Source organism: Streptomyces sp. NRRL F-5135, assembly GCF_000719775.1.
GTDB classification, from domain to species: domain Bacteria; phylum Actinomycetota; class Actinomycetes; order Streptomycetales; family Streptomycetaceae; genus Streptomyces; species Streptomyces hebeiensis.
In genome coordinates this window covers 1-57553 of sequence record NZ_JOHR01000020.1, presented here as the reverse complement: position 1 = coordinate 57553, position 57553 = coordinate 1, and the positions used below count along the sequence as shown (strand labels likewise).

General features: G+C 72.0%; 50 protein-coding genes (1 of these 50 cut by a window edge). 15 read left to right on the top strand and 35 right to left on the bottom strand.

Translation table 11 applies throughout. From position 1 onward, the window contains the following. Nucleotides 1-139, top strand: the end of a protein-coding gene (locus tag IG02_RS0129650; protein WP_158712393.1) for a hypothetical protein. The gene continues 203 nt to the left of window position 1, outside the view; 139 of the gene's 342 nt are visible here — the last part of the coding sequence; the start codon falls outside the window, past its left edge; it ends in the stop codon at nt 137-139. 161 nt (nt 140-300) lie between these two features. On the opposite strand, the gene IG02_RS0129645 is transcribed toward IG02_RS0129650, so the two are convergent. Further along, a complete protein-coding gene (locus IG02_RS0129645; RefSeq protein ID WP_030754706.1) occupies nt 301-492 on the bottom strand; it encodes a DUF1918 domain-containing protein in 192 nt (63 codons plus the stop codon). A gap of 166 nt (nt 493-658) precedes the next feature. Here IG02_RS0129645 and IG02_RS0129640 point away from each other — a divergent pair, with 166 nt between their 5' ends. Further along, entirely contained in the window at nt 659-2125 is a 1467-nt protein-coding gene (locus tag IG02_RS0129640; protein ID WP_030754704.1) for an MFS transporter, read from the top strand. 164 nt (nt 2126-2289) lie between these two features. Here the strand turns inward: IG02_RS0129640 and IG02_RS0129635 are convergent, their stop codons facing one another. Beyond that, a complete protein-coding gene (locus IG02_RS0129635; RefSeq protein ID WP_037804654.1) occupies nt 2290-2553 on the bottom strand; it encodes a DUF6243 family protein in 264 nt (87 codons plus the stop codon). 256 nt (nt 2554-2809) lie between these two features. Here IG02_RS0129635 and IG02_RS0129630 point away from each other — a divergent pair, with 256 nt between their 5' ends. Then, a complete protein-coding gene (locus IG02_RS0129630; RefSeq protein ID WP_030754695.1) occupies nt 2810-3829 on the top strand; it encodes an aldo/keto reductase in 1020 nt (339 codons plus the stop codon). Nucleotides 3830-3922: 93 nt separating this feature from the next. Then, nucleotides 3923-4507, top strand: coding sequence for a TetR/AcrR family transcriptional regulator (locus IG02_RS0129625; protein ID WP_030754693.1), 585 nt, complete (start codon nt 3923-3925; stop codon nt 4505-4507). Between the two features lie 115 nt (nt 4508-4622). On the opposite strand, the gene IG02_RS0129620 is transcribed toward IG02_RS0129625, so the two are convergent. Continuing rightward, nucleotides 4623-6260 carry a CocE/NonD family hydrolase gene (locus tag IG02_RS0129620; RefSeq protein WP_107055731.1) on the bottom strand — a complete coding sequence of 546 codons (1638 nt, stop codon included), beginning with the start codon at nt 6258-6260 and terminating at the stop codon, nt 4623-4625. A gap of 193 nt (nt 6261-6453) precedes the next feature. Between IG02_RS0129620 and IG02_RS0129615 the strand changes: the two genes are divergently transcribed. Further along, nucleotides 6454-7182: a TetR/AcrR family transcriptional regulator C-terminal domain-containing protein gene (locus tag IG02_RS0129615; protein ID WP_051765875.1), complete on the top strand. Its 729-nt coding sequence runs from the start codon at nt 6454-6456 to the stop codon at nt 7180-7182. A 113-nt stretch (nt 7183-7295) separates the two neighbouring features. Here IG02_RS0129615 and IG02_RS0129610 read toward each other — a convergent pair whose 3' ends face one another. Continuing rightward, complete coding sequence (locus IG02_RS0129610) at nt 7296-8678, bottom strand: glycine--tRNA ligase (RefSeq protein WP_030754687.1); 1383 nt, start codon at nt 8676-8678, stop codon at nt 7296-7298. A 144-nt stretch (nt 8679-8822) separates the two neighbouring features. Between IG02_RS0129610 and IG02_RS0129605 the strand changes: the two genes are divergently transcribed. From IG02_RS0129605 to IG02_RS0129590, 4 genes are all read left to right on the top strand, one after another. Then, complete coding sequence (locus IG02_RS0129605) at nt 8823-9845, top strand: metal ABC transporter substrate-binding protein (RefSeq protein WP_030754686.1); 1023 nt, start codon at nt 8823-8825, stop codon at nt 9843-9845. A gap of 32 nt (nt 9846-9877) precedes the next feature. After that, nucleotides 9878-10810, top strand: a complete 933-nt coding sequence (locus IG02_RS0129600; RefSeq protein WP_078854936.1) for a metal ABC transporter ATP-binding protein — start codon at nt 9878-9880, stop codon at nt 10808-10810. A gap of 3 nt (nt 10811-10813) precedes the next feature. Next, nucleotides 10814-11743: a metal ABC transporter permease gene (locus IG02_RS0129595; RefSeq protein WP_051765873.1), complete on the top strand. Its 930-nt coding sequence runs from the start codon at nt 10814-10816 to the stop codon at nt 11741-11743. Between the two features lie 168 nt (nt 11744-11911). Then, on the top strand, nt 11912-12361 hold the full coding sequence (locus IG02_RS0129590; RefSeq protein ID WP_030754681.1) for a Fur family transcriptional regulator: 450 nt from the start codon (nt 11912-11914) through the stop codon (nt 12359-12361). Between the two features lie 190 nt (nt 12362-12551). Here the strand turns inward: IG02_RS0129590 and IG02_RS0129585 are convergent, their stop codons facing one another. The 4 genes from IG02_RS0129585 to leuA all read right to left on the bottom strand — a co-directional run bounded on the left by IG02_RS0129585 (nt 12552) and on the right by leuA (nt 17039). Further along, a complete protein-coding gene (locus IG02_RS0129585) occupies nt 12552-13388 on the bottom strand; it encodes an isoprenyl transferase (protein ID WP_030754679.1) in 837 nt (278 codons plus the stop codon). Next, on the bottom strand, nt 13318-14178 hold the full coding sequence (gene recO / locus IG02_RS0129580; RefSeq protein WP_234314955.1) for a DNA repair protein RecO: 861 nt from the start codon (nt 14176-14178) through the stop codon (nt 13318-13320). The genes IG02_RS0129585 and recO overlap by 71 nt, the downstream gene beginning before the upstream one ends. Before the next feature lie 189 nt (nt 14179-14367). Beyond that, nucleotides 14368-15072 (bottom strand): TerB family tellurite resistance protein, encoded by a 705-nt coding sequence (locus IG02_RS0129575; RefSeq protein WP_051765886.1) that lies wholly within the window; start codon nt 15070-15072, stop codon nt 14368-14370. A 191-nt stretch (nt 15073-15263) separates the two neighbouring features. Further along, on the bottom strand, nt 15264-17039 hold the full coding sequence (gene leuA / locus IG02_RS0129570) for a 2-isopropylmalate synthase (protein ID WP_030754671.1): 1776 nt from the start codon (nt 17037-17039) through the stop codon (nt 15264-15266). 363 nt (nt 17040-17402) lie between these two features. On the opposite strand from leuA, the gene IG02_RS0129565 reads away from it, so the two are divergent. Continuing rightward, nucleotides 17403-18473 carry a M4 family metallopeptidase gene (locus IG02_RS0129565; RefSeq protein ID WP_030754670.1) on the top strand — a complete coding sequence of 357 codons (1071 nt, stop codon included), beginning with the start codon at nt 17403-17405 and terminating at the stop codon, nt 18471-18473. 86 nt (nt 18474-18559) lie between these two features. Further along, nucleotides 18560-18838, top strand: coding sequence for a protealysin inhibitor emfourin (locus tag IG02_RS0129560; RefSeq protein WP_030754668.1), 279 nt, complete (start codon nt 18560-18562; stop codon nt 18836-18838). Between the two features lie 76 nt (nt 18839-18914). On the opposite strand, the gene IG02_RS0129555 is transcribed toward IG02_RS0129560, so the two are convergent. The 14 genes from IG02_RS0129555 to hrcA form a co-directional block, all read right to left on the bottom strand. Further along, nucleotides 18915-19622 carry a TetR/AcrR family transcriptional regulator gene (locus IG02_RS0129555; RefSeq protein WP_234314954.1) on the bottom strand — a complete coding sequence of 236 codons (708 nt, stop codon included), beginning with the start codon at nt 19620-19622 and terminating at the stop codon, nt 18915-18917. A 128-nt stretch (nt 19623-19750) separates the two neighbouring features. Continuing rightward, the gene (gene era, locus IG02_RS0129550) at nt 19751-20701 is read right to left on the bottom strand and encodes a GTPase Era (RefSeq protein WP_030754663.1); all 951 of its coding nucleotides are present in this window, start codon (nt 20699-20701) and stop codon (nt 19751-19753) included. Between the two features lie 221 nt (nt 20702-20922). After that, nucleotides 20923-21288 (bottom strand): cytidine deaminase, encoded by a 366-nt coding sequence (locus IG02_RS0129540; RefSeq protein ID WP_030754661.1) that lies wholly within the window; start codon nt 21286-21288, stop codon nt 20923-20925. A 182-nt stretch (nt 21289-21470) separates the two neighbouring features. Further along, nucleotides 21471-21830 carry an MmcQ/YjbR family DNA-binding protein gene (locus IG02_RS0129535; RefSeq protein WP_030754658.1) on the bottom strand — a complete coding sequence of 120 codons (360 nt, stop codon included), beginning with the start codon at nt 21828-21830 and terminating at the stop codon, nt 21471-21473. Continuing rightward, entirely contained in the window at nt 21827-23116 is a 1290-nt protein-coding gene (locus IG02_RS0129530; RefSeq protein ID WP_030754656.1) for a hemolysin family protein, read from the bottom strand. The genes IG02_RS0129535 and IG02_RS0129530 overlap by 4 nt, the downstream gene beginning before the upstream one ends. Next, nucleotides 23113-23610: an rRNA maturation RNase YbeY gene (ybeY, locus tag IG02_RS0129525; protein ID WP_030754655.1), complete on the bottom strand. Its 498-nt coding sequence runs from the start codon at nt 23608-23610 to the stop codon at nt 23113-23115. Before ybeY ends, IG02_RS0129530 begins: the two co-directional genes overlap by 4 nt. Before the next feature lie 67 nt (nt 23611-23677). Further along, nucleotides 23678-24697, bottom strand: coding sequence for a PhoH family protein (locus IG02_RS0129520; protein WP_078854934.1), 1020 nt, complete (start codon nt 24695-24697; stop codon nt 23678-23680). Between the two features lie 199 nt (nt 24698-24896). After that, nucleotides 24897-26087 carry a PfkB family carbohydrate kinase gene (locus IG02_RS0129515; protein WP_078854933.1) on the bottom strand — a complete coding sequence of 397 codons (1191 nt, stop codon included), beginning with the start codon at nt 26085-26087 and terminating at the stop codon, nt 24897-24899. A 213-nt stretch (nt 26088-26300) separates the two neighbouring features. Further along, nucleotides 26301-27209: a ribonuclease Z gene (locus tag IG02_RS0129510; RefSeq protein ID WP_030754649.1), complete on the bottom strand. Its 909-nt coding sequence runs from the start codon at nt 27207-27209 to the stop codon at nt 26301-26303. A 5-nt stretch (nt 27210-27214) separates the two neighbouring features. Continuing rightward, the gene (locus tag IG02_RS0129505) at nt 27215-27574 is read right to left on the bottom strand and encodes a histidine triad nucleotide-binding protein (protein ID WP_030754647.1); all 360 of its coding nucleotides are present in this window, start codon (nt 27572-27574) and stop codon (nt 27215-27217) included. A gap of 318 nt (nt 27575-27892) precedes the next feature. Next, nucleotides 27893-28657: a 16S rRNA (uracil(1498)-N(3))-methyltransferase gene (locus IG02_RS0129500; protein ID WP_030754645.1), complete on the bottom strand. Its 765-nt coding sequence runs from the start codon at nt 28655-28657 to the stop codon at nt 27893-27895. Beyond that, nucleotides 28654-29733 carry a nitronate monooxygenase gene (locus IG02_RS0129495; RefSeq protein WP_030754643.1) on the bottom strand — a complete coding sequence of 360 codons (1080 nt, stop codon included), beginning with the start codon at nt 29731-29733 and terminating at the stop codon, nt 28654-28656. Before IG02_RS0129495 ends, IG02_RS0129500 begins: the two co-directional genes overlap by 4 nt. A 299-nt stretch (nt 29734-30032) precedes the next feature. Beyond that, nucleotides 30033-31172, bottom strand: coding sequence for a molecular chaperone DnaJ (dnaJ, locus tag IG02_RS0129490; RefSeq protein ID WP_030754641.1), 1140 nt, complete (start codon nt 31170-31172; stop codon nt 30033-30035). Then, complete coding sequence (gene hrcA, locus IG02_RS0129485; protein ID WP_030754639.1) at nt 31173-32189, bottom strand: heat-inducible transcriptional repressor HrcA; 1017 nt, start codon at nt 32187-32189, stop codon at nt 31173-31175. 316 nt (nt 32190-32505) lie between these two features. Between hrcA and IG02_RS0129480 the strand changes: the two genes are divergently transcribed. Together IG02_RS0129480 and IG02_RS0129475 are read left to right on the top strand one after the other, a co-directional pair. After that, a complete protein-coding gene (locus IG02_RS0129480) occupies nt 32506-33249 on the top strand; it encodes an MBL fold metallo-hydrolase (RefSeq protein WP_030754637.1) in 744 nt (247 codons plus the stop codon). A 27-nt stretch (nt 33250-33276) separates the two neighbouring features. Beyond that, nucleotides 33277-34104 carry a DUF3097 domain-containing protein gene (locus IG02_RS0129475; protein ID WP_030754634.1) on the top strand — a complete coding sequence of 276 codons (828 nt, stop codon included), beginning with the start codon at nt 33277-33279 and terminating at the stop codon, nt 34102-34104. Here the strand turns inward: IG02_RS0129475 and IG02_RS0129470 are convergent. The 5 genes from IG02_RS0129470 to lepA form a co-directional block, all read right to left on the bottom strand. Next, the gene (locus tag IG02_RS0129470) at nt 34082-34669 is read right to left on the bottom strand and encodes a Uma2 family endonuclease (protein ID WP_030754632.1); all 588 of its coding nucleotides are present in this window, start codon (nt 34667-34669) and stop codon (nt 34082-34084) included. The two genes, IG02_RS0129475 and IG02_RS0129470, sit on opposite strands and share 23 nt — an antisense overlap. Nucleotides 34670-34772: 103 nt before the next feature. Beyond that, the gene (hemW, locus tag IG02_RS0129465; protein WP_030754630.1) at nt 34773-36005 is read right to left on the bottom strand and encodes a radical SAM family heme chaperone HemW; all 1233 of its coding nucleotides are present in this window, start codon (nt 36003-36005) and stop codon (nt 34773-34775) included. Nucleotides 36006-36214: 209 nt separating this feature from the next. Then, nucleotides 36215-38320: an ATP-binding SpoIIE family protein phosphatase gene (locus IG02_RS0129460; protein WP_107055729.1), complete on the bottom strand. Its 2106-nt coding sequence runs from the start codon at nt 38318-38320 to the stop codon at nt 36215-36217. A gap of 580 nt (nt 38321-38900) precedes the next feature. Continuing rightward, on the bottom strand, nt 38901-40790 hold the full coding sequence (locus tag IG02_RS0129455) for an AMP-dependent synthetase/ligase (RefSeq protein ID WP_030754626.1): 1890 nt from the start codon (nt 40788-40790) through the stop codon (nt 38901-38903). Between the two features lie 218 nt (nt 40791-41008). Next, on the bottom strand, nt 41009-42880 hold the full coding sequence (gene lepA / locus IG02_RS0129450) for a translation elongation factor 4 (protein WP_030754625.1): 1872 nt from the start codon (nt 42878-42880) through the stop codon (nt 41009-41011). Nucleotides 42881-43227: 347 nt separating this feature from the next. On the opposite strand from lepA, the gene rpsT reads away from it, so the two are divergent. Next, nucleotides 43228-43494, top strand: a complete 267-nt coding sequence (gene rpsT, locus IG02_RS0129445; RefSeq protein ID WP_030754624.1) for a 30S ribosomal protein S20 — start codon at nt 43228-43230, stop codon at nt 43492-43494. A gap of 200 nt (nt 43495-43694) precedes the next feature. Here the strand turns inward: rpsT and holA are convergent, their stop codons facing one another. The 8 genes from holA to leuS all read right to left on the bottom strand — a co-directional run bounded on the left by holA (nt 43695) and on the right by leuS (nt 55381). Next, a complete protein-coding gene (gene holA, locus IG02_RS0129440) occupies nt 43695-44687 on the bottom strand; it encodes a DNA polymerase III subunit delta (RefSeq protein ID WP_030754623.1) in 993 nt (330 codons plus the stop codon). Between the two features lie 161 nt (nt 44688-44848). Beyond that, nucleotides 44849-45094: a hypothetical protein gene (locus tag IG02_RS0129435; protein WP_078854944.1), complete on the bottom strand. Its 246-nt coding sequence runs from the start codon at nt 45092-45094 to the stop codon at nt 44849-44851. Nucleotides 45095-45144: 50 nt separating this feature from the next. After that, nucleotides 45145-46038: a YceI family protein gene (locus IG02_RS0129430; RefSeq protein WP_030754621.1), complete on the bottom strand. Its 894-nt coding sequence runs from the start codon at nt 46036-46038 to the stop codon at nt 45145-45147. Nucleotides 46039-46231: 193 nt separating this feature from the next. Next, entirely contained in the window at nt 46232-48793 is a 2562-nt protein-coding gene (locus IG02_RS0129425; protein WP_078854931.1) for a ComEC/Rec2 family competence protein, read from the bottom strand. Beyond that, nucleotides 48790-49758, bottom strand: coding sequence for a ComEA family DNA-binding protein (locus tag IG02_RS0129420; RefSeq protein ID WP_234314953.1), 969 nt, complete (start codon nt 49756-49758; stop codon nt 48790-48792). The genes IG02_RS0129425 and IG02_RS0129420 overlap by 4 nt, the downstream gene beginning before the upstream one ends. A 562-nt stretch (nt 49759-50320) precedes the next feature. Next, entirely contained in the window at nt 50321-51166 is an 846-nt protein-coding gene (locus IG02_RS0129415) for a DegV family protein (protein WP_030754614.1), read from the bottom strand. A 124-nt stretch (nt 51167-51290) separates the two neighbouring features. After that, a complete protein-coding gene (locus IG02_RS0129410) occupies nt 51291-52130 on the bottom strand; it encodes a hypothetical protein (protein WP_063756869.1) in 840 nt (279 codons plus the stop codon). Between the two features lie 368 nt (nt 52131-52498). Continuing rightward, the gene (gene leuS / locus IG02_RS0129405; protein ID WP_030754610.1) at nt 52499-55381 is read right to left on the bottom strand and encodes a leucine--tRNA ligase; all 2883 of its coding nucleotides are present in this window, start codon (nt 55379-55381) and stop codon (nt 52499-52501) included. Nucleotides 55382-55930: 549 nt separating this feature from the next. On the opposite strand from leuS, the gene IG02_RS0129400 reads away from it, so the two are divergent. Beyond that, the coding region (locus tag IG02_RS0129400) for a ferric reductase-like transmembrane domain-containing protein (RefSeq protein ID WP_158712392.1) at nt 55931-57553 on the top strand (1623 nt) is incomplete at its 3' end.

Genomic DNA, 57553 nt, shown 5'->3' with positions numbered 1-57553 from the left:
GCTCAGGTGGCCCAAGTGCCGTTGCGGCAACGCCGTGTGCCCCGACGCCGAGCCGCCACCCGCGGCCCGGACCCCCGCCGAAGAGCTGAGCGCCCTGGTCGCGGAACGGAACAGACGCAGCAGGCGCGGCGGCCTTTGAACCACCGCGCCCCGCCGGTCACTCACGGACACAGACGGCCGGGCCCGCCGTTCTCGCCCCGACAGAGCGCGAACGCGGCCGGACCCGGCCCCCGCCGTACAGCCCGGACGCCGGACGGCCGCACCCGGCCTTCCGGCGCTGCCCCTGCTTCACTTCTTCGACTACTTCTTCGACCGGTGATCCACGGCCGTGTCGGGGCCCGGCGACATGATCGACTCATGGCCGTCCTCGGAGCGCACCCGGAAGGGAGGGGTACCGTCGGGTCCCAGCACCTCCACCACCTCGACAACGCGGTCGTGGACCCCCACGACCCTGCCGTGCACCACCAGGTGATCACCCTTCTTCGCCTTCATCGCGCACTCCCTCCAGTCCGTCACCAATAGTGATCGAGAGTGTACGGAACGACACATACAAGGCTGCCGAAACGGACAGGTGTCGCTCACCCCATTGCCAGGTACCGCAAATACCAGGATAAAGAGACTCTGGTACCAGGGTGCGTGGTGCGCCATCGTCGATGAGGTGAGTAGAACATCCGCGCCTCTTGCACAGACATCCGCCGAACCGACCACCGTCGGCGCGACGCCTGTCGTCCATGACCACAAGGGGGTCGCGCTCGGCACACTCGGGCTGTTCACCGTGTTGCTCGGGGCGGCACTCCCGCTGGTCGACTTCTTCATCGTCAATGTCGCCCTGCCGACGATCGACCGCGACCTGGCCGCCGGCCCGGCGCTGCTGGAACTGGTCGTCGCCGGGTACGGGCTCTCGTACGCCGTACTCCTGGTGCTCGGCGGGCGACTCGGGGACACGTTCGGTCGTCGGCGACTGTTCATGACCGGAATGGCCGCCTTCGGGGTCACCTCGCTCGCCTGCGGGCTCGCGCCGGACGCCTGGTCCCTGGTGGCCGCGCGGGTCGCGCAGGGCGCCTCGGCCGCGCTGATGCTGCCGCAGGTACTGGCCACGATCCAGGCCGGGACCAGCGGCCCGCGCCGCGCCAGGGCGCTGAGCCTGTACGGCGCGACGGCCGGGCTCTCGATGGTGGCGGGCCAGATCCTGGGCGGTGTCCTGGTCGCGGCCGACATCGCGGGCAGCGGCTGGCGAGCGATCTTCCTGGTGAACGTGCCGGTAGCGCTGCTGGGGCTGGTCCTGTCCGTACGCTCGGTGCCCGAGACCCGGTCCTCGGACCCCGCTCCCGTCGACATCCCCGGCACGCTGCTGCTGGGAGTCGCGCTGGTGACCCTGCTGGCCCCGCTCACCGAGGGCCGGGCCGCCGGGTGGCCGGTGTGGACCTGGATCGCGCTGGCCGCCTTCCCCGTCGCCGCGTACGCGTTCCTCCAGGTGGAACGGCGGGCCGACCGGGCGGGGAAGACCCCGCTCATACCCCCGAGCCTGTTCGCCCTGCCGTCACTGCGCCGCGGGCTCGCGATCGTCCTGCCGTTCTCGATCGGTTTCGGCGGCTTCATGTTCGTGATCGCGGTCGCGCTCCAGCAGGGGCTGGGCATGGGCGCCGTGGCGGCGGGAGTCGCCCTCGTACCGATGGCCCTGGCGTTCTTCGCCGCCTCGCTGGCCGGACCCCGGCTCGTGCGCCGCTACGGCAGCCTCGTCGTGACCACCGGCTCCGTCCTCCAGGCGGTCGGCATCGCCCTGCTGGCCTTCACCGCGTGGCACGACTGGCCCTCGGTCGGGACGCTCGACCTGCTGCCGGCGGTCGCGCTGGCGGGCCTCGGGCAGGGGCTCCAACTGCCCGTGCTCGTCCGGATCGTCCTCTCCGACGTCCCGCCGGAGCGGGCCGGTGTGGGCAGTGGGGTGATGGTGACGACCCAGCAGTCCGCGCTCGCGCTGGGAGTCGCGACCCTCGGGTCCCTCTTCCTGACACTGGAGCCTTCGATGGGCATGCGGGACGCGCTGGCCGTCACGCTCCTGGCCCAACTGAGCACGGTGGTCCTGACGGGGCTGCTCAGTCTGCGACTGCACCGTTCGATCGCCTGAGACGAAACGACGTGGGGCGGGGTACGAGGGGCCGCGGAATCGAGCGCACACGGCGGGGCCCGGATCACTCGGTGATCCGGGCCCCGCCCTCTGTCTCCGCGTCCGCGACCGCACGTCGGCTGCCGTCGGTTGCCGCGCCCATGGTCGCGTCAGTCGTCAGTCACTCAGTTCTGCGAGCTTGGACCTTCCTGTGCGTCCTGACCGGCGGCCTGCGCGTCCGGACCGTCCTGGACGCCCTGGCCGTCCTGGCCCGTCCCGTCGTTACGCCCGGCAGCGCGCTCGCGCATCTTGCGCAGGAGCTCCTGCTTCTGGTCGGCTGCGGCCTTGCGATCGGCGTTGCGGGCGCGTCCCGCACCCTGCTGGTCGGCGCGGGACAGCTTCTTGCGCTGTCCGCCCACGCCAAGGAGGTTGTTGCGGCTCTTTGCCACGGGGTTCTCCCGATGCGATGAGAAGTGATCTGCGGATTCTTCGACGAGGGGCGGACAGTGGCCGCCGCGCTCTCACTCGTAGATCTGAACCTGGAAGAACATGCCGCGACGCTACCACCGCGCGGGGCGGGGCCGACACAGGTTTTTCGGCCCGGCCAACAAATATGCGATGACAGATATTGAAATCTGTCATCGCATCGTGCCATGCTTGTCGCAGGAGCTCCCGACCCATTCGTTCGTTCGGAGGTACAGACTCATGGCCACCACCCCCGCCCTTCCCACACGCGCGCTCGGCAGCGGTCCGCGGGTCTCCGCGCTGGGCCTCGGCTGCATGGGCATGTCCGCTCTGTACGGGGACGCCGACCGCGCCGAATCCATCGCCACCATCCACGCCGCCCTCGACGCGGGTATCACCCTGCTCGACACAGGCGACTTCTACGGCATGGGGCACAACGAGCTGTTGATCAACGAGGCGTTGAGCACCGCCCCCGCCGGAGCGCGCGACCGGGCCTTCCTCAGCGTGAAGTTCGGCGCGCTGCGCGACCCGGACAACGGCTGGGGCGGCTATGACGGCCGCCCGGCGGCGGTGAAGAACTTCGCCGCGTATTCCCTGGGCCGCCTCGGCGCGGACCACATCGACATCTACCGGATCGCCCGCGTCGACCCGGACGTGCCGATCGAGGAGACGGTGGGCGCGATAGCCGAGCTGATCCAGGCCGGGTACGTCCGTCATGTCGGCCTCTCCGAGGTGGGGGCCGCGACCATCCGCCGGGCGGCCTCCGTCGCCCCGGTCTCCGACCTCCAGATCGAGTACGGACTCATATCGCGCGGCATCGAGGCGGAGATCCTTCCGACGGTCCGCGAGCTGGGCATCGGCGTCACCGCGTACGGTGTGCTCTCGCGCGGGCTGATCAGCGGGCACTTCACCGCCGACCGGGAGCTGGCACCCGGCGACTTCCGGGCGATGAGCCCCCGCTTCCAGGGTGACAACCTCCGGCACAACCTGGCGCTGGTGGAATCGCTGCGCAAGATCGCCGAGCAGAAGGACGCCTCCGTCGCGCAGATAGCCATCGCCTGGGTGCTGTCCCGCGGAGAGGACATCGTGCCCCTGGTCGGCGCCCGTCGGCGGGACCGGCTGGCCGAGGCCCTCGGCGCGCTCGAGGTCACGCTCGATGCGGACGACCTCGCCGCCATCGAGCGTGCCGTGCCGGCGGGTTCGGCGGCCGGTGAGCGCTACCCGGCCACGCAGATGAAGCACCTGGACAGTGAGCGCTGAGCGGGCCCGCCCGCCGCCCGCCCGGTCCGGGCTGACAGGTAGTGTCATCTGTTCCGCCCGTCGCCACGAGCCACGAAAGGTCGGACCAGGCAGATGAGCACCGAGAATCTGACCAGCGAGCGCATCCTCGAAGCCACCGAGGAGGTGCTGCGCCGCTACGGCCCGGCGAAGGCCACGGTCGTCGACGTGGCGCGGCTGCTCGGCGTCAGCCATGGCAGCGTGTACCGGCACTTCCGTACGAAGGCGGCGCTGCGGGAGGCGGTCACCGCCCGGTGGCTGCGGCGCACGGAGGTGGCGCTGGCGGAGCTCACCGACGGCTCGCCCGCGCCGGGACCGGAGAAGCTGCGCTCGTGGCTGCTGGCCCTGTTCGACTCCAAGCGGCACAAGGCGGGCGACGACCCCGAGTTGTTCGCCACGTTCTCCGTGCTCATCGACGAGAGCAGCGGGGTGGTCGAGGACCATCTCGCCGAGCTGACGGGACAGCTCACCCGGATCATCGACGCGGGGGTGCGGGCGGGCGAGTTCTCGGCGGAGGACCCGGCGGAGGCGGCCGCGGCGGTCTTCGCCGCGACCGACCGGTTCCATGACCCCGCCCATGCCCCGGAGTGGCGAAGGCCCACGGTCGAGGCCGAGTTCACCGCCGTGGCCGACCTGCTGCTCCGGGGGCTTCGCCCCTGATCCGGGGTGTGCGCCGCGCTCATGGGGGCGTCGGCGGGCGCCGCTGCCGACCGCCGGCGGCCGACCGGCCGCGCGTCCTACCCGTCGGCGGCTGACCGTCCGCGCGTCCAGCGCCCTACGCGTCGCGGCCTCCGGGGCTCCCGGGAGCCCCGGAGGCCGCGACGCTTCGGGGTAGCAGCAACGCCGAGTCCGCGTGGAGGGTGATGTGCACCGGCGTGAACTCGGTGGCGTCGGCCCGCGGTTCCGCCGTGCCGGGATGACGGGCGTAGCGCGGGTGGGCCCCCGCGCTGATCTGCCAGCGCACCCGGTGACCGGCGGAGAAACGGTATGCGGTGGAACTCATCGCCACGGTGACCTCGGACGGTTTCCGCTCGCCCGTCCGCAGGTGGGCCAGCCCGTCGCAGACGTTGGTGGAACGGCCTCGTCGGTCCACGTCGCACAGGCGGGTGAAGACGTCGGCGTACCCGGTGTCCGTGGCGACGCGCAGCCGGGCGGAGACCGGTCCGACGACGTCCAAGGGCTCGGTCAGTGGTGGGCCGGTGAATGTCAGGACGTCGTCGCGCAGTTCCAGTGAGCCGTTGTCGCGGGGCCCGGCGCCACGTGAGAGCAGCGGGCCGCCGACGGAGGGAGTGGGCGCGGCCGGATCGTAACGGAAGGTGGCCAGGGGCGCGGAGTCCGTGGGCGCCTGCCGGGTGAGATGCCCGTCGGGGGTGGGAAACCAGGGCTCGGTGGCCGGGGACGGCGGCCAGTCGCCGAGGTTCCGCCAAGCGCCCTCACCGCCGACGTGCACGCGCGTCCGGGTGGCGCGCAGGCCCGAGGGGTCGGCGCACAGGTGCCCGCGCAGCCAGCCGAGACTCTCGGCGAACACCTCGGGCCATCCCCGTTGGAGGGCGGAGGTGTGCGTCCAGGGGCCGACGAGCAGGGCGGTCTCGCACCCCGCCCGCCGCAGTCGGGCGTACTGCTCGAAGGTCTGGTCGATCAGCGCGTCGTGCCAACCGGTGATCAGGCTGGTGGGCACACTCAGCCGATCGGCGGCCGCTCCCAGGGACGCGCCGTCCCAGTACGGGTCGTCGGCGTCCGGGTGCGTCATCACGTCGTCCAGCCAGGGCACTTCGTCGCGGAGGGCGGACAGGTGCGTGCCACGCAGCGGCCGGGCGGTGGTGATGGCGCGCAGCCGGCGCTGGAGGCGCAGCGTCGCCCTGGCCATGGACGCCATCCCCCGGTGCTGATGTGCCATGCCGATGCCGACGAGGAGGGTGTTCTCCAGGTGGAGCGCACCGTCCGTGTGGAACAGGGCGTAGGGGTCGTGCAGGCCGACCTGCACCACCATGGCCTTCAGCTCCGGCGGCGGGTCCAGGGCGAGCGCCCACTGCACGTAACCCAGGTAACTGGGGCCGACCGTGCCCAGTGTCCCGTTGAACCAGGGCCGCTCGCGCAGCCAGGCCACCGTGGCGCGGCCGTCATCGGCCTCGTTGCGCCACAGGTGGAACCGTCCACCGGAGCCGCCGGTGCCACGGCAGCTCTGCAGGACCACGTGGAAGCCCTGTTCGGCGAAGAGCATGCCGTACATGGGAGACCACGGCAGCCCCCTGCCGTAGGGGGAGCGCACGAGAAGAGTGGGGAAGTCGCCCTCCGCGCGCGGGAAGTAGTGATCGGTGATCAACGGACTGCCGTCGGCCGCCGGAACCACCAGCCCGGGTTCCCACCCGATGTCGTACCGGGCGGCCGGGAGGCCGCGCCAGGTCGCCCTCATCATGCGTGAGGACAGAGGCGGCTTTCCGGCGGGCGGCGTCCACGTGGTCCTCGGTGCGGGGCCGTGCGGGAGCGATGACATGTGACGTTCCCCCTATTCTCGTACTGTGTACGAGAATGATAGACGCCACGTCGGCAGATGCTTGGATGGGTGCCGTCAGGAGACACAGCGGCCGAGCGGGAGGGCGGAGATCGTGACCGGTGGCGGTGACGGCGGCGTTGGGTCCGGCATCACGGGCGTCGACCCCCAGGAACTCTGGCTACGGCCTGCCGGGCCCCGCAGAGGGCGCAAACCCGCATTCAGCCGCGAGGCCATCACAGCGGCGGCGGTCGCCCTGGCGGACGCGGAGGGACTTGACGCGGTCACCATGCGGCGGGTCGCCTCACAGGTCGGCGCCGGTGCCATGTCGCTCTACAGCTACGCCCCCGACAAGGAGACGCTGCTGGAGCTGATGGTCGACCACGTCAGCGGTGAACCCCCGCTGACGACCCCCCTCACTGGCGACTGGCGCACCGATCTCAAGGCGATCGCCTGCCTTCAGCGCGCCCTCATGCTCCGGCATCCCTGGCTGCCGGCCGCACTGGCCACCCGGCGGACGTCGGGCCCCAACACCCTGGCCTTCCTGGAACGCGCGCTGGCCGCGTTGCGGCCCACCGGTCTGGACGGTGCGGCCAAGCTCGAAGTCTTCGCCCAGCTCACCGGATTCGTGGCCGGTCACGTCGCCCACGAGATCGCACAGGCCGCGGCCGCGCGATCACCCGACCGGGTCGCGGCCGAGGCACGCTACCTGGCCGCCGTCGCCGCGGACGGCCACCATCCGGAACTCGCGGAAGCCCTCTCCGCTCCCGGCCGCCCTCTCGACCCGAAGGCCACCTTCACCCGGTTCCTCAACCGCTTGATCGACGGCCTCGACACCGGCTGATCGACGGCCCCGGCACCGCAAGGCCCCGGCGCAAGGCCCCGGCAACGGCTCGGAGGCCCCCGGTCACTGATGACCGGGGGCCTCCGGGATCCGCGCCCTGTTCCAGCGGCGGATCAGCAGCCGAGCAGACGCCCGCCCAGGTAGCTCTGGATCTGGTCCAGCGAGACGCGTTCCTGCTTCATCGTGTCGCGCTCGCGCACCGTCACCGCGTTGTCGTCGAGCGTGTCGAAGTCGACGGTGACGCAGAACGGCGTGCCGATCTCGTCCTGGCGGCGGTAGCGGCGGCCGATGGCGCCCGCGTCGTCGAACTCGATGTTCCAGTTGCGCCGCAGGTCGGCCGCGAGGCCCTTGGCCTTGGGCGAGAGCTGCGGGTTACGGGACAGCGGCAGCACCGCGACCTTGACCGGCGCCAGGCGCGGGTCGAGCCGGAGCACGGTGCGCTTCTCCATGACGCCCTTGGCGTTGGGGGCCTCGTCCTCGTTGTACGCGTCGAGCAGGAAGGCGAGCATCGCCCGGCCGACACCGGCCGCCGGCTCGATGACGTACGGCGTCCAGCGCTCGCCCGCCTCCTGGTCGAAGTACGACAGGTCGTGGCCGGACGCCTTGGCGTGCGCGGAGAGGTCGTAGTCGGTGCGGTTGGCGACACCCTCCAGCTCGCCCCACTCGCTGCCGCCGAACCGGAAGCGGTACTCGATGTCGGCGGTCCGCTTCGAGTAGTGGGAGAGCTTCTCCTGCGGGTGCTCGTACCAGCGCATGTTCTCCTCACGGAGACCCAGGTCGCGGTACCAGTTCCAGCGCTGCTCCATCCAGTATTCCTGCCACTGCTCGTCCTCGCCCGGCTTGACGAAGAACTCCATCTCCATCTGCTCGAACTCGCGGGTGCGGAAGATGAAGTTGCCGGGCGTGATCTCGTTCCGGAACGACTTGCCCATCTGGGCGATACCGAACGGCGGCTTCTTCCGCGAGGTCTGCTGCACCTGCGCGAAGTTGGTGAAGATGCCCTGCGCGGTCTCGGGCCGCAGGTAGGCGACGGAGCCGGAGTCCTGCGTCGGGCCGAGGTGCGTGGCGAGCAGGCCGGAGAACTGCTTGGGCTCGGTGAACGTTCCCTTGTTGCCGCAGTTGGGGCAGTTGAGGTCGCTCAGGCCGTTCGCGGGCGCCTTGCCGTGCTTCTCCTCGTACGCCTCCTCCAGGTGGTCCGCGCGGAACCGCTTGTGACAGGAGGTGCACTCGGTGAGCGGGTCGGTGAAGGTCGCGACATGGCCGGACGCCTCCCAGACCTCGGTGGCCAGGATCACCGACGAGTCGAGACCGACGACATCCTCGCGCGAGGTGACCATGTAACGCCACCACTGGCGCTTGAGGTTCTCCTTCAGCTCGACTCCGAGCGGCCCGTAGTCCCAGGCGGCGCGCTGACCACCGTAGATCTCACTGCACGGGTAGACGAAGCCACGGCGCTTGCTCAGGTTGACGATGCTGTCGATCTTGTCGGCGGCCACGGTGCTCTCTTCATTACGACGACGAGGAAAGGCGAATGATTCAGGTTACCGGCGGCCGCACCCCTTGGATCAAATCGGTGCGGGGGAAGAGCGATCACCGACCTTTGTTGACAACCGTTTCCAACTTTGTTGAAAATGACTGTCATGAACGCACACCGCCTTATACCCACCGCCGCCCTCGCCGGAGCCGTCTCGCTCGGACTGGTCGCGCTCTCCGCCTGCGCCGCCACCGACGACTCCGGCAGGGGCGGCGGGAAGGTCGCGGTGACCGCGTCTTTCTACCCCATGCAGTTCCTGGCGGAGTCGATCGGCGGCGAACACGTCTCCGTCACCACCCTGACCAAGCCGGGCGTCGAGCCGCACGACCTGGAGCTCAAGCCGCGCCAGACCGCTCAGCTCGGCGAGGCGGACGTCATCTTCTATCTACGGGGCGTCCAGCCCGCCGTGGACAAGGCCATCGCCCAGTCGGGCGTGGAGAACGTCGTCGACGCGGCCTCCCTCACCTCACTGGAGAAGCACGGCACCGAGACCGGCGGCCACACGCACGGTGACGAGGAGGGTGCCGGACACGGCGACGAGCACGCCGATGCGCACGGCGACGAGCACGGCCACGACGAGCACGGCGGGGAAGCGGACGCACTCGACGGCGCCGACCCGCACGTCTGGCTCGACCCGGTGAAGTACGCCGAGGTCGCCAAGGGCGTCGGCGCCGCCCTGGAGAAGGCCGACCCCGACCACGCCGCCGCGTACAAGAAGAACACCGAGACCCTGGTCGAGAAGCTCGGCGGGCTGGACACCGCGTTCAAGCAGGGCCTCGCCGACACCGGCACCAAGACCTTCATCACCACCCACGCGGCCTTCGGCTACCTCGCCGAGCGCTACGGGCTGAAGCAGGAGGCCATCGCCGGGATAGACCCCGAATCGGAGCCCAGCCCGGCCCGGGTCAAGGAACTGGAGACCATCGCGCGGCGCGACAAGGTCAGCACCGTATTCTTCGAGACGCTCGCCAGCGACAAGACCGCCAAGACTCTTGCCGGGGACTCCGGACTCACCACCGACGTCCTGGATCCGCTGGAGGGAATCACCGACAAGACCAAGGGCCGTGACTACTTCGAGGTCATGCACTCCAACCTCGACGCGCTGGAGAAGGCACTCGGTGCGAAATGAACCGGCCGGCAGCAGTATCGGAGGTGCCTGAGATGGCGATTTCTGCGGAGAGCGCGCAACGAGCGGGCGCGCGACAGGACGCGACCACCAGGCCCGGGGCCGGGGCCGGGGCCGGGACCAGGTCCGAGACCCGGGGCGGGGCCGACGCGGCGTCCGGCGACGGCGCCGCCGAGCGGACCCGTGCGCACGACGCCGGGGAGTCCGGCGCCGCCCCCGTCATCTCCGTACGGGGCGCCACCGCCACCCTCGGCTCCCGCTCCGTGCTGCGCGGCATCGACTTCCACGTCCGGTCCGGCGAGGTCGTCGCCCTGCTCGGTGCCAACGGTTCCGGGAAGTCCACCGCCGTACGGTCCGTGATCGGGCAGATACCTCTCACGGCCGGAGAGATATCGCTGTTCTCGACCCCACTGCGCCGCTTCCGCGACTGGTCGCGCGTCGGTTACGTGCCGCAGCGCACCACCGCCGAGAGCGGCGTCCCCGCGACCGTCCGCGAGGTCGTCTCCGCCGGGCGGCTGTCCCGCACGCGGCTCGGGTGGCCCACCAAGGCCGACCGCGCCGCCGTCGGGCGGGCCATCGAGCTGGTCGGGCTCGCCGACCGCGCCAAGGACTCCGTGAGCGCGCTCTCCGGCGGCCAGCACCAGCGGGTGCTGATCGCCCGGGCGCTGGCCGCCGAACCCGAACTGCTGATCATGGACGAGCCGATGGCGGGTGTGGACCTGGCCAGCCAGGAGATCCTCGCGGCGACCCTGCGCGAACAGGTCGCGGCCGGCACGACCGTACTGCTCGTCCTGCACGAACTCGGCCCCCTGGAGCCGCTGATCGACCGCGCGGTGGTACTGCGCGACGGCTGTGTCACCCACGACGGCCCACCGCCCCGGGCCGTCGGACAGCACGCCCTCCCCGGCCATGACCACGTCCACCCGCACGCGGCCGGCGAGCCGCTCCGCACAGGACTGCTGACCTGACCCATGGAAATCCTCCAGACCGCCTTCATGCAGCGCGCGCTCCTCGCGGCCGTGCTGGTCGGCATCACCGCGCCCGCCGTCGGCATCTACCTCGTACAGCGCCGTCAGGCCCTGATGGGCGACGGCATCGGCCATGTCGCGATGACCGGTGTCGGCCTGGGCTTCCTGCTCTCCGCCAGCCCCGTGTGGATGGCCACGCTGGTCTCGGTCGCCGGCGCGATCACGATGGAGCTGATCAGGGCGCACGGGCGCACCCGCGGCGACATCGCGCTGGCCATGCTCTTCTACGGCGGGATGGCGGGCGGTGTGCTGCTGATCAACCTCGCGCCGAACGGCTCCAACGCCAATCTCAGCTCTTACCTCTTCGGCTCGCTGTCGACGGTCTCGCCCGCGGACGTCACGGCGATCTCCCTGCTCGCCGCGTTCGTGGTGCTCGTGACGGTCGGGCTGCGGCGACAGTTGTTCGCGGTCAGCCAGGACGAGGAGTTCGCCCGGGTCACCGGGCTGCCGGTGCGGGCGCTGAACCTGCTGATCGCCGTCACGGCCGCGGTGACGGTCACGGTCGCGATGCGCGTGGTCGGGCTGTTGCTGGTGAGCGCGCTGATGGTGGTGCCGGTGGCGGCGGCGCAGCAGGTCAGCCGCTCGTTCGTGGTGACCTTCGTGCTCGCCGTGGTGATCGGTACGGCGGTGACCCTGGCCGGGACGGTCACCTCGTACTACCAGGACGTACCGCCCGGCGCGACGATCGTGCTGCTGGCGATCGCCGTGTTCGTGGTGCTGACCGTGCTCGCCGCGCCGCTGGCCCGTCGCCGGGCCCGTACGGCGCGGGACACGGAGGCCGAACTCGACACGGAGGCCGAACTCCCCGGGGAACGGGAACCGGCCACCACGACCGCCACGACCGCCACGACCGGCACCGGCGCCACAACCTGAGACGCGGGGACTACGGTGGCCGATGGGGCGCGCGGGGCGGGCGCCCCCGGAGGCGTACCCCCGCGCGCCGGTCCGGCGACGATGTCACCGTGTGAGGTCGAGCTGGCAGAATGGCCCGTTGAAAGCGGGCAACGCCCGACGGACTCGGGCAGAGGCAAGGAGGCACCTGTGACGACTGCGCCCAGCGGTGGATCAAGCGCGGCCCCCGTGCGCGGCCGATCAACACGCCAGCGCGCCGCCGTGGCGGCGGCACTCGACGAGGTCGAGGAGTTCCGCAGCGCGCAGGAGCTTCATGACATGCTCAAGCACCGCGGCGACTCGGTGGGCCTGACCACGGTCTACCGCACGCTCCAGTCGCTGGCCGACGCCGGCGAGGTCGACGTGCTGCGGACGAACGACGGCGAGTCGGTGTACCGGCGCTGCTCGACCGGCGATCACCACCACCACCTGGTGTGCCGGGTCTGCGGCAAGGCCGTGGAGGTCGAGGGGCCCGCGGTCGAGCAGTGGGCCGAGACCATCGCCGCACAGCACGGGTACGTCAGCGTGGCGCACACGGTCGAGATCTTCGGCACGTGCGCGGAGTGCGCGGAGGCGACGGCGGCGTCCGGCAGGAACTGACGCCGAGCGCGCCCGGCCGGTCCACGCGTCGGCCCGCGCACCGGCCCGCCGGCCCGGTCCATGAGCCCGGTGTGTGGCTCATACACGACGTGGCTCGTGCACGACGCTCGGGAGAACCGGTGGGGCCCGTGATCAGACGCGATCACGGGCCCCACCGGTTTCCTCGGTCGTCGCTCCGCCGTAAGGGGCTCTACGCGCCAGCGCCGCCCGCGGCCGCCCCGGTCTGCTGGTTGGGCAGGGCCCCGCCGAAGCGCCGGTCCCGGGAGGCGTACTCCAGGCACGCCCGCCACAGGTCCCGCCGGTCGAAGTCCGGCCACAGGACGTCCTGGAAGACCATCTCCGCGTAACTGCTCTGCCAGATGAGGTAGTTGGAGGTGCGCTGCTCACCGCTCGGGCGCAGGAACAGGTCCACGTCCGGCATGTCCGGGTAGTACAGGTACTTCGCGAACGTCTTCTCGTTGACCTTCGCCGGGTCCAGCCGGCCCGCCGCCACATCGGCGGCGAGGGCCTGCGCCGCGTCCGCGATCTCGGCGCGCCCGCCGTAGTTGACGCAGAAGTAGAGCGTCATGGCGTCGTTGTTCTTGGTCTGCTCCTGCGCGACCTGGAGCTCCTGGACCACCGACTTCCACATCTTGGGCATCCGGCCGACCCAGCGGATCCGGATCCCCAGCTCGTCCATCTCGTCGCGGCGGCGCCGGATGACATCGCGGTTGAAGTTCATCAGGAAGCGCACCTCGTCCGGGGTGCGCTTCCAGTTCTCGGTGGAGAAGGCGTACAGCGAGAGGTTCTTGACGCCCATCTCCAGGCAGCCCTTGAGCACGTCGAGGACCACGCCCTCGCCCACCTTGTGCCCCTCGGTGCGGGGCAGGCCGCGCTCCTTGGCCCAACGGCCGTTCCCGTCCATGACGCAGGCCACGTGCTTGGGGATCAGCTCGCCGGGGATCTTCGGCGGCGTCTCACCGGAGGGGTGCGGCTCCGGCGTCCGGTACTCGCGGTTGGAGCGTCCCAGGATTCCGCGTCGTGCCATGCGCTCTTGTCTCCTCGTTCTTCTCTGCGTGTCCGGGCGAGTCGTTCTTCTCTACGTATCTGAGCGAGCGCAGGCCGCGCTCCAGATGCCAGTGCAGATAGGCGGACACCAGCCCGCTGCCCTCCCGGACGTGCCGCGCCTCGCACGCGTCCGCGGTCTCCCAGTCGCCGGTCAGCAGCGCGCTCAGCAGCCCGACGGCCTCCGCGGAGGGTACGACGCTGCCGGGCACCCGGCAGTCGACGCAGATGACCCCGCCCGCAGAGACGGAGAAGAACCGGTTCGGGCCGGGCAGCCCGCACCTGGCACAGTCCTCGAAGCTCGGCGCGTAACCGTTGACGGCGAGGGAGCGCAGCAGGAACGCGTCCAGGATCAGATGGGGGGCGTGCTCCCCGCGGGCGAGCGTGCGCAGGCCGCCGACGAGGAGCAGGTACTGCTGGACGGCCGGCTCGCCCTCGTGGTCGGTGAAGCGCTCGGCGGTCTCCAGCATGGCGGTGCCCGCGGTGTAGCGGGCGTAGTCGGTGACGATTCCGCCACCGTACGGAGTGATGGTCTCGCTCTGGGTGCACAGCGGCAGCCCGCGGCCGACGAGTTCGCTGCCGCGCGCGAAGAACTGCACGTCGACATGCGAGAACGGCTCCAGCCGCGCGCCGAACTTGGACTTCGTACGCCGTACCCCCCGGGCGACGGCGCGGACCCTGCCATGGCCACGGGTCAGAAGCGTGATGATGCGGTCGGCCTCACCGAGCTTCTGGGTGCGCAGCACTATGCCGTCGTCCCGGAACAGACTCATAGGGGCCATTGTCCCGCACGGGCGGGGCTGGTCCTTCCCACCGTCCTCCCACGGTGCCGCGCCGCTCCCGCCCTGCCCCTGGCGGCCCTCCCCGACCCTCCCGCGCCGCCGCAGGACGTTTCGCCGCCGCAGGACGTTTCCCCGTGTCCCCGCACGGCGCGCCTCCCCGCGCCGGGACGGCCGCTGCCCTCAGGGCAGCGTCGCCGAAGCCGCCAGCAGCAGTCTCGCCGTGTCGTCCGAGCAGAGCTGGAGTTCGCCGCCGACGATGCTCAGCACCTCGCGCTCCGCCGGGCTGTACGACCCGTCGGCCAGCGCGATCCGCGCGCCCTGCAACAGGATCGACTCCCGGCCGGCGAGCGCCAGGTGCGGGGCCAGCGGCTCCAGCGCCTCGTGCAGCTCGATGGCGAGCGCCGCGCCGCACGGGCCCGGGTCCATGACGAACCGGCCGGTGTCCGCGGCGAGCGCCGCGACCAGGTCGATGAGCCGCTCCTCCGTGCAGTCCTCGGCCCCGGCCGAGCGCACGATGCCGACGGCGGTCTCCCGGGCCGTACGGGAGGTGGTGCCGCCGGCGGCGAGGACGGCGAGCGCGACCGTGTGCACGGCGTCGCGCAGCATCGCGGAGAACCGGACCGTGGTGGGGTGGTCGAGCACGTCCGTGCCGAAGCGGCCGTGGCAGGCGGCGCATTCGACGACCGGCCCGGTGGCCCCCCGGGAGAGCAGCGGGATGCCGAGCACGGTGAAGCGGCGAAGGCCCGTCCGGCGGCGGTAGTTGCGGTCGCCCCCGCAGCCGGGGCAGAAGAACTCGCCGTCGCCGACCGTGCTCCAGGACGTACGAATGCCGCAGAAGCGCACATGTCGGACGATTGGACGCTTGGGCCCCTGAGCTGGCAGCACGTGGCGCACCTCCGTAACGCTCCGGCAACATTGCCGCATTGACGTGATGTTAGCCACATCGTCGAGGCGGCGTCAGCACCGCGTCGTGAGATCGCCACGACATGGCCGAACCCCGCCCTCCGCTCAACGGCGGGCGGGGTTCGTGAAGAGGCGGGGTTCGTGCGGAGGCGGGGCCGGTGAAGACCCGGGTGTCAGCGTGACGCGCGGTTGACCGCGGAGATGACCGCCTTCAGCGACGCGCGCGTGGTGTTCGCGTCGATCCCGATGCCCCAGAGCACCTGTCCGTCGATGGCGCACTCGATGTACGAGGCGGCCTGCGCACTCGCGCCCTCGCTCATCGTGTGCTCCTGGTAGTCCAGCAGCCGGGCGTCCACGCCGATCGTCGCCAGGGCCTCGAAGAACGCGGAGATCGGACCGTTTCCGGTGCCGCTCAGCACGGTCTCCTCGCCGTCCACCACGGCCCGGACGGTGAGCGTGTCCTTGCCGTCCGTGTCGGTCGTGGTCTGGCCGGAGCGCAGCTGGACGCGGCCCCAGGCGTTGTCCGGGTTGGGCAGGTACTCGTCCTGGAAGACCGACCAGATCTGGCCGGGGGTGACCTCGCCGCCCTCGGCGTCGGTCTTGGCCTGGATGATCCGCGAGAACTCGATCTGCATCCGGCGGGGCAGGTCGAGCTTGTGGTCGTTCTTCAGGACATAGGCGATGCCGCCCTTGCCGGACTGGGAGTTGACCCGGATGACCGCCTCGTAGGAACGGCCCACGTCCATGGGGTCGATCGGCAGGTACGGCACGTCCCACACGGTCTCGTCGACCGGCTTGCCCCGCTCCGCGGCCTCGGCGATCCGCGCGTCGAAGCCCTTCTTGATGGCGTCCTGGTGGGAGCCGGAGAAGGCGGTGTAGACCAGATCGCCCGCGTAGGGGTGGCGCGGGTGGATCTCCATCTGGTTGCAGTACTCGCTCGTCCGACGGATCTCGTCGATCTGCGAGAAGTCGATCTGCGGGTCGACACCCTGCGAGAACAGGTTCATCCCCAGGGTGACCAGGTCGACGTTGCCGGTGCGCTCGCCCTGCCCGAACAGGCAGCCCTCGATCCGGTCCGCACCGGCCATGATGGCCAGTTCGGCGGCGGCCACGGCCGTGCCCCGGTCGTTGTGCGGGTGCACGGACAGACAGACGTGCTCACGGCGGGACAGGTGGCGGGACATCCACTCGAAGCGGTCCGCGTGCGTGGAGGGCGTGGAACGCTCCACGGTGGCCGGCAGGTTCAGGATGATCTCGCGGCCGGCCTCGGGCTGCCAGACGTCCATGACGCCCTCGCAGACCTCCAGGGCGAAGTCCAGCTCGGTGTCGGTGAAGATCTCCGGGCTGTACTGGTAGCCGAAGGCGGTCTCGGGCCCCAGCAGCTTCTCCGCGTACTTCATCACCAGCCGCGTACCGTCCACGGCGATCTGCTTGACCTGGTCCTTCGTGCCGCGGAAGACGACCCGGCGGAAGGTGGGGGCGGTGGCGTTGTAGAGGTGGACCGTGGCGCGGTGGGCGCCGCGCAGCGACTCGACGGTGCGCTCGATCAGCTCCTCGCGCGCCTGAGTCAGGACGGAGATCGTCACGTCCTCGGGGATCGCCCCCTCTTCGATGATCGACCGCACGAAGGCGAAATCGGTCTCCCCGGAGGACGGGAACCCGACCTCGATCTCCTTGTAGCCCATGCGGACCAGCAGGTCGAACATCTCCCGCTTGCGCGCCGGGGACATGGGGTCGATCAGCGCCTGGTTGCCGTCCCGCAGGTCGGTGGACAGCCAGCGGGGGGCGGCGGTGATGCGCCGGTCGGGCCAGGTGCGGTCGGGGATGTCCACGGCCTCGTACCGGCCGTACTTGTGGATCGGCATCCCGGACGGCTTCTGGGTGTGGGTCGCGTTGGTGACGGGTGTGGGGCGACCGACGGAGGCGGGAGAGGTCGAACGGTCAGACATTGCGCGGGGCTCCTCGTGTGTCCGCTGGGACGGCCGACGGGGCGGGACTACCGCAACACCAGACTCCGCGGGGAGGGGGTCGGCCTCGACTACAGGCCCTCGCCGCGGCAGCTAAGGAGAAGCAGCCCGAAACGCATGATGCGTGGCAGCCTAGCGGAGCGGCGCCGTCCGTGCGGATCCGTATCAGCATGCGGAATCGGCCACCCATCCATCGCGCGCAAGGGACACGGCCGACACGTATGCGCGAAATATCAAACATACGAACAACGGCGTCGAAACATCAAACAGCGACAGACCACCCGAATTCAGCAATCATGGTCGCAATCAGTGACAGAGGGACGACCGACTGCCACATTGGTTCTTATGGACGCCATCACGCCAGTCTTCTGCACCATCGTGCCGCCGCACGTCCTCGACAAGCTCTCCCAGGCCGACAACCCGGACGTGTCCGGCACCGCCCGCCGCACCCTGGAGGCGGACGCCGCCCGCCGCACCCGCCGCCAGCTGCTGATGGCCTCCGGGGCCCGGCCGGCCGCCGCGCGCGCCGAGCGCTCCCCCGAGGCCGCGGGAAAGCCGGACCGCACCATCCACGACTGCGAGCACGGCACCACCCTGCCGGGGAAGAAGGTCCGCTCCGAGGGGCAGGAAGCGGGTCGGGACGCGACGGTCAACCGGGCGTACAGCGGCCTCGGCGCCACGTTCGAGCTGCTGCTGACGGCGTACGGACGGGACTCGCTGGACGGTGCCGGGCTGCCGCTCGTCGCGAGCGTCCACTACGACGAGAAGTACGGGAACGCCTTCTGGGACGGCGAGCAGATGGTGTTCGGAGACGGTGACGGGGAGATCTTCCTGGACTTCACGCTGCCGGTCGACGTGATCGGCCACGAGCTGACCCACGGCCTGACCCAGTACACGGCCAATCTGAGCTACTCGGGCCAGTCCGGCGCGCTGAACGAGTCGATGTCGGACGTCTTCGGCTCCCTGGTCAAGCAGTACACCCTGGACCAGACCGCCGAGCAGGCCGACTGGCTGATCGGCGAGGGCCTGCTCGCGGAGGGTGTCACGGGCGTCGCGCTGCGGTCCATGAAGGCCCCCGGCACGGCGTACGACGACGACGTGCTCGGCAAGGACCCGCAGCCCGGGACCATGGAGGACTACGTCCGCACGAACCAGGACAACGGCGGGGTGCACATCAACTCGGGGATCCCCAACCACGCGTTCTACCTGCTCGCCGAGCGGCTGGGCGGCAAGGCGTGGGAGCGGGCGGGGCAGATCTGGTTCGACGTGCTGACCGGCGGCGAGCTGGCGGTGGACGCGGACTTCGCGGACTTCGCCAAGCTGACCCTGGCGGCGGCGCGGTCCCGCTACGGATCCGGGGAGGAGCTGGAAGCGGTGACCAAGGCGTGGTCCCAGGTGGGTGTTCCCACGACGTGACCCGTCCGCGGGAGCGCGACGGGCGCGGGCGCTCATAGCGCGAGGACCCCTTACGCCCTCGTCCGTCACGTACTAGACAGGGACCCATGCGTATCCACGTACGGCGCACAGGCGGCTTCGCCGGCATCGAGCGGACGGCCGAGGTCGACACCGCGCCCCTGCCCGACACCGAGGCCCGCGAGTGGCGGGCGCTGGCCGAGCGCGCGCTGGCCGACGACGGCCCCGGCGCGGGCTCCGGCGGAGCCGTGCCGGACGGCTTCAGTTACGAGATCGCGGTCGACGGCCGTACGGTCCGCTGCGCCGACCCACGCCTCTCCGAGGCGCAGCGCGCCCTGGTCTCACGCGTCCTCAAGGAGGGCGCCTGAGCCAGGGGCGTCGGTGTCGGTGCCCGCCCGAGAGCCGACACCGGCACCGACACCGGCACCGGCACCGGCACCGGGATCAGGAGTTCCGGCCGGCGGACTCCGCCAGGGAGGCGGTGGCGGCCTCCACCGTGTCCCCCGCGCCGACCGCGAAGTCCCGCAGCACGAGTTCCAGGAAGTCCCCGAGGCCGACTCCGCCGCCCAGATGGTCGGCACGCAGATAACCGGTGCGCTCCAGGTCGCTGAGTCCGTGCAGCAGGCACCACAACTGCCGTACGACCAGCCAGGAGTCCGCCTCCCTGAACCGGCCCAGGGCCATCGCCCGCACGATCGCGTCGCGTGGGACGCGCAGGACGTAGACCCCCATGTCGCGGTCGGAGTCGTCGAGTTCGAAGCCCGCGAGTCCCGAGCCGCCGAACAGCACCGCGTACACGTGCGGCTCCGCGACGGCGAATTCGCGGTAGACGCGGCAGAGCGCGAACAGCTCGGCCACCGGGTCCTCGTCGTCCGTGCGCACCTTTTTCAGACGCTCCATGAAACGCGCGAACCCCTCGCGTATCACCTCGCGCACCAGCGCGGGCATGGAGCCGAAGTGCGTGTAGACGGCCATGGTCGAGGCCCCGACCTCGCGGACCAGTCGTCGTGCGCTCAGCGCCGCGGGCCCTCGCTCGGCGAGCACCCGCGCGGCCTCGTCCAGCAGTCGGCGGCGTATCGAGTTCGCGTCCGTCGAGTCGGCGCCCGAGGAACGGCCGGCCGGACCGGGTCGTGGGGAATCTGTGGTTGACACAGGAGCAGCGTAACGCTGTTATGGTTAATAACGACGTTATTAACCGCGCAGGCAAGGGACGGGGGTCCGGGCCTGCGGCTCGTCGGCCGGGTCCGGACCGGAAACGGCCGGACCCGGCCGGCGAAAGTTCAGAAGCCCAGCTTCCGCAGCTGCTTGGGGTCGCGCTGCCAGTCCTTGGCGACCTTCACATGCAGATCGAGGAAGACCGGCGTGCCGAGCAGCGCCTCGATGTGCTTGCGGGACTTCGTGCCGACCTCTTTGAGCCGCTTGCCCTTCGGGCCGATGATGATGCCCTTCTGGCTGGGGCGCTCGATGTAGACGTTCGCGTGGATGTCCACCAGCGGCTTGTCCGCCGGGCGGTCCTCGCGCGGCAGCATCTCCTCCACGACGACGGCGATCGAGTGCGGCAGCTCGTCCCGTACGCCCTCGAGCGCGGCCTCCCGGATCAGCTCGGCCACCATCACCTGCTCCGGCTCGTCGGTGAGGTCGCCCTCCGGATAGAGGGGCGGGCTCTCCGGGAGCAGCGGGACGAGCAGGTCCGCCAGCAGTCCGACCTGCTGGTCGCCGACGGCCGAGACGGGGACGATCTCCGCCCACTCCAGGCCCAGCTCCCGGCCGAGCTTGTCGATCGCGATCAGCTGTTCGGCGAGCGTCTTGGAGTCGACGAGGTCCGTCTTGGTGACGACGGCGACCTTCGGCGTCTTCTTGATCGCGGCGAGTTCCTTGGCGATGAACCGGTCACCGGGACCGAGCTTCTGGTCGGCGGGCAGACAGAAACCGATCACGTCGACCTCTGCCCAGGTCGTGCGCACGACATCGTTCAGCCGCTCGCCGAGCAGCGTGCGCGGCTTGTGCAGGCCGGGGGTGTCGACCAGGATCAGCTGCGCCTCCGGCCGGTGCACGATGCCGCGCACCGTGTGCCGGGTGGTCTGCGGCCGGTTGGAGGTGATGGCCACCTTCTGGCCGACGAGAGCGTTCGTGAGGGTGGACTTGCCCGCGTTGGGGCGGCCGACGAAGCAGGCGAAGCCGGCCCGGTGGGGGGCTTCGGCCGTCTCGGGAAGGGAGGTACGAGCGCTCATGGCGCCCATTCTCCCCGATCGCGCGCGCGCCACCGACCAGGCGGGGGCCGTCACGGCCGCCCGGGTCGCGGTCGGACCGCGGCCGGCGCCCTGGCCGACCGCGCGGCCGGCGTCCTGATCGGTGGCGCGCTCGGCGTCGTGAACGGTGGCGTGCTCGGCGCCGCCACGGACGCGTCAGCCGCTCCGCCGCCCAGGTCCGGCCCGTCACGCCCGCCTCCCGGTCAGCCCGCGGGGACGGTCACCCGCAGCACCCCGTCGGGGCCCGCCACCAGGACCGGGGTCGCCGCGCCGCCCAGGTCCCGGACGGCCGCGCGGTCCTCGTCCGAGGCGCCGTCGGCGTCGGTGACGACGGCCGCGGCCTCCAGCGAGGTGGCGCCGCTCGCGACAGCCATGGCGACGGCCGTGCGCAGCGCGCTCAGCTTGAGGGAGTCCAGCTCCACGGTGCCGGCGACGTAGGTGCGCCCCGTCTCGTCCCGTACCGCCGCGCCCTCGGGCACACCGTTGCGCGCACGAGCGCTGCGGGCGAGAGTGATGATCTTGCGGTCCTCGGGGTCGAGGCCGGTGGCGGCATCGGTGCTCTGAGTCATGTGCCGAGCATAGGCAGCGCGGGCGGGGGCCCGGCGGACGGGGCGTCCCGTCCGCCGGGACGCGGACGCTCTCCCGGGCCCTGTCAGCTCCCCCGGCCTCGTCCGCCGGAACTCGTCAGAACTCGTCGGAACTCGCCAGAACTCCCCCGGACTCGCCGGGGCCCCCTGGGACGCGGGACCCGTCAGGGCCGGTCGAGCCGGAGCCGGTCCGCCCTCGGCAGGCCCGCCACCACCAGGTCGTACGAGTCCTCGACCAGCTCCCGCACCATCCTCGCCGGGAGCGGGCCGACCGTCACCGTGTTCCAGTGGCGCTTGTTGAGGTGCCAGCCCGGGACGATCTCCGGGTGGGTGGCGCGCAGGCGGATCGCCTCCTCCGGGTCGCATTTGAGCGAGACCTTCAGCGGGCGGTCCTCAAGCGAGCAGATCGCGAAGATCTTCCCGCCCACCCGGAACACCGTGACCCCGGGGCTGCGCGGGAACGGGGAGTCCGTGGACGTCCCGTTCAACGCCAGGCAGCACGCGGTGAGTTCGTCCGGCGTCATGACGCCGGCGCCTCCTCCCGGACCGGCTCCGCGAGGACCGTGACGATCTTGTTCCGGCGGCCGGCCGGGGACTCTGCCGTCAGGCGCAGCATGCGCCCGTCGGGCAGCTCGACCGTCGCCGTGGCACCCGCGATCGGCACCCGCCCCAGCGCCTTGGCCAGCAGCCCGCCGACCGTCTCCACGTCCTCGTCGTCGTATTCGTCGAAGCCGAACAGCGCCCCGAGGTCACCGATGTCCAGCCGGGCCGTCACCCGGTAGGAGCCGTCTCCGAGCTCCGCCACCGGCGGCAGCTCGCGGTCGTACTCGTCGGTGATCTCACCGACGATCTCCTCCAGGATGTCCTCGATCGTGACGATGCCGGCCGTGCCGCCGTACTCGTCGATCACGACCGCCACATGGCTGCGCTCCTGCTGCATCTCGCGCAGCAGGTCCCCCGCGTTCTTCGTGTCGGGCACGAAGGCGGCGGGCCGCATCGCCGTGGAGACCAGGTCGGCCTCCGACTCCCGGTTGATGTGCGTCTTTCTGACCAGGTCCTTCAGATAGACGATGCCGACGATGTCGTCCTCGTTCTCCCCCGTCACCGGGATCCGGGAGAAGCCGGAGCGCAGCGCCAGCGTCAGCGCCTGACGGATCGTCTTGAAGCGCTCGATGGACACCAGGTCCGTGCGCGGGACCATCACCTCGCGTACGAGCGTGTCCCCCAACTCGAAGACCGAGTGCACCATCCGGCGCTCCTCGTCCTCGATGAGGGACTCCTGCTCGGCCAGGTCGACCATCGCCCGCAGCTCCGCCTCGCTCGCGAACGGCCCCTTGCGGAAGCCCTTTCCGGGCGTGAGCGCGTTACCGAGAAGGATCAGCAACTGCGGCACCGGGCCCATGACCCGGGCCAGCGGCAGCAGCGCGTACGCGGCGGCCGTCGCCGTGTTCAGCGGGTGCTGGCGGCCGATCGTGCGCGGTGAGACCCCCACCGCGACATAGCTGACGAGCACCATCACCCCGATCGCCACGACCAGCGCCACCCAGGTACGGGCGAACTGGTTCAGGCAGACGTACGTGACCAGCACGCCCGCCGCCATCTCGCACGCGACCCGGACCAGCAGCGCCACGTTCAGATAGCGCGTCGGGTCGGAGGCGATCTGCGCCAGCTTGGCCGCGCCCCTGCGCCCCGAGCGCAGGGCCTCGGCCGCCCGGAAGCTGGTGATCCGGGCCAGGCCCGCCTCGGCGCACGCGGCCAGCCAGGCCACCACGACCAGCGCGACCGCGCCGACGATCAGCTGCGCGGTCATGAGACGGTCGGCGCGGGAGACGGGCCGGTCAGGCCGCGCTCGGCCCGCCAGCCGTCCACGATGGCCGCCTGGAGCCCGAACATCTCGGCCCGCTCGTCCGGCTCCTCGTGGTCGTAGCCGAGGAGGTGCAGCACACCGTGGACGGTGAGCAGCTGGAGCTCCTCGTCCATGGTGTGCCGCGTCGGGGCCTCCTCGCCCTGCTTCCTGGCGACCTCGGGGCAGAGGACGATGTCACCGAGGAGACCCTGCGGGGGCTCCTCCTCGTCCTTGGCCGGCGGACGCAGCTCGTCCATCGGGAAGGACATGACATCCGTGGGCCCCGGCAGGTCCATCCACTGGATGTGCAGCTGCTCCATGGCGGCCTCGTCCACGACGATCACCGAGAGTTCGGAGAGCGGGTGGATACGCATCCGGGTGAGCGCGTAGCGCGCGACATCGAGGAGCGCCTGCTCGTCGACCTCGGTGCCGGACTCGTTGTTGACGTCGATCGACATGGTGCGCCGCTGTTCTCCAGCCTCTGTTCCAAAGGTGCGCCACGACCCGTTCCCGGGGTGGCCCGGCCTACGACCCGTTCCGGTCGTCGTACCGCTCGTACGCGTCGACAATACGGCCGACGAGCTTGTGCCGTACGACATCCTGCGACGTCAGCCGGGAGAAGTGCACGTCCTCCACGCCCTCCAGGATCTCCTGGACCTGGCGCAGACCGCTCTTCGTGCCGCCGGGCAGGTCGACCTGGGTGACGTCGCCCGTGATGACGATCTTCGAGTCGAAGCCGAGCCGCGTCAGGAACATCTTCATCTGCTCGGGGCTCGTGTTCTGCGCCTCGTCGAGGATGATGAACGCGTCGTTGAGCGTCCTTCCACGCATATAGGCCAGCGGCGCGACCTCGATCGTGCCCGCCGCCATCAGGCGCGGGATCGAGTCGGGGTCGAGCATGTCGTGCAGCGCGTCGTAGAGCGGGCGCAGATAGGGGTCGATCTTCTCGTAGAGCGTGCCGGGCAGGAACCCGAGCCGCTCCCCCGCCTCGACGGCCGGCCGGGTCAGGATGATCCGGTTGACCTGCTTGGCCTGCAGTGCCTGGACGGCCTTGGCCATGGCCAGGTACGTCTTGCCCGTACCGGCCGGGCCGATGCCGAACGTGACCGTGTGCTTGTCGATGGAGTCGACATAGCGCTTCTGGTTGAGGGTCTTGGGGCGGATCGTCCGGCCGCGGCTCGACAGGATGTTCTGCGTGAGCACGTCGGCGGGCGTCTCGGAACCGTCCGCACCGCCGTTCTCGCTCGCCCTGAGCATGGCGATCGAACGTTCCACTGCGTCCTCCGTCATCGGCTGACCGGTGCGGAGCACCAGCATCATCTCGTCGAACAGACGCTGCACGAGCGCGACGTCCGCCGCGCTGCCACTGGCGCTGATCTCATTTCCCCGGACATGGATGTCCGCCGCCGGGAAAGCGTTTTCGATCACTCGCAGCAGGGAGTCACCGGAGCCAAGGACCGTCACCATGGGATGCTTGGCGGGAACGGTGAACCGAGCGTGTGCCTGCCCCGCTGCCGGGGTCCGGTCTATGGGTGTCTGAGTCATGGGCCGGCTCTGTGGCCTGCACATACCTCCTGTTGAACGGTTCTCGCTGCTCGACAACCTCTCGCCTACCAGCGTACGGCGCCCCAGTGACAAGCCCCTAGGGCTTTTCCCGTGCCTCTCACCACTGTTCACCGCCGTCCCCCGCCGTTCACCGCGGCGGGCGTGAGCCGGCACACCCGTCGCGTCCCCCGGGGCCGGGTCAGCCGGAGCGGCCGAAACCGATCGTCGGGACGGCCCTGCGCAGCGGCCAAGGCCGAGCCGGCGAGGGCAGCAGGTCCGCCAGGAAGGCATAGCGCCGCAGCGCCGCCGGATCCTGCTCCGAGCAGGACCGCACGTACTCCCACCAGGCCGCCACCTCGGCCCAGCCGGGCGCGGAGAGCGAGCCCCCGAACTCCTGCACCGAGAGCGCGGCGGTCAGCCCGGCGAAGGCCAGCCGGTCGGCCAGCGGCCAGCCGGCGAGCGTACCGGTGACGAAACCGGCCACGAAGACATCGCCCGCGCCCGTCGGGTCCAGGGCCTCCACCCCGATCGCGGGGACCTCGGCGGTCTCGCCGGTGGCGCCGTCGACCGCGTACGCGCCCTCCGAGCCCAGCGTCACCACGGCCACCGGCACCCGGTCGGTGAGCCGCCACGCGGCGGCGCGGGGGCAGTCGGTGCGGGTGTAGCGCATGGCCTCCTCGGCGTTCGGCAGGAACGCCTCGCAGTGCTCCAGATCGGCCAGCCCCGCCAGGTCCCAGCGGCCGGTGTCGTCCCACCCGACGTCGGCGAAGATCCGGGCTCCGCCACGGGCGGCGCCGGCGATCCACTCGTCGCGCCGGCCGGGCGCGAGCGCGGCCACGGCGGCCCGCGCGCGGGGCGGGCACTCCGGGAGCGCGCCCTCGGGCGGCGGGGCCTCGTGGCCGTGCGAGACCATGGTCCGCTCGCCCTCGTACGCCATGGAGACGGTGACCGGCGAGTGCCAGCCGGGCACCGTGCGGGACCGGCTCAGGTCGATGCCCTCGCCCTGCTCCAGCGCGTCCCAGCAGTACTCGCCGTAGTGGTCGTCCCCGAAGGCGGCGGAGAGCGACGTCCGCAGCCCCAGGCGGGCCAGGGCGGTGGCCATGTTGGCGATGCCGCCGGGGCTCGATCCCATGCCCCGGGCCCAGGACTCCGTCCCGCGCACGGGCGCCGAGTCCAGGCCGGTGAAGATGATGTCGAGGAAGACCGTGCCGGTGAGGTAGACGTCGCACGGGGGATCGTCCGGTGCGCGCAGCGCGCCGAGCGGATCGACATGGGCGATGTGGTCCTGCGGGTCTCCAGTGGGTGTGATCACGGCGGGCTCCCGGTCGCGTGCGGATCCGGACAGTCTGCCCGATCCGCGGGGCCGCGGCCGACGCCCGGACGTCCGCATCCGGGCCGCGGGGGCGGTCGCCGGCCGTGCGGCGGCCGGCGGCGCTCACGAACCTGTCACGCGCGCGTCGTACCTGTCACACGCGCGTCACACACGCGTGCGCGCGGCGCCTCGGTCGCGACCGGTCCGGAACCCGCACGGCGCCTCGCTCACGACCGGTCCCGAACCCCGCCCGATGCCTCGGTCGCGACCGGTCCGGACCCCGTCCCGCCGTCAGCCGGACCGTTTCGGCAGAGGTACCCGTACGAGGTCCGCCGCGACCGTCAGTTCGCCGTCGAAGCCCGCCGCACGCGCCTGGCGCTCGAACTCGTCCGGGTCCCCGTAACGCTGCGAGAAGTGCGTGAGCACCAGATGCCGTACGCCCGCGTCCCGCGCGGCCCGGGCCGCCTGGCCCGCGGTGAGATGACCGTGGTCGGCCGCCAGGCGTTCGTCCTCGTCCAGGAACGTCGACTCGATGACCAGCAGGTCGCAGCCCTCCGCCAGGGCGTGCACGCCGGCGCAGAGCCGGGTGTCCATGACGAACGCGAAGCGCTGGCCCCGGCGGACCTCGCTGACCTCGTCGAGCGAGACACCGTTCAGCACGCCCTCGCGCTGGAGCCGGCCGACGTCCGGTCCCTTGATGCCGTGCGCGGCGAGCCGGTCCGGGAGCATCCGGCGCCCGTCGGGTTCGGTGAGGCGGTAGCCGTACGACTCGACGGGGTGCGAGAGCCGGTGCGCCTCCAAGGTGTACGCGGGCGTACGCGCGAGTACGCCGTCCCTCTCGACCGGTGCCTCGGTCAGCGAGGCGGTCTCGCGGTAGGCCGTCGCGTAGCGCAGCCGCTCGAAGAAGCGCTGTCCGCTCGCCGGGTAGTGCGCGGTGATCGGGTGCGGGACCTGGTCGAGGTTGACGCGCTGGATGACGCCGGCCAGGCCGAGCGAGTGGTCGCCGTGGAAGTGCGTGACGCAGATCCGGTGGATGTCGTGGGCGGCCACGCCGGCGCGCAGCATCTGGCGCTGCGTGCCCTCGCCCGGATCGAAGAGCAGTCCCTCGCCGTCCCAGCGCAGGAGGTAGCCGTTGTGGTTGCGGTGCCGGGTGGGCACCTGGCTCGCGGTGCCCAGCACCACCAGTTCGCGTACGGACAAGACGGTTACCCGGGAGGCCAGTTGAAGCCACGGCCGCCCAGGACATGGGCGTGCGCGTGGAAGACGGTCTGGCCCGCGCCGGCGCCGGTGTTGAACACGATCCGGTAGCCCGTGCCGTCGGCCTTCTCCTGGTTCGCGACCGCGGCGGCCTCGCGCAGGACGTCGGCGGCGATCCCCGGCTCGGCCGCGGCGAGGCTGCCCGCGTCGGGGTAGTGGACCCGGGGGATGACCAGGACGTGGGTCGGCGCCTGCGGGTTGATGTCGCGGAAGGCGACGGTGGTCTCCGACTCACGCACGACGGTGGCCGGCACCTCCCCGGCGACGATCTTGCAGAACAGACAGTCGGCCTGTGGTTCTCCGGCCATGCTCCCGGCCTCCTCGCTGCCGTCGATCACCGGACATCCTCGGCCGCCCCGGCATCGCCGAGCGACACCCGGTGCCACCGGTGCCGGTGATCAGGATGATCCGTACGCATGCATGGTATCGGCCGCTATCCGCTTCGGCGGCGGGTCTTTGAGGGGCGTCATGGCCGGCCGTACCCGCCGTCACCGACCGGCGGGCGGGTACGGGCAGATACGGGCGGGTACGGGCGGGGCGCAGGCCAGAGCCGCACAGGCCCGTGCCGAGGATCGACGACCGAGGGTCCGGGCCGTCGACCGGCGACCGGCGGGTCCGTGCCGCGGTCAGGACCAGCGGCCGGTGCGGGCCATGAGGACGGCCGTGGCCGCCGTGCCGGCGGTGGACGTGCGCAGAACGCTCCGCCCCAGGCGGTACGGCCTGGCGCCCGCCTGGGCGAAGGCCGTCAACTCCTCGGGAGCGACGCCGCCTTCGGGTCCCACGACCAGGACGATCGAGCCCCTGTCCGGCAGCGCCGCGGTCGCCAGCGGCTCCTCACCGCTCTCGTGCAGGACGGCCGCGAAGTCCGCCGTCGCCAGCGACGCGGCGACCTGCTTGGTCGTCATGGCGTCCGTGACCTCGGGGAACCGCACACGGCGCGACTGCTTGCCCGCCTCGCGGGCCGTCGCGCGCCATTTGGCGAGCGCCTTGGCCCCCCGGTCGCCCTTCCACTGCGTCACGCAGCGCGAGGCAGTCCACGGGACGATCGCGTCCACCCCGGTCTCCGTCATGGTCTCGACGGCGAGTTCCCCCCGGTCGCCCTTGGGCAGGGCCTGGACGACGGTGATACGCGGCGTCTCCGGCGGCTCCTCGGCGACCGTGGCCAGCTGGACCACCAGCCGGTCCTTGCCCTCCGCGGCCAGCACCACGCCATCGGCCCACCGCCCCTGACCGTCCGTCAGTACCACGTCCTCGCCCGGGCGCAGCCGCTTCACGGAGACCGCGTGCCGCCCCTCCGGCCCGTCCAGGACGAAACGGCCGCCGGTACCGGAATCGACACCGGGCCCGACACCGGCGTCGAAGCCGGCCACGACGAAAACGGGCGCGGTCACGAGATGTGGCCCAGTCCCGGCATCAACGAGGCGCGCGTCGCGTCGAGTTCACCGGCCAGCACCTCGACCAGCCGGCCGGCCGGCAGTTCACGGGCCATCCGGTGGCCCTGCCCGGCCCAGAGCGCCATCCCCTGGGGATCGCCGACCTTGGCCGCCGCCTTGCGCAGCCCCGAGGTGAGATGGTGGACCTCCGGGTAGGCGGGCGGCGCGTACGGGCCGTGCTCGCGCATGAAGCGGTTGACGAGCCCACGGGCGGGCCGGCCGGAGAAGGCCCGGGTCAGCTCCGTCCGTACGAACAGCGGATTCGTCATCGCCTGCTTGTGCAGCACGTTGGCGCCGGACTCCGGGCACACCAGGAAGGCCGTGCCGAGCTGCGCCGCGTCCGCGCCCGCCGCGAGCACCGCCGCGATCTGACCGCCGCGCATCAGCCCGCCCGCGGCGATCAGCGGCACCTGCACGCTCTCCCTGACCAGCGGCACCAGCGAGAGCAGGCCGATCCCCGCGCCGTCGGCGTCCGGGTCGTCGCGGTGCGTGCCCTGGTGCCCGCCGGCCTCGATCCCCTGCACACAGACGGCGTCGGCGCCGGACCACTGCGCGGTCTGGGCCTCCTCCGGCGTGGTCACCGTGACAATGGTGAACGTCCCCACCTCGGCGAAGGCGTCGAACACGGCCCGGGTCGGACACCCGAAGGTGAACGAGACGACCGGTACCGGATCGTCGAGCAGGATCGCCAGCTTGGCCTCGTAGGCGTCGTCCCGGCCGGCGTCGGGATTGCCCAGCGGGGTCTCGTACCAACTGGCCTCGTGGGCGAGCTGGTTGCTGTACACCTCGACAGCCGCGTGGTCGGCGTGGTGCGGCTGCGGCATGAACAGGTTGACGCCGAAGGGCCGGCCGGTGAGCCCCCGCAGCTGTTTGATCTCGTCGCGCATGCCGTCGGCGGTCTTGTAACCGGCGGCGAGGAAACCCAGCCCCCCGGCCCCGGACACGGCGGCGGCCAGCTGCGGACAGGAAGCGCCGCCCGCCATGGGGGCCTGCACGATCGGGTACCGGCAGAGATCGGTCAGTGCGGAGGACATGGGTGCATCGTGCCATGTCTTTTGCGACAGCTTCGAACCGGACTCGTATCAGGCTTGTGCCAAAGGTTTACGTGGTGTGCGGGGGCGTGGATCGGTGCCGCCCCGTCCGTATCGCCGGGCGGTACGGACGGCCGGCGATAGGACGGGGGCGGGGAGAGCGGGCGTAGACCTACCGGCCGTTGAACGCGTCCTTCAAACGCGAGAACAGCCCCTGCTGCCCGGGCTGACTGTGCCCACCCGGGGGGCCACCCCCGGACCCCCGGCCGCACACCCAGCCCCGCGCCGCCGGGCCACCGGACCTACCGGCCGTTGAACGCGTCCTTCAAACGCGAGAACAACCCCTGCTGCCCGGGCTGGAACTGCCCCGTGGGCCGTTCCTCGCCGCGCAGCTTCGCCAGCTCCCGCAGCAGCCTCTCCTGCTCCGGGTCCAGCTTCGACGGCGTCATCACCTCGACGTGCACGATCAGGTCGCCCCGGCCGCCGCCCCGCAGATGGGTGATGCCGCGGCCGTGCAGCGGGATCGACTGGCCCGACTGCGTGCCCGGCCGGACGTCGATCTCCTCCACCCCGTCCAGCGTCTCCAGCGGGCACTTCGTGCCCAGCGCCGCCGCCGTCATCGGAATGGTCACCGTGCAGTGCAGATCGTCGCCGCGCCGCTGGAAGACCGGGTGCGACACCTCGTGGATCTCGACGTACAGGTCACCGGCGGGACCGCCGCCCGGGCCGACCTCGCCCTCGCCCGCGAGCTGGATGCGCGTGCCGTTGTCGACACCGGCCGGGATCTTGACCGTGAGCGTGCGGCGCGAACGGATCCGGCCGTCGCCCGCGCACTCCGGGCACGGCGTCGGCACGACCGTACCGAAGCCCTGGCACTGCGGGCACGGCCGCGAGGTCATGACCTGACCCAGGAAGGACCGGGTGACCTGCGAGACCTCACCACGGCCACGGCACATGTCACACGTCTGCGCCGAGGTGCCGGGCGCGGCCCCCTCGCCGGAGCAGGTGGTGCAGACCACCGCCGTGTCGACCTGAATGTCCTTGGTCGTGCCGAAGGCCGCCTCGTTGAGGTCGATCTCCAGCCGGATCATCGCGTCCTGGCCGCGCCGGGTGCGCGAGCGCGGGCCGCGCTGGGACGCCGTACCGAAGAAGGCGTCCATGATGTCGGAGAAGTTGCCGAAGCCGCCGGCTCCGAAGCCGCCCGCGCCGCCCCCGCCGCCGCTGCCGGAGAGCGGGTCGCCGCCGAGGTCGTAGACCTGCTTCTTCTGCGGGTCCGACAGGACCTCGTAGGCGGCGTTGATCTCCTTGAAGCGCTCCTGCGTCTTGGGATCGGGGTTGACGTCCGGGTGCAGCTCGCGGGCGAGCCGCCGGAACGCCTTCTTGATCTCGTCCTGGGACGCGTCGCGGCGTACGCCGAGTACGGCGTAGTAGTCCGTGGCCACTTACGACTCCGCCAGGATCTGTCCGACGTAACGTGCCACTGCGCGTACCGCTCCCATCGTTCCGGGGTAGTCCATGCGGGTCGGTCCGACCACGCCGAGTTTTGCGACTGCCTCGTCGCCCGAACCGTAGCCGACCGCGACGACGGACGTGGAGTTGAGGCCCTCATGGGCGTTCTCGTGCCCGATACGTACGGTCATGCCCGAGTCCTTGGCCTCGCCGAGCAGCTTGAGCAGGACGACATGTTCCTCCAGCGCCTCCAGCACCGGCCGGATGGTCAGCGGGAAGTCGTGCCCGAAGCGGGTGATGTTGGCGGTGCCGCCGATCATCAGCCGCTCCTCGGTCTCCTCGACCAGGGTCTCCAGCAGGGTCGCGAGCACCGTCGTGACCGTGCCCCGGTCCTCCACCTCGAAGGATTCGGGCAGGTCCTGCACCAGCTGGGGGACGTCGGTGAAGCGGCGCCCGACCACCCGGCTGTTCAGCCGGGCCCGCAGGTCCGCCAGCGAGGTCTCCCCGAAAGGTCCGGGGCAGTCGATCATGCGCTGCTCGACCCGTCCGGTGTCCGTGATCAGCACCAGCATCAGCCGCGCGGGGGCCAGTGCCAGCAGCTCCACGTGGCGCACCGTCGAGCGGGTCAGCGAGGGGTACTGGACGACCGCGACCTGCCTGGTCAGCTGCGCGAGCAGCCGTACCGTACGGCCCACGACGTCGTCGAGGTCGACCGCGCCGTCCATGAAGTTCTGGATGGCCCGGCGCTCCGGCAGGGACAGGGGCTTGACCCCCGCCAGCTTGTCCACGAAGAGCCGGTAGCCCTTGTCGGTCGGGATGCGCCCGGCACTGGTGTGGGGCTGGGCGATGAAGCCCTCGTCCTCCAGCACCGCCATGTCGTTGCGGACGGTGGCCGGCGAGACACCCAGGTTGTGCCGCTCCGTGAGCGCCTTGGAACCCACGGGTTCCTCGGTGCCCACATAGTCCTGGACGATGGCGCGCAGCACCTCGAGCCTGCGTTCGCTGAGCATGGCGCACACCTCCAGCTGTCGTCGCGTCCGGTCCCGGCCGCCCCGCTTCCGGGCGCCCGGCCGCCGGCCACCGGTGCTCATCGCTCACCGGGCCCGGCGCGAGGTCCGACTGGCACTCGCTCCTCCAGAGTGCCAGAGATCCCCCGGCCAGTGTACGGCGGTGGGGTACAGCGCTGGCAAGGCGCCCGGCGAGGCGGTCCCCTGGGGGAGGGTGCGCACACCGAGCCCTGTGGGTCGGGGGCTGTCAGTCGGGGTCTGTGGGTCGCGGAGCATGCCGTCCCGTGATCGGACCGGCCGTAGCCGATAGCGTCCTCGCATGAACGTCCCTTGGGAAGAGTGCGGGTGGGAACGGCTGACCCGGGCGGTCGGCCGCCTACGGCTGCCGGGCTGGGACGCCACCACCGGACTGGTGGCCGGTAACGGGGCGGCCCTGCTGTACGACACGGGCTCGGCGCTCGGCGAGGGCGCCGGACTGCGGGCGCAGGCACAGCGGCTGCTGGGCGGCAGACACGTGACACACATCGCACTGAGCCACCCTCACTTCGACCACGTACTGGGCACGGCGGCGTTCTCGGGGGCCGAGGTCTACGGGGCGGTGGGCGTCGCGGAACTGCTGGCACCGGCCGGGCGGGGACGGGCGGATCTGTACGAGGACGCGGTACGGGAGGGCCTGGACCCCGCGCGGGCCGCCGAGGCGGTGGACCTGCTGGTCCTGCCGCGCCACGCGGTGTCCGGAGAGCTGACGCTGGACCTGGGCGGCCGTCAGGTCCTGCTGGCGAACGTCGGCCCCGGACACACCGCCCACGATCTCGCGCTCCTGGTTCCGGCGGCGGGCCCGGACGAGCCGGAGGTGGTCTTCTGCGGCGACCTGGTGGAGGAGTCGGGCACCCCCCAGGCGGGCCGGGACGCGATCCCGTCCCACTGGCCGGCGGCCCTGGACCGGTTGCTGGAACTGGGCGGTGAAGAGGCGGTGTACGTGCCGGGACACGGGTCGGTGGTGGACGCGGGGTTCGTACGGCGGCAACGGGACGAACTGGCGCGGAGGTTCGGACTCGGGTGACGCCCCCGTCCCCTTATGGTCGTGCTCATGCGCAGCTACAGCCCCGATCTGACGCCCCCGTGGAAGAAGTCCGCCGCCGCGCCGGAGGTGCCCGCCGAGCCCGATCTGGTGGTCGAGGAGGTGTCGACGGGCTTCTGCGGTGCGGTGATCCGCTGCGAGAAGACCGCCGAGGGGCCGACGGTCACCCTGGAGGACCGCTTCGGCAAGCACCGGGTCTTCCCGCTCGTACCGCGCGGCTTCCTGCTGGAGGGCAAGGTCGTGACGCTGGTGCGGCCGTCGGCGGGCGCCGGTCCGGCCCGGCCGGCCCGTACGGCCTCCGGTTCCCTCGCCGTCCCGGGCGCCCGGGCGCGCGTCGCACGGGCGGGCCGCATCTACGTGGAGGGCCGGCACGACGCGGAACTGGTCGAGAAGGTCTGGGGCGACGACCTGCGCGTCGAGGGCGTGGTCGTGGAGTACCTGGGCGGCGTCGACGACCTGCCGTCCCTCGTCGCCGACTTCGGCCCGGCCCCGGACGCACGCCTGGGCGTCCTGGTCGACCACCTGGTGCCGGGTACGAAGGAGTCCCGTATCGCGGCGGAGGTGACGGGCCCGGACGTCCTGGTGCTGGGGCACCCGTACATCGACGTGTGGGAGGCGGTGAAGCCGTCCTCCGTGGGCATCCGGGCGTGGCCGACGGTGCCGAAAGGACAGGACTGGAAGACGGGGGTGTGCCGGGCGCTGGGCTGGCCCGAGAACACGGGAGCGGCCTGGCAGCACATCCTGTCGAAGGTCGGCTCCTACAAGGACCTGGAGCCGGCGCTGCTGGGCAGGGTCGAGGAGCTGATCGACTTCGTCACCGTCGGCGGCGCCGCCTGACCGCCGGAAGCGTCTCGAATTCCGAGGTGTCCAGCTTGATACCGAGCATGTCCAGGGGCACGGAATCGCCGAAGTTGGTGATCCGCTCCACCTGGTAGTCGGCGTTCTCCCCCTCGCCGGCCGGCTCCGTGAGCAGCATGCAGAGCTGCTCCATCGGGTCGATGATCAGGTAGGCGGGCACCCGGCCCGCCGCGTACATCGAGCACTTCTCGCCGTAGTCCCGGTCGCCGCTGGTCCTGGAGACCACCTCCAGCACCAGAGTGACGGCCGGGGCGGGGATGAGCCGTCCGGGGCCCTCCGCCGCGCCCCGCTCCAGGACGACGAGATCCGGCTGTGGTTCGCTCTCCTCATTCGGGATGGCGATGTCCTGGGTCTGCAACCTGTCCCAGCGATCGTGCGGAATCTGGTCCTGTACCGTCTGGACGATCCGGTTATGGACCCGGTCGGGCCCCGCCATCATCACGATGTCCCCCCTGAGGAGTTCCGCTTTGAAACCCTCGGGGACATCCAGGTCCTCGAAGGTCTTGGCGGCGCGCGTGATCGGTCGCTCATCCACAGCGGTCATCTCCGTGAACCTCCGCTTTCCGCCGCTGTCTGGTCAGCGGCAGACTAAGCACCAGGCTATGCGGCCCCCTCCCGAATTCGCTCAGGTTCACCCCGGCGAGTGATCAATCCACCAGGTCCCTGACGACAGCGTCCGCCAGCAGCCGTCCCCGCAGCGTCAGCACCGCCCGTCCGTCCTCGAACGCCCCCTCCGACAGCAGCCCGTCCCCAACCGCGCGCCGCGCCGCCGCGAGCCCTGCCGGGGCCAGCAGGGACAGCTCGCATCCGGCCGACAGGCGCAGTTCGAGGAGGACGCGTTCGATGCGCCGGTCCTCCGCCGAGAGGATCTCCCGGCCCGCCCCCGGGGAACGTCCCGACGCCAGGGCCGCCGCGTACGCGCCCGGGTGCTTGACGTTCCACCAGCGGACCCCGCCGACGTGGCTGTGGGCTCCCGGGCCCGCGCCCCACCAGTCGGCGCCGCGCCAGTACAGCTCGTTGTGCAGGCACCGGGCCGCCTCCGAGGTGGCCCAGTTGGACACCTCGTACCAGTGGTAGCCCGCCCCGGCGAGCACCTCGTCCGCGATCAGGTACCGGTCCGCGTGCTCGTCGTCGTCCGTCATGGGCACCTCGCCGCGTCGGATCCGCCGCGCCAGCCCCGTGCCCTCCTCGACGATCAGCGCGTACGCCGAGATGTGGTCCGGGCCCGCGCCCACCGCCGCCGCCAGCGTCTGGCGCCAGTCGGTGTCGCTCTCGCCCGGTGTGCCGTAGATCAGGTCGAGGTTCACGTGCTCGAACCCGGCCGCGCGTGCCTCCGCCACGCAGGCCTCGGGGCGGCCGGGGGTGTGCGTGCGGTCCAGGATCTCGAGCACGTGCTGCTTCGCGCTCTGCATGCCGAAGGAGATCCGGTTGAAGCCCCCGGCCCTGAGCGCTTCCAGATACGCCGGATCAACCGATTCCGGATTGGCCTCGGTGGTGATCTCCGCGTCGTGCGCGAACCCGAACTCGTCCCGGACCGTGTCCAGCATCCGTACGAGGTCCTCGGCCGCCAGCAGCGTCGGGGTCCCGCCGCCGACGAAGACCGTGCTGACCCGTCGCGGGTCGTCGCCGAGCACCTTCCGGGCCAGCCGGATCTCGTCGGCGAGGGTCTGCGCGTAGTTGTCGCGGGAGGCGAGCACGCCGCCGGAACCGCGCAGCTCGGTCGCCGTGTAGGTGTTGAAGTCGCAGTAGCCGCAGCGGGTCGCGCAGTACGGAACGTGCAGGTAGAAGCCGAGCGGCCGGTCCGCCCCGCCCGTCAGGGCGGACCGGGGCAACGCGCCGGTCTCGGGCATGGGCTCGCCGTCGGGCAGTGCGGAAGGCATGGTCCCAGTGTCCCGTACGCGCGGGGAAGCGGTTCGCACACCAGTGGCGGGCCCGTGCACAGGTGACGGGCCCGCGTGGGAGTGGCCGGCCCGCACGCGGGTGGCAGCCCCGTTCACCCCCGCCTCGCCGGCCTCGCCCGCCGGCCCGTTCACCCCCGCCTCGACCGCCTCGCCCGACGGCCGCGGCCCTTCCCCGGCCGTCGGCGCCTTCACTCCGCCTGGAACACCAGCAGTGCCAGGTCGTCCCCCGGCGGCGTGTCCGCGAACTCGTGCACGGCCCGTCGTATGCGGTCCGCCACCCCCTGCGCCGTCAGCCCCACGCACCCGGCCAGCGCCCGCGCCAGCCCGTCGCCGTCGTCCAGCAGGCGGGCGCCGGACCGGCGCTCGGTGACGCCGTCGGTGACACAGAGCAGCGTGTCGCCCCGTTCCAGGTGGAAGGTGTGGCTCTCGTACGCCACGTGCTCGACCACGCCCAGCAGCACCTGCGGCTCCGCCGCGGGCACGACCCTGCCGTCCGGCCGCAGGAGCAGGGGCAGCGGGTGGCCGGCGCTGGCGAGGGTGCACCGTACGCCCCGGTCCCCGCCCGGCAGCGGTCTCAGCTCCCCGTACAGCAGTGACAGGAAACGCGACTGCCTCCCGCCGTCGGGCCCGGTCTGCCGACCGGCGAGGGCGCCAGGGGCGTCGTTCGGCCCCGGGCGCGCGCCGGGGCTGGCGGCGGCCGCCGCGGCCACCATCAGCGACGCCGCGTCCGCCGCCTCGGTGGCGTCGTCCAGGAGCAGCCGGTTGAGGCGGTCGAGGACCGCGCCGACCCGGTAACCCTCGCGGGCGAGCAGCCGGAGCCAGGGGCGGGCGAGGCCGGTGACGACGGCCGCCTCCGGGCCGCTGCCCTGGACGTCGCCGAGCATGAAGCACCAGCGGTCGCCGGGCGGGCACGGGAAGATGTCGTAGAAGTCGCCGCCCGCCAGGCCCTCGTCGCTCGGCTCGTACACGAGGGAACTGGTGACACCGGGAATCCGCGCCACCTGGCTGGGCAGCAGGCCGCGCTGGAGGACCCGGCTGATGGTGACCTGCCGGCTGTAGCGGCGGGCCGCGCCGACGGCGAGCGCGACGCGCCGCGCGAAGTCCTCGACGAGCGAGGTCACGTCGTCGGGGACGCGCTGGTGGCCGGGGCGGCCGAGCAGCAGCGTCCCCAGGGCGCGTCCGCCGACGACCAGTCGGCACGCGAGCGCGACACCCGGGCCGCCGTACGCGCCGCCGTCGCTCCCGTACGCCTCGTCATCGCCCCCGTACGCATCGCGGTCGCCGTCACCTCCGTAGGCGCCGCCGGCCGCGTACGTGCCGTCCTCGGCCTCGGGCCCGTGCCCACCCTCGCCCTCGGGCCACGGCCACGGCACGCGCACCGGACCGCCCCTCGGCGGGTCCGGCAGCCGTACCGGTTCCTTCTCGAGCGCGGCGCGCAGGGATTCGACCCGGGACTCGTCCGCGTGCCAGACCCGGGCGAGCCGGGGCGGCGCGCTCGCCTGCGCCCCCTCGCCGTCCAGCCAGACCGCGCACCACTCGGCCAGCCTGGGCACCAGCAACTGGCCGGCGAGCGCCGCGATCAGGTCCTCGTCGAGCTGGCCCGCGAGCAGTTCCGACGCCTCGGCGAGGAAGGACAGCGCGCCTCGTCCGACCCACTCCGGGTCGTCGCGCACGGCGCGCCGGGGCGCGGGCGCCAGGATCTCCGCGGCGCGCAGCCCCCGGCGCAGGACGGGCTCGGCGCCGGGAGCGGTCCCCGCGTCCCGGCCTTCGAGCGGCAGCCGGGCCCATACGGTCTTCAGGCCGGAGCGGTAGGTGATGCCCCAGCTCTCGGCGAGGGCGGCCACCAACTGCAGTCCGCGGCCGTACTCGGGCTCCACGATCCCCGACGGCGGCTCCTCCGCCCGGGGTTCGAGGGGGTCGTTCTGTATGGCGCGCGCGGGATGGTGGTCGGACACCTCGACCACCACCGCGGCAGGCGTGGTCTCCGCCCCCGTCGCGTCCTCGGCGGGAGCGTCGAGCCGGCAGAGCACGTCGACGGTGGTTCCGGCGTGCACCACGGCGTTGGTGACGAGTTCGTCGACGATCAGCACCGCGTCGTCCGCGAGCAGGTCGGTGCTGTGCCGCCCCGGGGAACATTCCTCGTCCTCGCGGCAGAAGGCGCAGGTGGCCAGGTAACCGAGGCTGGTCCAGTCCGCGAGTGCCGCGCGGGTGAACCGGCGGGCGGCGGACGGGGCGAGCGGGTTGCCGGGCAGACTGGTACGGGTGGTGGACCGCGCGTCCCTGCGTAACGGCATCTGCGATGCCGGGCGGTGAAGGGACTCGCGCGGAGTCGGAATGGGCCCCACTGCGGCTCCTGATCCGGTTCTGGCGATGTGCCGCTTACGATCCCGCCAGAGTGACAGACGGAAGGCGGCCATACGCGCCGGGTCATGGAAGTGGGCAGATATTGACCAAGGTTTGGTGGTAGCGCACGCCCCGGGCGACAACCCGGTCACGAACCGTAGGACACGGTGTTCCAAAAAGGGGCCCGACCGCGGAACGGGACCGGAGGCGGGACGGCGGAGCGGTGCGGTACGGGCAGAACGGTACGGGCACGGGGCGTACGCCGACGAGCCACGACCCGCGGCGGTACGGGCGCCGTACGGTACGAGCCGGAGGCGGCACGCACCGCGGCCGTACCGGATGGACGGGACTCGCTACGCACCACGCGGTACGACGGGGAACGGCACAAGACGGAGGCAACTCACCCCAGGACCGCACGACACCCGACGCGCCAACGACCACCGACCCTACGCACGCGGCGGTACGCCCCCGGGCGACACGGGCCGCGGACCGTACGCTCCGGGGGCGGTGCGAACCGATGCCCCCCGCTCGTCAGGCCTCCCGCGCGCCCTCGTACATCTCCGCGATCAGGACCTCGTACTCCTGCTCGACCACTCTCCTCTTGAGCTTCAGGCTCGGCGTCAGCTCGCCGTGCTCGACGTCCAGGTCGCGCGGCAGCAGCCGGAACTTCTTGATGGTCTGCCAGCGCTGGAGCCCTTCGTTGAGCCGCCGCACATAGCCGTCGACGAGTTCCACGGTCCGCCGGGAGGCGACCACCTCGGCGTACGACCTGCCCCCCAGCCCGTTCTCGGCCGCCCACTCCATGATCGCGGCCTCGTCCAGCGCGATCAGCGCCGTACAGAAGTTACGGCCCGCCCCGTGCACCAGGATGTTGGAGACGAACGGGCACACCGCCTTGAACTGGCCCTCGATCTCGGCCGGGGCGATGTACTTGCCGCCCGACGTCTTGATGAGGTCCTTCTTGCGGTCGGTGATCCGCAGATAGCCGTCGACGGACAGTTCGCCGATGTCCCCGGTGTGGAACCAGCCGTCGGGCTCCAGCACCCGCGCGGTCTGCTCGGGCAGCCCGTGGTACCCGGACATCACGCCCGGGCTGCGCAGCAGGATCTCGCCGTCGTCGGCGATCCGTACCTCCGTACCGGGCAGCGGCTTGCCGACCGTACCGGTGCGGTACGCCTCGCCCGGGTTGACGAAGCTGGCCGCGCTGGTCTCCGTCAGGCCGTATCCCTCCAGGATGTGGATCCCCGCGCCGGAGAAGAAGTAGCCGATGTCGGGCGCGAGCGCCGCGGAGCCGGAGATGGCCGCACGCAGCCGGCCGCCGAACGCCTCGCGCAGCTTGGCGTACACCAGCGCGTCCGCCACCCGGTGCTTCGCGCCGAGGGCGAACGGCACGGACCGGGTGCCCGTGCGGCGGAAGTTCTCCTGGGCGGCCTTGGCGTACTCGCGGGCGACGCCGGCCGCCCAGGTGAAGATCTTGTACTTGGCGGGCCCGCCGGCCCTGGCCTTGGCGGCGACCCCGTTGTAGACCTTCTCGAAGATGCGGGGCACGGCCGCCATGTAGGTCGGCCGGACCACGGGCAGATTCTCGATGATCTTGTCGACCCGGCCGTCGACGGCCGTGACGTGGCCGACCGCGATCTGCCCGGAGGTGAGCACCTTGCCGAAGACGTGCGCGAGCGGCAGCCACAGGTACTGCACGTCGTCGGAGGCGACCAGGCCGGTCGCCTCGATGGCGCGGGCCATGTACGACCAGCTGTCGTGCGGCAGCCGTACGCCCTTGGGGCGGCCGGTCGTACCGGAGGTGTAGATGACGGTGGCGAGCTGGGTGGAGGTGATGGCGCCGACCCGCTCCTTGACGATCTCCGGGTGCTCGACCAGGTACTCCGAGCCGCGCGCCTCCAGATCGGCCAGGGAGAGCACCCAGCCCTCCGGGTCGCCCTCGGCCGGCAGCGCGTCGGCGGACTCGATCACGACGACGTGCGCGAGGTCCGGCAGCTCGGCCCGGCGCTCCCGCGCCTTGGCCAGCTGGGCGGCGTCCTCCGCGATCAGCACCCGGCTCCCGGAGTCGGCGAGGATGTACGCGGATTCCTCGGCGTTGGTGGAGGGGTAGACCGTGGTGGTGGCGGCGCCCGCGCACATCACACCGAGGTCCGCGAGGATCCATTCGACGCGGGTGGCGGCGGCGAGCGCGACCCGCTCCTCCGGCCGGACGCCGAGGGCGATGAGGCCGGCGGCGATCGTGTACACCCGCTCCGCGGCCCGCGCCCAGCTCAGCGAGCGCCACTCCGAGGGCCCCTGGCCACCGGCCGGCGGAACCGGATAGCGGTAGGCCTCCCCGTCCGGCGTGGCCGCCACGCGCTCAATGAAGAGGGCCGCCACCGAGGGCGGCCGGTTCTCGATCACGTTCTGTGTGTCGCTCACGACATCCTCCGGGGCCGGCTCCGCGCTGCGTGACTGACGAGTGAATGACCCTGCCGGCAACCAACCGACCGGTAATTGACTGGCGGGTAACTAACTGACGGGTAACTACCACGGGTGCGCACAGACTAAGGGGCGCTCGCCCGTCGCGTAAGGGGGAAGGGCCCCCGCGCCGTGGCGCCGGGACCCTTCCCCCCGAAGACTCGTTCCCGCGTCGCTTTTTACTTCTTGCTCTTGCCGCCCGCGGAGTCGTCACTGGACAGCACGGCGATGAACGCCTCCTGCGGGACCTCCACGCTGCCGACCATCTTCATCCGCTTCTTGCCTTCCTTCTGCTTCTCCAGCAGCTTCCGCTTACGGGAGATGTCACCGCCGTAGCACTTGGCGAGCACGTCCTTGCGGATGGCGCGGATCGTCTCCCGGGCGATGACCCGGGAGCCGATGGCGGCCTGGACGGGCACCTCGAACGCCTGGCGCGGGATCAGCTCGCGCAGCTTGGCGACGAGCCGTACCCCGTAGGCGTACGCCTGGTCCCGGTGCGTGATCGCGGAGAAGGCGTCCACCTTGTCGCCGTGCAGCAGGATGTCGACCTTGACGAGGTGGGCGGTCTGCTCGCCGGTGGGCTCGTAGTCCAAGGAGGCGTACCCGCGGGTCTTGGACTTGAGCTGGTCGAAGAAGTCGAAGACGATCTCCGCGAGCGGCAGTGTGTAGCGGATCTCGACGCGGTCCTCGGAGAGGTAGTCCATGCCGAGCATCGTGCCGCGCCGGCTCTGGCACAGCTCCATGATCGAGCCGATGAACTCGCTCGGGGCCAGGATCGTCGCCCGCACCACCGGTTCGTGCACCGAGTCGATCTTCCCCTCGGGGAATTCACTCGGGTTGGTGACCGTGTGCTCCTTGCCGTCCTCCATCAGCACCCGGTAGACGACGTTCGGCGCGGTGGCGATCAGGTCGAGGCCGAACTCGCGCTCCAGCCGCTCCCGGATCACGTCCAGGTGCAGCAGGCCGAGGAAGCCGACGCGGAAGCCGAAGCCGAGGGCCGCGGAGGTCTCCGGCTCGTAGACCAGCGCGGCGTCGTTGAGCTGGAGCTTGTCGAGGGCGTCCCGCAGCTCCGGGTAGTCGGAGCCGTCCAGCGGGTAGAGGCCGGAGAACACCATCGGCTTGGGGTCCTTGTAGCCGCCCAGCGGCTCGGTGGCGCCCCGGCTGAAGGTGGTGATCGTGTCACCGACCTTGGACTGGCGCACGTCCTTCACGCCCGTGATCAGGTAGCCGACCTCGCCGACGCCGAGACCGTCGGCGGGGAGCATCTCCGGGGAGTTGGTGCCGATCTCCAGGAGCTCGTGGGTGGCGCCCGTGGACATCATCCGGATGCGCTCGCGCTTGTTCAGCTGGCCGTCGATCACCCGGACGTAGGTCACGACGCCCCGGTACGAGTCGTAGACCGAGTCGAAGATCATCGCGCGGGCGGGCGCGTCCTTGACGCCGACCGGCGCGGGGACGTCCGCGACCACCTTGTCCAGCAGCGCGTCCACGCCGACGCCGGTCTTCGCCGAGACCTTGAGCACGTCCTCCGGCTGACAGCCGATGAGGTTCGCCAGTTCCTCGGAGAACTTCTCCGGCTGGGCCGCCGGCAGGTCGATCTTGTTGAGCACCGGGACGATGGTGAGGTCGTTCTCCATCGCCAGGTAGAGGTTGGCGAGGGTCTGCGCCTCGATCCCCTGCGCGGCGTCCACCAGGAGGACCGTGCCCTCACAGGCGGCCAGCGAACGGGACACCTCGTAGGTGAAGTCCACGTGGCCCGGCGTGTCGATCATGTTGAGGATGTGGGTCCTGCCCTCGTCCTCCCCCGTGGTGGGCGCCCAGGGCAGCCGGACCGCCTGGGACTTGATCGTGATACCGCGTTCGCGCTCGATGTCCATCCGGTCGAGGTACTGGGCGCGCATCTGCCGCTGCTCGACGACTCCGGTCAGCTGGAGCATCCGGTCGGCGAGCGTCGACTTGCCGTGGTCGATGTGCGCGATGATGCAGAAGTTGCGGATCAGCGCCGGGTCCGTACGGCTCGGCTCGGGCACGTTGATGGGGATCGCGGGCACGCAGGGTCCTGATTCTTGAGACGCGCGGCGTCTCGTCTCGGGTCGACTCGGATCGATACGTAGGCTCCATGGTCCCATGGAGGCGGGACTGCGACCGGTTTGGGCCGGTCGCGGGGTCACTGCTAGCCTGAACAGCTGCGTCCCGTGCCGTCTCGGCCCGGGACCGGTTCGATACGACGCATCGTGAGGCACCACGTCGAGCAGACCGCGGCACACGCGACCGGCTCGGCACCACGTCAAGCACGACGAGCAGCCCAAGCAGGACAAGCTCGGCGGGCCCGGCGGGTGCGGCACGGCGCGATCGAAGCTGACACCAGGCTCAAACCAAAGCTGAAAAGGCTCATAACGTGGCGAACATCAAGTCCCAGATCAAGCGGAACAAGACCAACGAGAAGGCACGCCTGCGCAACAAGGCTGTCAAGTCGTCGCTCAAGACCGCGATCCGCAAGACCCGCGAGGCCGTCGCGGCGGGCGACGTCGAGAAGGCCACCGCGGCCGCTCGTGAGGCGTCCCGCAAGCTCGACAAGGCTGCCTCGAAGGGCGTCATCCACAAGAACGCCGCCGCCAACAAGAAGTCGGCGCTGGCCTCCAAGGTTGCCTCCCTCCAGGGCTGAGCGCAGTTGATCTGACCGCCGGAAGGGACTCAGCGGGCCCTCTCTACCGCTCCTGACCGGCGCCCCCGAACTCGCACGCGACAGCGTTCGCCACGCGGGTGCGAGTTCAACAGACTGTTGATGTCACGGGCCCCGGTGCCGCCCTTCCCCAGGGTGGCACCGGGGCCCGTGGCTGTTCCGGACCAGGGGCCGGCGACGGCTCAGCGCGCGCGGCCGGAGCGGGCCGCTCGGGCGACCGTGACGACCGCCTTCTCCAGCGCGTACTCCGGATCGTCCCCGCCGCCCTTGACGCCCTCGTCGGCCTCCGCCACGGCCCGCAGCGCCACGGCCACACCGTCCGGGCTCCAGCCGCGCATCTGCTGCCGCACCCGGTCGATCTTCCATGGCGGCATGCCCAGCTCCCGGGCCAGGTCGGCGGGGCGGCCGCCCCGGGCGGAGGAGAGCTTGCCGATGGCGCGGACGCCCTGGGCGAGGGCGCTGGTGATCAGGACCGGCGCCACACCGGTGGACAGCGACCAGCGCAGCGCTTCGAGGGCCTCGGCCACCCGGCCCTCCACGGCGCGGTCGGCCACGGTGAAGCTGGAAGCCTCCGCCCGGCCGGTGTAGTAGCGGCCGACCACGGCCTCGTCGATCGTGCCCTCGATGTCCGCCACGAGCTGGGAGACGGCGCTCGCCAGCTCCCGCAGGTCACTGCCGATGGAGTCGACCAGGGCCTGGCACGCCTCGGGCGTGGCCGACCGGCCCAGCGCGCGGAACTCGGACCGGACGAAGGTCAGCCGCTCGGCCGGCTTGGTCGTTCTGGGACACGCGACCTCGCGCGCGCCCGCCTTCCGCGCCGCGTCCAGCAGGCCCTTGCCCTTGGCGCCTCCGGCGTGCAGCAGGACGAGGGTGATCTCCTCGACCGGGGCGCCGAGATACGCCTTGACGTCCTTGACCGAGTCGGCCGACAGGTCCTGCGCGTCGCGTACGACCACGACCTTGCGCTCGGCGAACAGCGACGGGCTGGTCAGTTCGGCGAGCGTGCCCGGCTGGAGCTGGTCGGCGGTGAGGTCGCGCACGTCCGTGTCGGCGTCGGCGGCTCGGGCCGCCGCGACCACCTGCCGCACGGCGCGGTCGAGCAGCAGGTCCTCCTGCCCCACGGCGAGCGTGAGCGGGGCGAGCGGATCGTCGGTGGAAGCTTTTCTCGTGGCCATCGCCGTCCACGATCTCATGGCCCACCGACAGCCACGTCCGGCCCGGGCACGCGTACACGCAACCGCGGGGGCGGGCGAACGCCTCCGCTGCGAACAGCCCGCCCGGCCGGCAGCCGCCCGCCTGGCTCCGGCCGACGAGCGGCCGGAGCCATGGCGGCGGGCTACGGGACTTCCCGCCAGCCTTCCCAGTCCGCCACGAACGCGTCCAGCGCGGCCGCGTCCATCCGCGCCTCCGGGTCCTCGACCACCACCAGCCACTGGGCGTCCTCGGCGTCGTCCTCCCCGGCCAGCGCGTCCCGGACCAGCTGAGGCTCGTCGGTCACCCCGAACCGTTCGCCGAGGGCCTCCGCCACCTCCTCCGCCGCGTCACGGTCGGGCAGCACCAGCACATGTCTCACATCGCTCACGGTCGTGATTCTCCCAGCACCGCCGACGCGTCCGGCCGGCCCGGCACCGCTCAGGCCCGGTCCGCCTTGGGCACGATCTGGATGTCCAGCTCGACCTTGATGCTGGAGCCGACCACCGCGATGCCCCGCGCCAGCATGGACTGCCAGTTGACGGTGTAGTCCTCCCGGTGCAGTTCGGTACTGGCCCGCACGGCGGCCCGCGTCTCCCCCTCCATCCCGTTGCCGATGCCGAGGTACTGCGCGTCCAGCGTGACCGTACGGGTCACACCGTGCAGGGTGAGCGCCCCGGTGATGGCCCAGTTGTTGCCGCCCCGGTGGGTGAAACGGTCGCTGTAGAACTCCAGCGTCGGATAGTTCTCCACGTCGAGGAAGTCGGCGGAGCGCAGATGGTCGTCCCGCATCCGCACGCTCGTGTCGATCGACGCGGCACCGATCACGACGTGCATCGCCGACTGCTCCATCGTCTCGCCGACGCGGATCGCCCCCGCGAAGTTGTCGAACCGGCCGTGGACCCGGGCCAGTCCGATGTGCCGGGCGATGAAACCGATCCGCGAGTGGGCCGGTTCTATCTCCCAGTCGCCCGGACGGGGCAGCGGGAGCGAGGGGGCTATCTGGAGGACGACGTCCCCGAGCCCCGCCGGCTGCCCGCCGTCGGTGATCCACACGTTGCCCCGGTACGGCACGAAGCTCTCGGCGGAGACGGCCAGCCGGTACTCGCCGAAGGGCACCAGCGCCACCAGCGTCCCGAACGGGTCGGTCTCACCGCTCACGATCTTGCGGCCGTTGCTGTCGTTCACCGTGAACTCGGCCTGGCCCACCGGCTCGCCGACGGGATCGAGGACCCGGCAGGTGAGTAGGCCCGCACCGGGTGGCACGGACAGTCCCGCGAGCGGGTTGTGTCTGTCGCGAGCGGCGGACCGTCTGCCGAGAAGGCGGCTGATCATGGCGTGCGTACCCCTGTGCGATCGGAATCGGCGTGGCCGCACACGGCAGGACTGCTCGGCGCCGAGGTAGGCACCGGATCGGACGGCGGCCCATGACGAATAGGCATTCGATCACTCTTGCCCCGTTCGAGGCAAACTACCGCCAGTAGCCCTCCTCGGGCGTTACGCACCGTTCCGGACCCCCTCCCCGGGACTACTCTCCGGGACCTTCGCCAGGGTCTCCCGGCGGTGCCCGGCCCGGTGGATCGCGGGCGCCGGCCGCCGGACCGCCCCGGCCACGCGGCACCGCCCGCAGCGCGGCACCACTGCCCGTCACCGCGATCGGGCCGTCCCTGTCCGTGCGCAGCACCGCGGCTCCCCCGGCCCGTAGCGCGGCCACGGTACGGGGAGCCGGATGCCCGTAGGGATTTTTCCGGCCGGCGGAGATCAGGGCGAGCCGTGGCCTGACCGCACGCAGCAGGCCCGGGTCCTGGAAGGGCGAGCCGTGATGCGCGACCTTCAGGACGTCCACCGGGGGCAGCGCCGGATACGCGCGCGCCAGAGCCCGTTGGGCAGGTGGTTCTAGATCGCCGGGGAGGAGCAGCGTGGGCCCCCGGTCGATCCGTACGAACAGCGTGACGCTGGAATCGTTCGCCTCCGGCGGAACGGCCCTCGGTGCTCCCGCCCCGGCCGACGGCCACAGCACCCACCAGCTGAGCGGTCCGACCCGACGCCGCTCACCTGCCCCGGCCCGGACGACGGGCACTCCCGCCGCCGCGGCGGTCCTGCGGACGAACTCCGCTTGTCCCGAAGGAACGTGCGTGCCCGTCGTCTGGATCGCGCCGACGGCCCGGCCCCGCAGGGCACCGGGCAGTCCGGCGACATGGTCGGCGTGGAAATGGGTGAGCAGCAGCAACGGGACACGGGTGACGCCCAGTTCGCGCAGACAGCGGTCGGCGGCGGCCGGATCGGGCCCCACGTCCACCACCACGGCCGTCCGCTCCCCCGCCGCGAGCACCGTCGCGTCCCCCTGGCCGACGTCGCACATCGCGTACGACCACCCGGGCGGCGGCCAGCCGGTGACGAACCGGGTGACGGGCGGCGGCCGCAGGACCGCGAGCAACAGCAGCACCGCACACGCGCACGCCGCCCAGGGATGGCGCGGGACCCGTCGGACGGCGAGCAGGACGAGCGCGGTCAGCGCGGCCAGCAGCAGCCCGCCCCGCCAGCCGCCCGGCCAGCCGGCCTCGGCTCCCGGCAACCCGGCCCCGGTCCTGGCGACGGTCGCGATCCAGGACGCGGGCCAGCCGGCGCACCGGGCCACCACCTCGGCCACCGGCAGCGCCACCGGGGCCAGGGCGAGGGCTGCGAAGCCCAGGACCGTGGCCGCCGCCACCGCCGGCTCGGCCAGCAGATTGCACGGGATCGCGACGAGGCTGACCCGGGCGGCGAACACGGCCACGACGGGCGCGCACACCGCCTGCGCCGCCCCGGCCGCGGCGAGCGCCTCGGCCAGCCGGTCCGGCACCCCGCGCCGCCGCAGCGCGGCGCTCCAGCGCGGCGCGAGCGTGAGCAGCGCGCCGGTCGCCAGTACGGAGAGCAGGAAGCCGTAGCCGCGCGCCAGCCAGGGGTCGTAGAGCACCAGCAACAGGACGGCGGCGGCCAGGGCCGGGATCAGGGACCTGCGCCGACCGGTCCCCAGGGCGAGCAGGGTGATCAGACCGCAGGCGGCCGCACGCAGCACGCTGGGCTCCGGTCGGCACACGACCACGAACGCCAGGGTGAGCGCCCCGCCGAGCAGCGCCGTGGACCGCAGGGGAATCCTCAGCCGTGGGGCGAGCCCGCGCCGCTCGGCCCGGATGGCCAGGCCCGGCGGCCCGATCAACAGGGCGAGCACGACGGTCAGGTTGCTTCCCGAAACGGCCAGCAAGTGCGTCAGGTCGGTCGCCGTGAAGGCGTCGTGCAGCTCGGGCTCCACCCGCGAGGTGTCTCCGATCACGAGGCCCGGCAACAAGGCGCGGGCGTCGGGAGCCAGCCCGTCCGTCGCCTCGCGCAGCCCCGCGCGGAGCCCGCCCGCGACGCGCTGCACACGCGTCGGCCGGCCGATCACCGACGGTGGTCCGCTCCCCGTGACCCGTAACACCGCCGCGTGGCGCTCGCCCTCGTGCCGTGGCGGCGAGAGCCGCCCCGCCAGCCGCAGCCTGGTGGACGGCAACAGCCGCTGCCACCGCCCCGCGTGCTCCCCGGGCGTGACGACCACCAGAACGGGCGTCCGGCCGCTGGTCACGGCCCCGCCGGGCGCCCCGACCCGAGTGATCTCGGCGCCCAGCACGTACTTCCGCGGTGCCGTCCGGTCCCCGACGCCCCGTGGCCGCGTGGCCCGTGGGTCGGAGGTGACCGTCAGTTCGGCGGTGACCCGGGCATACCGCTCCCCGAGGTCCGGAACCGGCCCCCTGCGGGTGTCCGCGCCGTGCAGCCCCGCGGACGCCGCCCCGGCCGCCGCGCAGAGCAGGACGCCCGCGGCCGCCACACCGGTGAGCGGCCCGCCCGCACGGGGCCGGCGGCCCGCCGTCCACGCCAGCAGGAACCCGCCGCCCGCCAGGCAGAGCAGTGTGCCGACGACGGTCCAGCGGCCGGGTACGCCGAGGGCGACGGCCGCCGCGGCCCAGGCCGCCAGCGCCGGGGGCACCAGCCGGAGGTCGGCCGGGCCCTCCTGCCGCGGGTCGGCCGAGCCCAGGCGGTGTCCGGCCGCGGCGTGGACCAGGGGGCGCCTCATGGCCGTACGAGCGGTTGGAGGTCGGCGAACCTGCGCTCACCGATGCCGTTGACCTCGCGCAGCTCCTCCACCGACCGGAAGCCCCCGTGCCGGGCGCGGTAGTCGATGATGTGCTGCGCGAGCACCGGCCCGACCCCGGGGAGCGTGTCGAGCTGGTCCACCGTCGCGGTGCTGAGGCTCACCGGCGCCCCCGGTCCCGTACCGCCACCGCCGCCGGCGCCCGCGCTCACGCCCGCGGACCCTCCGGAACCGGCGCCGGCGGTGCCAGAGCCTCCCGGCGGTGCCGTCACACCGACGACGACCTGCTCCCCGTCGTTGAGCACCCGGGCCCGGTTGAGCCCGGTGACGTCCGCGCCGGGTTCGACACCTCCGGCCGCGCGCAGCGCGTCGGCCACCCGCGATCCGGCCGGCAGCCGCAGCACGCCGGGCCGGCGCACCTCCCCGTTCACATCGACGACCACGCGCGCGCCCGTCCCCGGCGAGGCGTCCCGCCGGTCCGCCGGCATCCCGGGTGTGGCGGGGGCCGCGTCCGGGGCCGCACCGGGCGGAACGGACGCCGCCGGTGCTGTCATAGGCGACAGGGCCTCGGCGTTGACCGCCGCCGGCGCCCGCACGGCACCGGGCCGCGTGGTCCAGAAGTGGTGGACGGCGAAGACCGCCGCCGCCACCAGCACCACGGACAGCGCGCCGAGCGCTCTCGGCTCCAGGCCGCACCGGAGCTGGAGCCACACCGGCATCCGCTCCCGCAGCGCCAGGCCGAGCGACTCGCGCCGCTCCCGCAAGCGCGGCATCCCACCGGCCCGGTCCGGCTTCTCCCGCCCGGCCGGCTCGTCGCCGTCCGCCCCACGGGAGCTGTCCATGCGCTCGTCGCCCTCATCGCCCCGGTCGCCCCGGTCCACCGTGTGCCCGTCTCCGCAGGCACGCGCCCCGCCGCCTGCCGACGCCCCCTCCCCGCGTGCGATCACCTCGTCCTCCCGCGCGCAGGCCGGCCGGTCCGGGCGACCGTCCCCTCCCCCGAGGAGGACGGGCGCCGGATCCGCCGGGCCGACGCCCGGGGCGCGGGCCAACAGGGCGTCCGCACGGCGGCGCGAGGCCGTGTCGGCCCCCGGCGGTCCCGTACCTCCCCGCCTGCCTCGCCGCGTGGTCCCGCTCGTCCGCGCCATCCGTGCGAGCGCCGTACCACGTGACGGCAGGCCCCGCCCCGCCTCGTGGCAGTCACGCGAACCGTGCGGCGCACGCGACCCCCTCCGGCCACCCGCGCCGAGACGGAGCGGGGCGCCGGGTCCGCGATGGCGGGCACGGCCGTCGGAGCCCGGTGCACGGCCGGGACCACTGGTTACGGAGTGTGTTCGCAGCGTCATGGCTCAAGACCGTAGACATCTCCGGCCGAACCCGCCGAGCAGCCCGGATTTCCGTGGACAACTCGGCCGTTGTGGATAACTCGGTCACCCGTAAGCGTGGCCGGGCCGCCGGTACGACGCTTTCTGAGCGGCCTCGGCGCGGCCTCAGACCGGCCTCAGACCGGCCTCAGCGCGGCGAGATCACGGCTCCGAGCAGACCCGGTCCCGTGTGTGCGCCGATCACCGCGCCCACCTCGCTGACATGCAACTCCACCAGGCCCGGCACGCGCTCGCGCAACCGTTCCGCCAGCGCCGCCGCCCGTTCCGGCGCCGCGAGATGGTGCACGGCGACGTCCACCGCGCCACTGCCCGCCCGCTCCACCACGATCTCTTCCAGCCGGGCGATGGCCTTCGAGGCCGTCCGGACCTTCTCCAGCAGATCGATCCGCCCGTCGGACAGGGTGAGCAGAGGCTTCACCGCGAGCGCGGAGCCCAGCAAGGCCTGGGTCGCGCCGATACGGCCGCCCCGGCGCAGATAGTCCAGCGTGTCGACGTAGAAGTACGCGGACGTGCCCGCCGACCGCTTCTCCGCGGCGGCCACCGCCTCGTCCAGCGTGCCGCCCCCCTCGGCCACCCCGGCCGCGGCCAGCGCGCAGAAGCCCAGCGCCATCGCCACCGTGCCGGTGTCGACCACCCGCACCGGCACGGGCGCGTCCTTCGCCGCCAGCACGGCCGCGTCGTACGTTCCGGAGATCTCGGCGGACAGGTGCAGCGAGACGATGCCCGTCGCCCCGGCCCCGGCCGCCGCGCGGTACGCGGCGGCGAACATGTCGGGGCTCGGCCGGGACGTCGTCACGGAGTGCCGCTTCTGGAGTGCCTGGGCCAGCGACCGGGCCGAGATCTCCGTGCCCTCCTCCAGCGCACGGTCGCCGAGCACGACGGTCAGCGGCACCGCGGTGATGCCGTGCCGCTCGATCGCCCGGGGCGGCAGGTAGGCCGTGGAATCGGTGACGATGGCGACATGGGGGGACATGAGCGGGAGGTTACCCGTCGCCGTCCTGGCCCGGGAGTCCGACCCTGCCTCAGTGATCATTCCACGGCCGCCGCGGAAGCCGGCACCCCGGTCCGGAGCGGGGAGCCGCGACGCCCGTGCCCGGTCAGTTCGTGGCTTCCGGCCTGCGGCCTGGCCGAGGCTGCGGCTGTGGTTCGGGCCGGCCCGCGGGACGCTTCTGCCATGGGTGCGTCGCCCGCAGCCGTGGATCGGGCGCCTCGATCGCCTGCGGACCGTCGTCGGCCGACGCCCCACTGGGCGTTGCGCCGTCGGACGCCCGGGGGCCGGACGCACCGGGGCCGGGGCCCGTCGGCTCGGTCCGCCGCCGTTCTTCGTACCGCTCCCCCTGCCGTTGCCGCCGTTCCTCGCCCGTCCAGGGCCCGGGCTCCGGCCCCGGCTCGGCCGCCGACGACCAGTGCCGCAGCGCCCCCGTCTCCACGTCGATCTGCGCGCTCAGAGCCGCCAGGTCGTCCTCCGCGAAGTTCCTCGCGCGGTCCCGAACGGCCCAGCGCAGCGAGTCCGCCGCGTGCGTGATGCGGTCCGTGCGCTCCCGCAGCTCCGTCAGCGCCTCCGCGACCCGCGCCCGGTCCGGGTCCCGCTCCAGCTGCCTCAGCTCGTCCTCCAGCTCGAGGCCGTGCGCGCTCAGCCGCTCGAACAGTCCGATCGACTCCTTCAGGGACGCGTCCTGTGCCACCGCCGCGTGCAACGCGTCCTGGGTGGCCCGCATCGACGTCCGCAGCCTCAGCCTCAGTTGGGCGAGCTCACCCGCAGTACCCGACAGTCCGGCGCTCCTCACCCGCAGCGTGGAGTCCTCCACCGTCCGGCGGGCGTTCGAGATCGTGCGGTCGACACCGCGCTTGGCCGCGCCCACCGCCTTGACCGTCGCGAACACCCCCAGCGCGACGAAGGCGACGAACAGCACCGTCACCAACAGGAAGACCTCCATGGATGCCCCTTCGCAGTCGGTACGCTCGGTACACCCGCCGCCGCGTCACGATCGCCGCACGACCGCGCCACCGCCGGTGCGCGGTCCGCTCGCAACCCGTCACCACCGCCGGCCGGTCACCCTGACCGGCCACCGGGCGGCATCACCGCTTTCCGCATGATGCCGCTTCTTCCGCTCCTTACACCGTAAACGGCACAAGCAGGTCGGGGGTTCCGACACAGAACCCCCAACCTGCCCCGTAGGGGAAAACCCTGTGCGGTGAGGAAAGCCCTGCGCGGCGGGGAAAGCCCTTGCCCACCGACCCCGCACCGGTGACGAGACGCCGGTGCCGACGCCGGTACCCGGGCCGACGTCGGCGGCGCCGGTACCTACGCCGGAACGATGTTCACCAGCTTGGGCGCCCGTACGATCACCTTCCGGATCTCCGCGCCGCCCAGGGCCGCCACCACACCGTCGTCCGCCAGCGCCAGCGCGCGCAGCTCCTCGTCCGACACCGAGGGGGAGACCTCCAGCCGCGCCTTCACCTTCCCCTTCACCTGCACCACGCACACCACGGTCTCGTCCACGACGTACGCCGGGTCCGCCACCGGGAAGTCCTGGTGCACCACCGAGTCGGTGTGCCCCAGCTTGCGCCACAGCTCCTCGGCGACGTGCGGCGCCAGGGGCGCGATCAGCAGCACCAGCGGCTCGGCCACCGAACGCGGTACCGGGCCGCCCGCCTTGGTCAGGTGGTTGTTCAGCTCGGTGATCTTGGCGATGGCCGTGTTGAAGCGCAGCGCCGCCATGTCCTGCGCGACCCCGTCGATCGCCTTGTGCAGCGCGCGCAGCGTCTCCTCGCCGGGCTCGGCGTCCACGACGGTGGCCTCGCCGGTCGTCTCGTCGACCACGTTCCGCCACAGCCTCTGCAGCAGCCGGTACTGGCCGATCACCGCGCGCGTGTCCCACGGCCGCGAGACGTCCAGCGGACCCATCGCCATCTCGTACAGGCGCAGCGTGTCCGCGCCGTACTCGGCGCAGATCTCGTCCGGAGTGACGGCGTTCTTCAGGGACTTGCCCATCTTGCCCAGGACCCGGCTGACCTTCTGGCCCTGGTACCAGAACCCGCCGTCCCGCTCCTCGACCTCGGCGGCCGGTACGGCGATCCCCCGGCCGTCCCGGTAGACGTACGCCTGGATCATGCCCTGGTTGTACAGCTTGTGGAACGGCTCGGCCGAGGAGACGTACCCCAGGTCGAACAGCACCTTGGACCAGAAGCGCGCGTACAGCAGGTGCAGCACCGCGTGCTCGGCGCCGCCCACGTACAGGTCCACACCGCCGTGCGGCCGGCCCTCGCGCGGGCCCATCCAGTACCGCTCGATGTCCGGGTCGACCAGCCGCTCGCCGTTGTGCGGGTCCAGGTAACGCATCTCGTACCAGCACGAACCGGCCCAGTTCGGCATGGTGTTGGTCTCGCGGCGGTAGCGCTTGACGCCCTCGCCCCGGCCCAGGTCCAGGTCGACGTTCACCCAGTCCGCGTTGCGCGACAGGGGCGTCTCCGGCTGGGTGTCGGCGTCGTCGGGGTCGAACGTGCGCGGCGAGTAGTCGTCGACCTCGGGCAGTTCCAGGGGCAGCATCGACTCGGGCAGCGCGTGCGCGGTGCCGTCCTCGTCGTAGACGATCGGGAAGGGCTCGCCCCAGTAGCGCTGCCGGCTGAACAGCCAGTCCCGCAGCCGGTAGTTGACCGTGCCTTCGCCGATGCCCCGTTCGGCCAGCCATTCGGTGATCCTGGCCTTGGCGTCGGTCACGCCCAGGCCGTCCAGCGAGATCTCCGCGTTCGCCGAGTTGACGATCCGCGCGTCGTAGGAGGCGAACGCGTCGTCCCACTCGGCGGGATCGGCCGAGCGCCCGTCCGAGGGCTCCACCACACAGCGGATCGGCAGCTCGAAGGCGCGCGCGAACGCGAAGTCCCGGCTGTCGTGCGCCGGTACGGCCATGATCGCGCCGGTGCCGTAGCCCATCAGGACGTAGTCCGCGATGAAGACGGGAACGGGCTCGCCGCTGACCGGGTTGGTGGCGTACGCGCCGGTGAAGACACCGGTCTTGTCCTTGGCCTCGGCCTGCCGCTCGACGTCGGACTTGGCTGCGGCCTGCTTGCGGTACGCGTCGACGGCCTCGGCGGGGGTCGCGTGACCGCCGGTCCAGACCTCATGCGTGCCCTCGGGCCAGGCGGCCGGGACGATCTTCTCGACCAGGTCGTGCTCCGGTGCCAGCACCATGTACGTCGCCCCGAACAGCGTGTCCTGACGGGTCGTGAAGACGGTGATCGAGCCCGCGTCGCCCACGGGGAAGTCGACCCGCGCGCCCTCGCTGCGCCCGATCCAGTTGCGCTGCTGCAGCTTGATGGCCTCGGGCCAGTCCAGCGCGTCCAGGTCGTTCAGCAGCCGGTCGGCGTAGGCGGTGATGCGCATGTTCCACTGGCGCAGCTTCGCCTTGAAGACGGGGAAGTTGCCGCGCTCGGAGCGGCCGTCCGCCGTGACCTCCTCGTTGGCCAGGACGGTGCCCAGCCCGGGGGCCCAGTTGACGGGTGCGTCGGAGGCGTACGCCAGCCGGTACTCGCCCAGCACGTCGGCGCGTTCGGCAGCGCTCAGCTCACTCCAGGGGCGCCCGTCGGGGGTCGCGCGCTCCCCGCTCTCGAACTGCGCCACCAGCGTCTCGATCGGACGCGCCTTGTCGGCGTCCTCGTCGTACCAGGAGTTGAAGATCTGGACGAAGATCCACTGCGTCCACTTGTAGAAGTCGGGGTCGATCGTCGCGACGGCCCTGCGCTTGTCGTGCCCCAGACCCAGCCTGCGCAGCTGCCGCACCATGTTCTTCATGGCGTCCTCGGTGGAGACGCGGGGGTGCGTGCCGGTGGCGACGGCGTGCTGCTCGGCGGGCAGGCCGAAGGCGTCGAAGCCCAGCGTGTGCAGCACGTTGTGCCCGGTCATGCGCTGGTGCCGGGCGTAGACGTCGGTGGCGATGTAGCCCAGCGGGTGGCCGACGTGCAGGCCGGAGCCGGAGGGATACGGGAACATGTCCATGACGAATTTCTTGGGCTTCGCCACCTCGGCCGCGTCGCCGGCCAGGTCGCCCGTCGGGTTGGGCGCCTGATAGGTGCCGTCCGCGTCCCAGAAGTCCTGCCAGCGCGCCTCGATGTCGGCCGCCATGGCGCCGGTGTAGCGGTACGGCGCCGCCGCCTGCTCGGCGGGGGCGGCGGGATTCGTCTCGCTCATTTCCTCTGAAGCTCCATCGGTCGTCTCTGCCTGCGAATGAAAAAACCCCTCGCACAGGAGGGGAAGCCGCGCCGATTCCGACGGGTTTTCTCTGGTCCGTCGGGACTGATCAGCGCGGCTCGCTAAGCAGAAGGCGTACGGCACGCATGGCGCCAGGGTACCGCAGGGCCCGGATACGCCGCACCGGCGTATCCACCCAAGAGCCTCCAAGGCCCGCCAAGGCTCTCCAAGGCCCCGAGCCCCTGGCCGACGAGTCGCCAGGCGGGACGCCACAGGAGCCGCCACGCGAGCCTCCACGCAAGCCGCCACCCGGCCGAGAAGTGCCTTGACGCCGGACCGTCGACATGCCTCTCCGAAGAAGTCCCCACACCCCCGTTCGACAGGCCGAACAGACGACTTACCCCGCGTATCGACCCGATCCGGACCAATGAAGAGTTGGCTAACTCACCTTCCCCCGGTTAAACCCGCAAACGCAGTACCGCCTGGTATGGCTCCACTTAGCATGCGGCAACGGGACCGCTTTCCCGAGCCATTCGGAGTTGCCCCCCTATGAACCCACTAAGCAAGCTCAGCTCCTCGTCCAACCCGGAGCTAGGCAAAAGTCGCCAGGCGGCCGCCGTGGCGACCGCCGCCGCACTGGTAGTCCTCCCCGCACTCGCCATCCTGGGAGGCGACGCCTTCCAGAAATTCATCGACTTCGGCGCCGGCGTGCTGGCTCTGCTGTGTCTCTCCGGCGCCGTCGTCTGGGGGCTGATAGCCAGCGACAGGCTGTTCCTGTCGCCGCGCGACCGGCTGATCTCCCAGGCGATCCACCGGACGACGGCAGTGGGCTCGCTCGTCTTCCTGCTGCTGCACATCAGCATCAAGGTGTTCCTCGGCAAGGTGGCGCTGATCGGCGCGCTCATCCCGTTCAGCCTCGGTGTCACCGGCACCGGCGCGCTGATCGGCCTCGGATCGTTCGCGGCGCTGATGATGGTCGCCGCCGCCCTGACCGGAGCGGCCCGCAGCGTCTTCGTGCCCACTCCCCGGTACGCCGGCCGCTGGCGCGCGATCCACATGGTGGCCTACCCCGCCTGGTGCGCCGGGCTGGTCCACGGGCTGTTCGCGGGCCGGCCCGCGGCGTCCTGGGTCACCTGGCTGTACGGCCTGACCATGCTCGGTGTGGCCGCCGGCCTCTCGCTGCGGCTCCTGCCGGCCCCGACCAAGCGCCGGGTGGCCGACGTGATCCTGGCGATCACCGGAGGGTCGGGGTCCGCGCCTCCGATGGCGAACGAGAAGTCGGCCCGCCGCAATCCCGTCTCCTCGCCCCTGCCCGGCTCGGGCGGCATCCTGCCCGGCTCGGGCGGCATCCCGTCGCAGCGCGCGGCGCGCGACCGGCAGGAGACCGCGTCGGCGCGCGAGTCGGCCTTCTCGACCCGGTCCATGGGGCCGGTGTCCGGCTCGGGACGCGGCACACCGCGGATCGCCGCGCCGAACCCGCCGCTCTACGAGGCGACGCGGGCGCCCGTCGACCCCACGGCCGACACGTTCATCGCCTCCCGGGCGGATGTCCTGCCGGGCCTCGGCCCCGACCCGCTCCAGGACACGGGGACGAACCTGTCCGCCGGCTACCGCGCGGTCTCCGGCCAGGGCCAGGACAGCCGGGGCATGACGGCGCCGATGCCCGCCACGGGCCCGGCCGGCGGACCGCCGAGCGGCGAGATCCCGCTCGCCGAGCGCATCCCGATGACCGAGGAACTCCCGATCATCACGGACGACCCGCTGGGCAAGGGCGGCTCCTGGCCCACGCCGTCCCCGCCCCAGCCGGCCCAGGCGTTCGTCACCCCGCCCGCGGCGCCCGCGTACGACACCGGCGCCGCCCCCACGTACGGCTCGGGCGGCGTCCCCCCGTACGACACCGGCCAGACACCGCAGTACGACGCGGGGGCCGGCGGCATGGCCGGCGTCGGCGCGTACGACACCGGCGCCATCCCCGCCTACGACCCGAACACCGCCGCGTACGGCCAGAACGCCTCGTCCCCCTACGGCGCGGGGCCCGCGCCCGCGTACGACACCGGCGCCGTCCCCATGTACGGCTCGGGCCCCGTCCCCCCGTACGACACCGGCGCCGTCCCCGCCTACGACGGCCAGGCCTACCAGGCCCAGACGCCCGCCCCGCAGGCCCCGCCCGCC

What these genes read in the sequence shown, in the direction of transcription:
- IG02_RS0129495 (WP_030754643.1), bottom strand. Translation starts at nt 29,733, where the DNA reads ATGTCCTCCGCACTGACCGATCTCTGCCGGTACCCGATCGTGCAGGCC.
- IG02_RS0129425 (WP_078854931.1), bottom strand. Translation starts at nt 48,793, where the DNA reads ATGAGGCGCCCCCTGGTCCACGCCGCGGCCGGACACCGCCTGGGCTCG.
- era (WP_030754663.1), bottom strand. Translation starts at nt 20,701, where the DNA reads ATGAGCGCTCGTACCTCCCTTCCCGAGACGGCCGAAGCCCCCCACCGG.
- IG02_RS0129480 (WP_030754637.1), top strand. Translation starts at nt 32,506, where the DNA reads ATGAACGTCCCTTGGGAAGAGTGCGGGTGGGAACGGCTGACCCGGGCG.
- IG02_RS0129595 (WP_051765873.1), top strand. Translation starts at nt 10,814, where the DNA reads ATGGAAATCCTCCAGACCGCCTTCATGCAGCGCGCGCTCCTCGCGGCC.
- hrcA (WP_030754639.1), bottom strand. Translation starts at nt 32,189, where the DNA reads ATGCTCAGCGAACGCAGGCTCGAGGTGCTGCGCGCCATCGTCCAGGAC.
- IG02_RS0129515 (WP_078854933.1), bottom strand. Translation starts at nt 26,087, where the DNA reads ATGCGGACGTCCGGGCGTCGGCCGCGGCCCCGCGGATCGGGCAGACTG.
- hemW (WP_030754630.1), bottom strand. Translation starts at nt 36,005, where the DNA reads ATGCCTTCCGCACTGCCCGACGGCGAGCCCATGCCCGAGACCGGCGCG.
- IG02_RS0129560 (WP_030754668.1), top strand. Translation starts at nt 18,560, where the DNA reads ATGCGTATCCACGTACGGCGCACAGGCGGCTTCGCCGGCATCGAGCGG.
- IG02_RS0129460 (WP_107055729.1), bottom strand. Translation starts at nt 38,320, where the DNA reads ATGCCGTTACGCAGGGACGCGCGGTCCACCACCCGTACCAGTCTGCCC.
- recO (WP_234314955.1), bottom strand. Translation starts at nt 14,178, where the DNA reads ATGAGTCTGTTCCGGGACGACGGCATAGTGCTGCGCACCCAGAAGCTC.
- IG02_RS0129620 (WP_107055731.1), bottom strand. Translation starts at nt 6,260, where the DNA reads ATGAGGGCGACCTGGCGCGGCCTCCCGGCCGCCCGGTACGACATCGGG.
- IG02_RS0129625 (WP_030754693.1), top strand. Translation starts at nt 3,923, where the DNA reads ATGAGCACCGAGAATCTGACCAGCGAGCGCATCCTCGAAGCCACCGAG.
- IG02_RS0129505 (WP_030754647.1), bottom strand. Translation starts at nt 27,574, where the DNA reads ATGGCCGGAGAACCACAGGCCGACTGTCTGTTCTGCAAGATCGTCGCC.
- IG02_RS0129520 (WP_078854934.1), bottom strand. Translation starts at nt 24,697, where the DNA reads ATGACTCAGACACCCATAGACCGGACCCCGGCAGCGGGGCAGGCACAC.
- IG02_RS0129430 (WP_030754621.1), bottom strand. Translation starts at nt 46,038, where the DNA reads ATGATCAGCCGCCTTCTCGGCAGACGGTCCGCCGCTCGCGACAGACAC.
- IG02_RS0129630 (WP_030754695.1), top strand. Translation starts at nt 2,810, where the DNA reads ATGGCCACCACCCCCGCCCTTCCCACACGCGCGCTCGGCAGCGGTCCG.
- IG02_RS0129535 (WP_030754658.1), bottom strand. Translation starts at nt 21,830, where the DNA reads ATGACGCCGGACGAACTCACCGCGTGCTGCCTGGCGTTGAACGGGACG.
- IG02_RS0129565 (WP_030754670.1), top strand. Translation starts at nt 17,403, where the DNA reads ATGGACGCCATCACGCCAGTCTTCTGCACCATCGTGCCGCCGCACGTC.
- IG02_RS0129530 (WP_030754656.1), bottom strand. Translation starts at nt 23,116, where the DNA reads ATGACCGCGCAGCTGATCGTCGGCGCGGTCGCGCTGGTCGTGGTGGCC.
- IG02_RS0129410 (WP_063756869.1), bottom strand. Translation starts at nt 52,130, where the DNA reads ATGGAGGTCTTCCTGTTGGTGACGGTGCTGTTCGTCGCCTTCGTCGCG.
- IG02_RS0129605 (WP_030754686.1), top strand. Translation starts at nt 8,823, where the DNA reads ATGAACGCACACCGCCTTATACCCACCGCCGCCCTCGCCGGAGCCGTC.
- holA (WP_030754623.1), bottom strand. Translation starts at nt 44,687, where the DNA reads ATGGCCACGAGAAAAGCTTCCACCGACGATCCGCTCGCCCCGCTCACG.
- ybeY (WP_030754655.1), bottom strand. Translation starts at nt 23,610, where the DNA reads ATGTCGATCGACGTCAACAACGAGTCCGGCACCGAGGTCGACGAGCAG.
- leuA (WP_030754671.1), bottom strand. Translation starts at nt 17,039, where the DNA reads ATGTCTGACCGTTCGACCTCTCCCGCCTCCGTCGGTCGCCCCACACCC.
- IG02_RS0129470 (WP_030754632.1), bottom strand. Translation starts at nt 34,669, where the DNA reads ATGACCGCTGTGGATGAGCGACCGATCACGCGCGCCGCCAAGACCTTC.
- IG02_RS0129540 (WP_030754661.1), bottom strand. Translation starts at nt 21,288, where the DNA reads ATGACTCAGAGCACCGATGCCGCCACCGGCCTCGACCCCGAGGACCGC.
- IG02_RS0129475 (WP_030754634.1), top strand. Translation starts at nt 33,277, where the DNA reads ATGCGCAGCTACAGCCCCGATCTGACGCCCCCGTGGAAGAAGTCCGCC.
- leuS (WP_030754610.1), bottom strand. Translation starts at nt 55,381, where the DNA reads ATGAGCGAGACGAATCCCGCCGCCCCCGCCGAGCAGGCGGCGGCGCCG.
- IG02_RS0129585 (WP_030754679.1), bottom strand. Translation starts at nt 13,388, where the DNA reads ATGGCACGACGCGGAATCCTGGGACGCTCCAACCGCGAGTACCGGACG.
- IG02_RS0129600 (WP_078854936.1), top strand. Translation starts at nt 9,878, where the DNA reads ATGGCGATTTCTGCGGAGAGCGCGCAACGAGCGGGCGCGCGACAGGAC.
- IG02_RS0129645 (WP_030754706.1), bottom strand. Translation starts at nt 492, where the DNA reads ATGAAGGCGAAGAAGGGTGATCACCTGGTGGTGCACGGCAGGGTCGTG.
- IG02_RS0129415 (WP_030754614.1), bottom strand. Translation starts at nt 51,166, where the DNA reads ATGTCCCCCCATGTCGCCATCGTCACCGATTCCACGGCCTACCTGCCG.